52 protein-coding genes, 2 pseudogenes and 1 riboswitch (2 of these 55 only partly in view) are annotated in these 57,671 nt (G+C 71.3%); of the genes and pseudogenes, 42 read left to right on the forward strand and 12 right to left on the reverse strand.

The genetic code is table 11. The features are described 5' to 3' along the window. From AW270_RS28135 to AW270_RS28225, 19 genes and pseudogenes are all read left to right on the forward strand, one after another. Positions 1-958, forward strand: the 3' portion of a protein-coding gene (locus AW270_RS28135) for a dihydroorotase (RefSeq protein ID WP_061299108.1). 332 nt of this gene lie to the left of the window's left edge; the window shows 958 of its 1,290 coding nt (coding positions 333-1,290); its start codon lies off the left edge, out of view; the stop codon is at positions 956-958. Continuing rightward, positions 955-2,058, forward strand: a complete 1,104-nt coding sequence (carA, locus tag AW270_RS28140; RefSeq protein WP_061299109.1) for a glutamine-hydrolyzing carbamoyl-phosphate synthase small subunit — start codon at positions 955-957, stop codon at positions 2,056-2,058. Before AW270_RS28135 ends, carA begins: the two co-directional genes overlap by 4 nt. Then, positions 2,051-5,329, forward strand: a complete 3,279-nt coding sequence (gene carB / locus AW270_RS28145) for a carbamoyl-phosphate synthase large subunit (protein WP_061299110.1) — start codon at positions 2,051-2,053, stop codon at positions 5,327-5,329. Before carA ends, carB begins: the two co-directional genes overlap by 8 nt. Positions 5,330-5,385: 56 nt before the next feature. After that, entirely contained in the window at positions 5,386-6,204 is an 819-nt protein-coding gene (locus AW270_RS28150) for a dihydroorotate dehydrogenase electron transfer subunit (protein WP_061299177.1), read from the forward strand. After that, on the forward strand, positions 6,194-7,153 hold the full coding sequence (locus AW270_RS28155) for a dihydroorotate dehydrogenase (protein WP_245674893.1): 960 nt from the start codon (positions 6,194-6,196) through the stop codon (positions 7,151-7,153). Before AW270_RS28150 ends, AW270_RS28155 begins: the two co-directional genes overlap by 11 nt. Beyond that, positions 7,150-7,854, forward strand: a complete 705-nt coding sequence (gene pyrF, locus AW270_RS28160) for an orotidine-5'-phosphate decarboxylase (protein ID WP_061299112.1) — start codon at positions 7,150-7,152, stop codon at positions 7,852-7,854. The genes AW270_RS28155 and pyrF overlap by 4 nt, the downstream gene beginning before the upstream one ends. A 161-nt stretch (positions 7,855-8,015) precedes the next feature. Next, on the forward strand, positions 8,016-8,339 hold the full coding sequence (gene mihF / locus AW270_RS28165) for an integration host factor, actinobacterial type (RefSeq protein WP_030450375.1): 324 nt from the start codon (positions 8,016-8,018) through the stop codon (positions 8,337-8,339). 144 nt (positions 8,340-8,483) lie between these two features. Then, positions 8,484-9,047 carry a guanylate kinase gene (gmk, locus tag AW270_RS28170; RefSeq protein WP_061299113.1) on the forward strand — a complete coding sequence of 188 codons (564 nt, stop codon included), beginning with the start codon at positions 8,484-8,486 and terminating at the stop codon, positions 9,045-9,047. A gap of 12 nt (positions 9,048-9,059) precedes the next feature. After that, positions 9,060-9,329, forward strand: a complete 270-nt coding sequence (rpoZ, locus tag AW270_RS28175; protein ID WP_061299114.1) for a DNA-directed RNA polymerase subunit omega — start codon at positions 9,060-9,062, stop codon at positions 9,327-9,329. Between the two features lie 1,546 nt (positions 9,330-10,875). Beyond that, entirely contained in the window at positions 10,876-12,063 is a 1,188-nt protein-coding gene (coaBC, locus tag AW270_RS28180) for a bifunctional phosphopantothenoylcysteine decarboxylase/phosphopantothenate--cysteine ligase CoaBC (RefSeq protein WP_218009372.1), read from the forward strand. 93 nt (positions 12,064-12,156) lie between these two features. Continuing rightward, entirely contained in the window at positions 12,157-12,513 is a 357-nt protein-coding gene (locus AW270_RS28185; protein WP_061299178.1) for a hypothetical protein, read from the forward strand. A 90-nt stretch (positions 12,514-12,603) separates the two neighbouring features. Next, positions 12,604-13,791, forward strand: a complete 1,188-nt coding sequence (gene metK / locus AW270_RS28190; protein ID WP_061299116.1) for a methionine adenosyltransferase — start codon at positions 12,604-12,606, stop codon at positions 13,789-13,791. A gap of 174 nt (positions 13,792-13,965) precedes the next feature. After that, positions 13,966-14,250, forward strand: a pseudogene (locus AW270_RS39725) (primosomal protein N' family DNA-binding protein); the annotation flags it as partial. A 1,296-nt stretch (positions 14,251-15,546) separates the two neighbouring features. Then, a pseudogene (locus AW270_RS28200) lies at positions 15,547-17,070 on the forward strand (primosome assembly protein PriA); the annotation flags it as partial. 181 nt (positions 17,071-17,251) lie between these two features. Then, positions 17,252-18,934 (forward strand): hypothetical protein, encoded by a 1,683-nt coding sequence (locus AW270_RS28205; RefSeq protein ID WP_061299118.1) that lies wholly within the window; start codon positions 17,252-17,254, stop codon positions 18,932-18,934. A gap of 23 nt (positions 18,935-18,957) precedes the next feature. Beyond that, the gene (locus tag AW270_RS28210; RefSeq protein ID WP_245674894.1) at positions 18,958-20,202 is read left to right on the forward strand and encodes a hypothetical protein; all 1,245 of its coding nucleotides are present in this window, start codon (positions 18,958-18,960) and stop codon (positions 20,200-20,202) included. A 45-nt stretch (positions 20,203-20,247) separates the two neighbouring features. Beyond that, positions 20,248-20,796, forward strand: a complete 549-nt coding sequence (gene def / locus AW270_RS28215) for a peptide deformylase (RefSeq protein ID WP_061299119.1) — start codon at positions 20,248-20,250, stop codon at positions 20,794-20,796. After that, entirely contained in the window at positions 20,796-21,722 is a 927-nt protein-coding gene (fmt, locus tag AW270_RS28220; protein ID WP_061299120.1) for a methionyl-tRNA formyltransferase, read from the forward strand. Before def ends, fmt begins: the two co-directional genes overlap by 1 nt. Positions 21,723-21,770: 48 nt before the next feature. Continuing rightward, complete coding sequence (locus AW270_RS28225) at positions 21,771-23,180, forward strand: RsmB/NOP family class I SAM-dependent RNA methyltransferase (protein WP_061299121.1); 1,410 nt, start codon at positions 21,771-21,773, stop codon at positions 23,178-23,180. Here AW270_RS28225 and AW270_RS28230 read toward each other — a convergent pair. Together AW270_RS28230 and AW270_RS28235 are read right to left on the reverse strand one after the other, a co-directional pair. Next, complete coding sequence (locus tag AW270_RS28230; protein WP_061299122.1) at positions 23,161-23,949, reverse strand: ABC-2 transporter permease; 789 nt, start codon at positions 23,947-23,949, stop codon at positions 23,161-23,163. The genes AW270_RS28225 and AW270_RS28230 overlap by 20 nt on opposite strands. Next, positions 23,946-24,842, reverse strand: coding sequence for an ATP-binding cassette domain-containing protein (locus tag AW270_RS28235; RefSeq protein ID WP_061299123.1), 897 nt, complete (start codon positions 24,840-24,842; stop codon positions 23,946-23,948). Before AW270_RS28235 ends, AW270_RS28230 begins: the two co-directional genes overlap by 4 nt. 75 nt (positions 24,843-24,917) lie before the next feature. Between AW270_RS28235 and rpe the strand changes: the two genes are divergently transcribed. The 9 genes from rpe (at position 24,918) to AW270_RS28280 (ending at position 34,265) form a co-directional block, all read left to right on the forward strand. Next, positions 24,918-25,577, forward strand: coding sequence for a ribulose-phosphate 3-epimerase (gene rpe, locus AW270_RS28240; protein WP_061299124.1), 660 nt, complete (start codon positions 24,918-24,920; stop codon positions 25,575-25,577). A 9-nt stretch (positions 25,578-25,586) separates the two neighbouring features. Then, a complete protein-coding gene (locus tag AW270_RS28245; RefSeq protein WP_061299125.1) occupies positions 25,587-26,366 on the forward strand; it encodes an oxygenase MpaB family protein in 780 nt (259 codons plus the stop codon). Positions 26,367-26,443: 77 nt separating this feature from the next. Beyond that, positions 26,444-26,574, forward strand: a riboswitch (FMN riboswitch). A gap of 82 nt (positions 26,575-26,656) precedes the next feature. Then, on the forward strand, positions 26,657-27,709 hold the full coding sequence (gene ribD, locus AW270_RS28250) for a bifunctional diaminohydroxyphosphoribosylaminopyrimidine deaminase/5-amino-6-(5-phosphoribosylamino)uracil reductase RibD (protein WP_245674895.1): 1,053 nt from the start codon (positions 26,657-26,659) through the stop codon (positions 27,707-27,709). A 2-nt stretch (positions 27,710-27,711) separates the two neighbouring features. Further along, entirely contained in the window at positions 27,712-28,299 is a 588-nt protein-coding gene (locus tag AW270_RS28255) for a riboflavin synthase (protein WP_061299126.1), read from the forward strand. After that, positions 28,296-28,928: a nicotinamide mononucleotide transporter family protein gene (locus AW270_RS28260; protein ID WP_061299127.1), complete on the forward strand. Its 633-nt coding sequence runs from the start codon at positions 28,296-28,298 to the stop codon at positions 28,926-28,928. The genes AW270_RS28255 and AW270_RS28260 overlap by 4 nt, the downstream gene beginning before the upstream one ends. Beyond that, positions 28,925-30,193 carry a bifunctional 3,4-dihydroxy-2-butanone-4-phosphate synthase/GTP cyclohydrolase II gene (locus AW270_RS28265; RefSeq protein ID WP_061299128.1) on the forward strand — a complete coding sequence of 423 codons (1,269 nt, stop codon included), beginning with the start codon at positions 28,925-28,927 and terminating at the stop codon, positions 30,191-30,193. The genes AW270_RS28260 and AW270_RS28265 overlap by 4 nt, the downstream gene beginning before the upstream one ends. Before the next feature lie 9 nt (positions 30,194-30,202). Next, on the forward strand, positions 30,203-30,682 hold the full coding sequence (gene ribH / locus AW270_RS28270; protein WP_061299129.1) for a 6,7-dimethyl-8-ribityllumazine synthase: 480 nt from the start codon (positions 30,203-30,205) through the stop codon (positions 30,680-30,682). Between the two features lie 11 nt (positions 30,683-30,693). After that, complete coding sequence (locus AW270_RS28275; RefSeq protein WP_061299130.1) at positions 30,694-31,146, forward strand: PH domain-containing protein; 453 nt, start codon at positions 30,694-30,696, stop codon at positions 31,144-31,146. A 1,070-nt stretch (positions 31,147-32,216) separates the two neighbouring features. Beyond that, complete coding sequence (locus AW270_RS28280; RefSeq protein WP_157522747.1) at positions 32,217-34,265, forward strand: GTPase domain-containing protein; 2,049 nt, start codon at positions 32,217-32,219, stop codon at positions 34,263-34,265. 88 nt (positions 34,266-34,353) lie between these two features. Here AW270_RS28280 and AW270_RS28285 read toward each other — a convergent pair whose 3' ends face one another. From AW270_RS28285 to AW270_RS28305, 5 genes are all read right to left on the reverse strand, one after another. Beyond that, positions 34,354-35,460, reverse strand: a complete 1,107-nt coding sequence (locus AW270_RS28285) for an LLM class flavin-dependent oxidoreductase (RefSeq protein ID WP_061299132.1) — start codon at positions 35,458-35,460, stop codon at positions 34,354-34,356. Then, complete coding sequence (locus AW270_RS28290; RefSeq protein ID WP_061299133.1) at positions 35,457-36,431, reverse strand: ABC transporter substrate-binding protein; 975 nt, start codon at positions 36,429-36,431, stop codon at positions 35,457-35,459. Before AW270_RS28290 ends, AW270_RS28285 begins: the two co-directional genes overlap by 4 nt. After that, positions 36,428-37,123, reverse strand: a complete 696-nt coding sequence (locus tag AW270_RS28295) for an ABC transporter ATP-binding protein (protein WP_061299134.1) — start codon at positions 37,121-37,123, stop codon at positions 36,428-36,430. The genes AW270_RS28290 and AW270_RS28295 overlap by 4 nt, the downstream gene beginning before the upstream one ends. Beyond that, entirely contained in the window at positions 37,099-37,920 is an 822-nt protein-coding gene (locus AW270_RS28300; protein ID WP_061299135.1) for an ABC transporter permease, read from the reverse strand. The genes AW270_RS28295 and AW270_RS28300 overlap by 25 nt, the downstream gene beginning before the upstream one ends. A 63-nt stretch (positions 37,921-37,983) precedes the next feature. Continuing rightward, positions 37,984-38,571: an HD domain-containing protein gene (locus tag AW270_RS28305; protein ID WP_061299136.1), complete on the reverse strand. Its 588-nt coding sequence runs from the start codon at positions 38,569-38,571 to the stop codon at positions 37,984-37,986. Positions 38,572-38,635: 64 nt separating this feature from the next. Between AW270_RS28305 and AW270_RS28310 the strand changes: the two genes are divergently transcribed. The 4 genes from AW270_RS28310 to AW270_RS28325 all read left to right on the forward strand — a co-directional run bounded on the left by AW270_RS28310 (position 38,636) and on the right by AW270_RS28325 (position 42,349). Continuing rightward, positions 38,636-39,499, forward strand: a complete 864-nt coding sequence (locus AW270_RS28310) for an AAA family ATPase (protein WP_061299137.1) — start codon at positions 38,636-38,638, stop codon at positions 39,497-39,499. A gap of 135 nt (positions 39,500-39,634) precedes the next feature. Then, positions 39,635-40,702 (forward strand): vWA domain-containing protein, encoded by a 1,068-nt coding sequence (locus AW270_RS28315; protein ID WP_218009367.1) that lies wholly within the window; start codon positions 39,635-39,637, stop codon positions 40,700-40,702. Further along, positions 40,695-41,798, forward strand: coding sequence for an XdhC family protein (locus tag AW270_RS28320; protein WP_061299139.1), 1,104 nt, complete (start codon positions 40,695-40,697; stop codon positions 41,796-41,798). Before AW270_RS28315 ends, AW270_RS28320 begins: the two co-directional genes overlap by 8 nt. Further along, positions 41,798-42,349, forward strand: a complete 552-nt coding sequence (locus tag AW270_RS28325; RefSeq protein ID WP_061299181.1) for a nucleotidyltransferase family protein — start codon at positions 41,798-41,800, stop codon at positions 42,347-42,349. The genes AW270_RS28320 and AW270_RS28325 overlap by 1 nt, the downstream gene beginning before the upstream one ends. 33 nt (positions 42,350-42,382) lie before the next feature. On the opposite strand, the gene AW270_RS28330 is transcribed toward AW270_RS28325, so the two are convergent. Then, positions 42,383-43,270: an endonuclease/exonuclease/phosphatase family protein gene (locus AW270_RS28330; RefSeq protein ID WP_061299140.1), complete on the reverse strand. Its 888-nt coding sequence runs from the start codon at positions 43,268-43,270 to the stop codon at positions 42,383-42,385. Positions 43,271-43,381: 111 nt separating this feature from the next. Between AW270_RS28330 and AW270_RS28335 the strand changes: the two genes are divergently transcribed. Beyond that, a complete protein-coding gene (locus AW270_RS28335; RefSeq protein ID WP_061299141.1) occupies positions 43,382-44,416 on the forward strand; it encodes an LLM class F420-dependent oxidoreductase in 1,035 nt (344 codons plus the stop codon). Between the two features lie 196 nt (positions 44,417-44,612). After that, entirely contained in the window at positions 44,613-45,161 is a 549-nt protein-coding gene (locus AW270_RS28340) for an SMI1/KNR4 family protein (protein ID WP_157522749.1), read from the forward strand. A gap of 5 nt (positions 45,162-45,166) precedes the next feature. On the opposite strand, the gene AW270_RS28345 is transcribed toward AW270_RS28340, so the two are convergent. After that, complete coding sequence (locus AW270_RS28345; protein ID WP_061299143.1) at positions 45,167-45,715, reverse strand: TetR/AcrR family transcriptional regulator; 549 nt, start codon at positions 45,713-45,715, stop codon at positions 45,167-45,169. An 86-nt stretch (positions 45,716-45,801) separates the two neighbouring features. On the opposite strand from AW270_RS28345, the gene AW270_RS28350 reads away from it, so the two are divergent. The 8 genes from AW270_RS28350 (at position 45,802) to AW270_RS28385 (ending at position 53,747) form a co-directional block, all read left to right on the forward strand. Further along, positions 45,802-47,391, forward strand: coding sequence for an MDR family MFS transporter (locus AW270_RS28350; protein WP_061299144.1), 1,590 nt, complete (start codon positions 45,802-45,804; stop codon positions 47,389-47,391). A gap of 40 nt (positions 47,392-47,431) precedes the next feature. Beyond that, a complete protein-coding gene (locus tag AW270_RS28355) occupies positions 47,432-48,853 on the forward strand; it encodes an AAA family ATPase (RefSeq protein ID WP_061299145.1) in 1,422 nt (473 codons plus the stop codon). 37 nt (positions 48,854-48,890) lie between these two features. Further along, on the forward strand, positions 48,891-49,925 hold the full coding sequence (locus tag AW270_RS28360) for an aminopeptidase P family protein (RefSeq protein WP_061299146.1): 1,035 nt from the start codon (positions 48,891-48,893) through the stop codon (positions 49,923-49,925). A 30-nt stretch (positions 49,926-49,955) separates the two neighbouring features. Further along, complete coding sequence (gene efp, locus AW270_RS28365; RefSeq protein ID WP_061299147.1) at positions 49,956-50,516, forward strand: elongation factor P; 561 nt, start codon at positions 49,956-49,958, stop codon at positions 50,514-50,516. After that, entirely contained in the window at positions 50,516-50,926 is a 411-nt protein-coding gene (gene nusB / locus AW270_RS28370) for a transcription antitermination factor NusB (protein WP_061299148.1), read from the forward strand. Before efp ends, nusB begins: the two co-directional genes overlap by 1 nt. A 57-nt stretch (positions 50,927-50,983) precedes the next feature. Continuing rightward, positions 50,984-51,679 carry a methyltransferase domain-containing protein gene (locus tag AW270_RS28375; RefSeq protein WP_061299149.1) on the forward strand — a complete coding sequence of 232 codons (696 nt, stop codon included), beginning with the start codon at positions 50,984-50,986 and terminating at the stop codon, positions 51,677-51,679. Between the two features lie 262 nt (positions 51,680-51,941). Continuing rightward, positions 51,942-53,189, forward strand: a complete 1,248-nt coding sequence (locus AW270_RS28380) for a DNA polymerase IV (RefSeq protein WP_061299150.1) — start codon at positions 51,942-51,944, stop codon at positions 53,187-53,189. Positions 53,190-53,348: 159 nt separating this feature from the next. Continuing rightward, positions 53,349-53,747, forward strand: a complete 399-nt coding sequence (locus AW270_RS28385) for an SCO2097 family morphological protein (RefSeq protein WP_061299182.1) — start codon at positions 53,349-53,351, stop codon at positions 53,745-53,747. Between the two features lie 99 nt (positions 53,748-53,846). Here AW270_RS28385 and AW270_RS28390 read toward each other — a convergent pair whose 3' ends face one another. The 3 genes in view from AW270_RS28390 to AW270_RS28400 are tightly spaced (at most 11 nt apart) and all read right to left on the reverse strand, a layout consistent with a single transcriptional unit that may run on beyond the window. Next, positions 53,847-56,414, reverse strand: coding sequence for a transglutaminase TgpA family protein (locus tag AW270_RS28390; RefSeq protein WP_061299151.1), 2,568 nt, complete (start codon positions 56,412-56,414; stop codon positions 53,847-53,849). After that, a complete protein-coding gene (locus tag AW270_RS28395) occupies positions 56,414-57,652 on the reverse strand; it encodes a DUF58 domain-containing protein (RefSeq protein ID WP_061299152.1) in 1,239 nt (412 codons plus the stop codon). The genes AW270_RS28390 and AW270_RS28395 overlap by 1 nt, the downstream gene beginning before the upstream one ends. An 11-nt stretch (positions 57,653-57,663) precedes the next feature. Then, positions 57,664-57,671, reverse strand: partial view of an AAA family ATPase gene (locus AW270_RS28400; protein WP_061299153.1) — the end only. It continues 979 nt past the right edge of the window; only the last 8 of its 987 coding nucleotides appear in the window; the start codon falls outside the window, past its right edge; it ends in the stop codon at positions 57,664-57,666.

Consider the following 57,671-nt stretch of genomic DNA (forward strand, 5'->3'; position numbering starts at 1 on the left):
CGTCCACCCCGTCGGGGCGGTGACCAGCGGGCTGGAGGGCAAGCACCTGGCCGAGCTCGGCGCGATGGCCGACTCCCAGGCCCGCGTGCGGGTCTTCTCCGACGACGGCAAGTGCGTCAGCGACGCCGTGCTGATGCGGCGGGCGCTGGAGTACGTGAAGGCCTTCGACGGCGTCGTCGCCCAGCACGCCCAGGAGCCGCGCCTGACCGAGGGCGCGCAGCTCAACGAGGGCGAGGTCTCGGGGCGGCTCGGGCTCACCGGGTGGCCGGCGGTCGCCGAGGAGGCGATCATCGCGCGTGACTGCCTGCTCGCGGCCCACGTGGGGTCGCGCCTGCACGTCTGCCACGTGTCGACCGCGGGTTCGGTCGAGATCATCCGGTGGGCCAAGTCCAAGGGCTGGAACGTGACCGCCGAGGTCACCCCCCACCACCTGCTGCTGACCGACGGGTGCGCCGAGGCGTCGCCGGTGGGGCCGTACAACCCGATCTACAAGGTCAACCCGCCGCTGCGCACGCAGGAGGACGTGACCGCCCTGCGCGAGGCCCTCGCCGACGGCACGATCGACTGCGTCGCGACCGACCACGCGCCCCACCCGGTCGAGGACAAGGAGACCGAGTGGGCCGCGGCGGCCATGGGCATGATCGGCCTGGAGACGGCGCTCAGCGTCGTCCAGGAGGCCATGGTCGAGACCGGCCTGCTCGACTGGGCCGGCGTCGCCGACCGCATGTCCTTCCGCCCGGCGCGTATCGGCCGCCTCTCGGGGCAGGGGTTGCCGCTCGAGGTCGGCGCCCCGGCGAACATCACCCTCTACGACCCGGCGGTCCGCACGCCGGTCGACCCGACGGCGATGGTGTCCCGCAGCCGCAACACGCCCTACCAGGGCCTGACCCTGCCCGGCCGCGTCGTGGCGACCTTCCTTCGGGGTCGCCCCACCGTTCTTGATGGGAAGCTTGTATGACCGCTCTCTTGGTTCTGGAAGACGGGCGCGTCTTCGAAGGCGTGTCCTACGGCGCCGTCGGGGAGACGTTCGGGGAGATGGTCTTCAACACCGGGATGACCGGTTACCAGGAGACCCTCACCGACCCGTCCTACCACCGGCAGATCGTCGCGATGACGGCGCCGCACATCGGCAACACCGGCGTCAACGACGAGGACCCCGAGTCGGGCCGCGTCTGGGTCGCCGGTTACGTCGTCCGCGAGCCCGCCCGCGTCCACTCCAACTGGCGCGCCAACCGGTCGCTCGACGACTACCTGCGCGAGCAGGGCGTGGTCGGGATCGCCATGCGCGGCACCCGCGCCCTCACCCGCCACCTGCGCGAACGCGGCGCGATGCGGGCCGGCATCTTCTCGGGGGACGCGCTGCCCCCCGTACGGGAACTGGTGGAGAAGGTCCGCACCAGCCCCGAGATGACCGGCGCCGACCTCGCGGCCGAGGTCGCGACCACCGAGGCCTATGTGGTCCCGGCGATCGGCGAGAAACGGTTCACCGTCGCCGCCGTCGACCTCGGGATCAAGGGCATGACCCCCCACCGCATGGCCGAGCGCGGCTGTGAGGTGCACGTGCTGCCCGCCACGGCCACCGTCGAGGAGATCCTCGCGGTCGCCCCCGACGGCGTGTTCTTCTCGAACGGGCCGGGCGACCCCGCCGCCGCCGACCACGCCGTCGCGACGCTGCGCGGCGTGCTCGACGCCGGGAAGCCGTTCTTCGGCATCTGCTTCGGCAACCAGATCCTCGGCCGCGCGCTGGGGCTCGGGACCTACAAGCTCCGCTACGGCCACCGCGGCGTCAACCAGCCGGTCCAGGACCGCCGCACGGGCAAGGTCGAGATCAGCGCCCACAACCACGGCTTCGCCGTCGACGCCCCCCTCGACGGCCCCTTCGACACCCCCTACGGGCGGGCCGAAGTCAGCCACGTCAACCTGAACGACGACTGCGTCGAGGGCCTGCGGCTGCTCGACCGGCCCGTGTTCAGCGTGCAATACCACCCCGAGGCCGCCGCCGGACCCCACGACGCGGCCTACCTGTTCGACGAGTTCTGTGAGGTCATGGGTGCCTAAGCGGACGGATATCCAGTCGATCATGGTGATCGGCTCCGGGCCGATCGTGATCGGGCAGGCCTGCGAGTTCGACTACTCGGGCACCCAGGCCTGCCGCGTGCTGCGCGCCGAGGGCTTCCGGGTGATCCTGGTCAACAGCAACCCAGCCACGATCATGACCGACCCGGAGTTCGCCGACGCGACCTACGTCGAGCCGATCACTCCGGACATCATCGAGAAGATCATCGCCAAGGAGCGCCCCGACGCGCTCCTGCCGACCCTGGGCGGCCAGACCGCCCTCAACGCCGCCGTCGCCCTCCACGAGAACGGCGTGCTGGAGCGTTACGAGGTCGAGCTCATCGGCGCCGACTTCGACGCCATCCAGGCCGGTGAGAACCGCCAGATCTTCAAGCAGATCGTGGCCAAGGTCGCCGCCGAGCACGGCCTGAACGCCGAGTCGGCCCGCAGCGTCATCTGCCACACGATGGAGGAGTGCCTCGAAGGCGCCGCCTTCCTGGGCTACCCCGTCGTGGTGCGGCCGTCGTTCACCATGGGCGGGGCCGGCAGCGGGTTCGCCCACGACGAGGCGGATCTCAGAAGGATCGCCGGGGCCGGGCTCGACGCCTCGCCGACCACCGAGGTACTCCTGGAGGAGTCGATCCTCGGCTGGAAGGAGTTCGAGCTGGAGGTGATGCGCGACAAGGCCGACAACGTCGTCATCGTCTGCTCGATCGAGAACATCGACCCGATGGGCGTCCACACCGGCGACTCGGTCACCGTCGCGCCCGCGATGACGCTGACCGACCGCGAATACCAGAACATGCGCGACGTCGCCATCGCGGTCATCCGCGAGGTCGGCGTCGACACCGGCGGGTGCAACATCCAGTTCGCGGTCGACCCGAAGACGGGCCGCATGATCGTGATCGAGATGAACCCCCGGGTGTCCCGCTCCAGCGCCCTGGCCTCCAAGGCGACCGGCTTCCCGATCGCCAAGATCGCCGCGAAGCTGGCCGTCGGATACACCCTCGACGAGGTGCCCAACGACATCACCAAGGAGACCCCGGCCTCCTTCGAGCCGTCGCTCGACTACGTGGTCGTGAAGATCCCGCGCTTCGCGTTCGAGAAGTTCGCCGGGGCCGACCAGACCCTCACGACCCACATGAAGTCGGTCGGCGAGGCGATGGCCATCGGCCGCTCCTTCCCCGAGGCGCTGCAGAAGGCGCTGCGGTCGCTGGAGAAGAAGGGCTCGCAGTTCTCCTGGGCCGGAGAGGTCGCCCCCAAGGAGGCCCTGCTCCAGAAGATGCGGGTCCCGCACGACGGCCGCCTGAACACCGTCCAGCAGGCCATCCGGGCGGGTGCCACGATCGAGGAGCTCCACGACGCCACCAAGATCGACCCCTGGTTCCTCGACCAGCTCTTCCTGCTCCACGAGGTGGCCTCGGAGATCAGGGAGTTCGACGGGCCCACGCTGAAGACGGCCAAGGAGCACGGCTTCTCCGACGTCCAGATCGGCGAGATCCTCGGGCTGGAGGAGTCGCGGGTCCGGGACCTGCGCCACGCCCTCGGGCTGCGGCCGGTCTACAACACCGTCGACACCTGCGCGGCCGAGTTCGCGGCCAAGACGCCCTACCTCTACTCCACCTACGACGAGGAGACCGAGGTCCCGGCCGGCGACCGGCCCAAGGTGATCATCCTGGGCAGCGGGCCGAACCGCATCGGGCAGGGCATCGAGTTCGACTACGCGTGCGTGCACGCCTCGTTCGAGCTGGCCGCCGCCGGGTTCGAGACCGTCATGGTCAACTGCAACCCCGAGACCGTCTCGACCGACTACGACACCTCCGACCGGCTCTACTTCGAGCCGCTCACCCTGGAGGACGTGCTGGAGGTCGTGCACGCCGAGCAGGTCACCGGGCCCGTCGCGGGCGTGATCGTGCAGCTTGGCGGCCAGACGCCGCTGGGCCTCGCGCAGGCGCTCAAGGACGCCGGGGTGCCGGTCGTCGGCACCTCGCCCGAGAGCATCCACCTCGCCGAGGAGCGCGGCGCGTTCGGCCGGGTCCTGGCCGAGGCCGGGCTGCCCGCCCCCCGTCACGGCACCGCCCTGTCGGTGGACGAGGCCCGCGCCATCGCCGAGGAGATCGGCTACCCGGTGCTCGTCCGGCCCAGCTATGTCCTCGGCGGCGCCGGGATGGCCATCGTGTACGAGGACGACACGCTCACCACGTACATGAGCAAGGCCGCGACCGACCACCCGGTGCTGATCGACAAGTTCCTCGACGACGCCATCGAGATCGACGTCGACGCCCTGTACGACGGCGAGGAGCTCTACCTCGGCGGCGTCATGGAGCACATCGAGGAGGCCGGCATCCACTCCGGCGACTCGGCCTGCGCGCTGCCCCCGATCACCCTGGGCAGCCACGACATCAAGCGCATCCGCACCGCCACCGAGGCCATCGCGCGCGGCGTCGGGGTGCGCGGCCTGCTGAACGTCCAGTACGCCCTGGCGGCCAACGTCCTCTACGTCCTGGAGGCCAACCCCCGGGCCAGCCGGACGATCCCGTTCGTCTCCAAGGCCACGGCGGTGCCGCTGGCCAAGGCGGCGGCGCGGGTCATGATGGGCGCCACGATCGCCGGGCTGCGCGACGAGGGCATGCTGCCCGCCTCCGGCGACGGCGGCACCCTGCCGATGGACTCCCCGATCGCGGTCAAGGAGGCGGTCCTGCCGTTCGACCGCTTCCGGGGCGTGGACATCGTGCTCGGCCCCGAGATGCGCTCGACCGGCGAGGTCATGGGCGTCGACGAGGGGTTCGGGTCGGCCTACGCCAAGTCGCAGCAGGCGGCCTACGGCGGCCTGCCCGTCAAGGGCAGGGCGTTCGTGTCGGTCGCCAACAAGGACAAGCGGGCGATGATCTTCCCGGTCAAGGCGCTGGCCGAGCTCGGCTTCGAGATCCTGGCGACGGAGGGTACGGCCGAGGTGCTGCGCCGTAACGGCGTCCATGCCAAGATCGTGCGAAAGCAGAGCGACGGACCGGGCGCCGAAGGCGAACCGACGATCGTGCGGCGCATCCTCGACGGGGAGGTGGACCTCATCGTGAACACCCCGTTCGGCAGCCCCGGCCAGTCCGGGCCGCGGCTCGACGGCTACGAGATCCGCACCGCCGCCGTGCTGCGCGGCATCGCCTGCATCACGACGGTCCAGGGTCTGGCCGCCGCGGTGCAGGGGATCCAGCACATCGTCCGCGGCGACGTGGGCGTGCGCTCGCTGCAGGAGCACGCTCAGCGCCTGCGGGGCTGACAAGGGAGTTCGACGTGGCCGGGAGCCCGGTGCAGGTGACGGGGACGGTGCTGACCATGCGCCGGGTCGACGCCTACCACGCGATGACCGTCGTCGCGCCGGGCATCGCCGACCGCTTCCGGCCCGGCCACTTCGTCACCGTCGCCGTGGGCGGGCCGCGCACCTCCACCCTGACCCGGCGGGCCTTCGCCGTCCACGACGTGAAGCCCGACTACGGCGGCACGGTCGAGCTGGTCTTCACGGTGCGCGGCGCCGGCACCGCCTGGCTGGCCGACCGCCGCGCCCGCGACCCGCTCGACCTGATCGGGCCGCTGGGCCGGCCCTTCCCGCTCCCGCGCGACCCCGCCTCGTGCCTGCTGGTCGGCTCCGAATACGGGGCCGCCGGCCTGTTCGCCCTGGCCGACGCGCTCCAGCAGCGCAACTGCCGGGTCGACTTCGTGCTGGGCGCCGCCTCCTCCGACCGGGTCTTCGGCGCCCTGCGCGCCCGCCGGATGGCCGAGACGGCGACCCTCACGACCCGCGACGGCTCCCTGGGCGTACGGGGGTCGGTGGTCGACGTCCTGCCCGGCGTGATCGCCGACACCCACGCCGACGTCGTCTACGCCGCCGGGCCGATGGCGACGCTCGGCGGGGTCACCGCCGTGTGCGCCGACCTCGACATCCCCGTGCAGGTCAGCGTCGAGGAGCTGATGGCGTGCGGCATCGGCGTCTGCATGACCTGCACCGTTCCCGTGATCGGCGACGACGGCGTCACCCGGATGACCAGGGCCTGCGTCGACGGCCCCGTCTTCCGCGGCGAGCGGGTCCGCTTCGGCGACCTCGGCACGATCCCCTTCGACGCCCACGGCGCGCCGGGAGGCGACCGTGCCCGCTGACATGCGCACCTACCTGGCGCACGTCGAGCTGCCCAACCCCATCCTGACCGCCGCCGGCTGCGCCGGGACCGGCCGCGAGCTGGCCCCCTTCGCCGACGTGACCCGTCTGGGGGCCCTGACGACCCCCACGATCACGATGTCGCCCCGGGCGGGCCGGCCCACCCCCCGCATGGCCGAGACGCCCTCAGGGCTTCTCAACGCCGTGGGGCTCCAGGGGCCCGGCATCGAGGCGTTCCTCAGCCGCGAGCTGCCCTGGCTGGCCGAGCGGGGCGTCCGGACCGTGGTGTCGATCGGCGGCGGCAGCGTCGCCGAGTTCTCCGCGCTGGCCCGCAAGCTCACCGGGGCCCCCGGCGTGACCGCTCTCGAGGTCAACCTGTCGTGCCCCAACGTCGAGGACCGGGGCCGCGTCTTCGCCCGCGACCCCTCGGCCGCCGGTGAGGTCGTCTCGGCGGTCCGGACCGGCGCCCGCTACGACCTGCCCGTGATCGCCAAGCTGGCGCCCGACGTGGCCGACGTGGTCGCCATCGCCAAGGCCTGCGTCGACGGCGGGGCCGAGGCCCTGTCGATGATCAACAACCCGGTCGGCATGGCCATCGACGTCGACCGGATGCGCCCGGCCCTGGCCGCCGGGACCGGCGGCCTGTCCGGCCCCGCCATCAGGCCGCTGGCCGTCAAGGCCGTGTGGCAGGTGCACGCCGCCCTGCCCGGCACCCCCGTCATCGGCATGGGCGGCGTCACGAGCGGCCGCGACGCCCTTGAGCTGGTCCTGGCCGGAGCGTGCGCGGTCGCGGTGGGTACGGTCCTGTTCCACGACCCGTACGCCGGGCACCGCGTGCTGAGAGAGCTGGAGGAACTCCTCCAGGAGCGCGGCTTCGACCGGCTCGCCGACGCGGTGGGACTGGCCCACCGCCCGTCCCACCGCACCGATCGTGAGGAGAGTTCCCTGTGACGCCCGCACCCATCGCCGTCGCCCTGGACGCGCCCGACCTGGAGACCGCGGCCCGCTGGGCGAGCCTGGTGACCCCGCACGTCTCGACCGTCAAGGTCGGCCTCGAACTGTACCTGCGGTACGGACCGGACGTGATCGCCTCCGTCCGGGGAGCCAGCGGCGTGTCGGTCTTCCTCGACCTGAAGCTCCACGACATCCCGAACACCGTCGCCGGGGCCACCAAGGCCGTCGCCCGCCTGAAGCCGGCGTTCCTGACGGTGCACGCCTCCGGCGGGGCCGCGATGATCCGGGCGGCCGTCGAGGCGGCCCCTCAGACGCGCATCGCGGCCGTCACGGTGCTCACCTCGCTCTCCGAGGCCGACCTGGCCGCCATCGGGCTCCAGGGGCCGCCTCAGGACGCCGTACGCCGTCTCGCCGCCCTCGCGGTGGGGGCGGGGGCCCAGGCGCTCGTCTGCTCGCCCATGGAGGTCGCGGCCGTCCGGGCCGAGGTGGGGGAGGGCATCACGCTCATCACCCCCGGCGTCCGCCCGGCGGGGGCCGACTCGCAGGACCAGGCGCGCGTCGCGACCCCCGAGAGAGCCCTTGCCGACGGCGCGGACCTCCTCGTGATCGGACGCCCGATCACCGGCTCGGCCGACCCCGGCGCGAGCGCCGCGGCCATCGCCGCGGCCCTGAGGCGCACATCACTGTCCCGCCCCTGATGAGGCCGTTTTCGTCGACGCACAGTTAAATTCTGATTACTGGGCGTAGTTTATTTGGATTTCTTTGCTAGAAACAGGTCTTGACGTTGCCGGATGGGGCAAGGACCAGCTAATTTCCCCTCTCGTCCGAGTACATCGACAGAAATTCGAGGTGACCCGGCGTGGCTCTTCCTCCCCTGACCCCCGAGCAGCGCGCCGCAGCACTTGAGAAGGCTGCGAAGGCCCGCAAGGAGCGTGCTGAGGTCAAGAACCGCCTCAAGCATGGCGCGGTGTCTCTTGCCGAGGTGCTCAAGGATGGGCAGACCGATGACGTCATCGGCAAGATGAAGGTCTCGGCTCTGCTTGAGTCGCTCCCTGGCGTGGGCAAGGTCCGCGCCAAGCAGCTGATGGAACGTCTTGGTATCGCCGAATCCCGCCGCGTGCGCGGACTTGGCGCCAACCAGCGCGCTTCTCTGGAGCGCGAATTCGGTGGCGCGGAAAGCTGAGGCTACGCTTCGGCCATCCCCGGGGATGGCCGGGGTCCGCGTCACATCTGGGGGCATTGAGTGACCACGACGTCCTGGTCCGACGGCAATACGGCTCACGAGGCCGCGGAGACCGGAGGGGACGGGACGCGATACGGTTGCCCCATGCCTCTGACACGCCTGACGGTCCTGTCGGGGCCGTCCGGCGTCGGCAAGTCCACGGTCGTCGCCGAGCTCCGGCGGGCACACCCAGAGGTGTGGCTGTCGGTCTCGGTGACCACCAGGAAACCCCGCCCCGGCGAGATTCACGGGGTGGAATATTACTTCGCCGACGACGCCGAGTTCGATCGGCTCATCGCCGGCGGAGACCTGCTGGAGTGGGCCGAGTTCGCCGGCAACCGCTACGGCACCCCACGCGCCGCGGTCGAGGAACGCCTGTCCAAGGGCGAGCCCACCCTCCTGGAGATCGACCTCCAGGGAGCGCGCCAGGTCCGGGCCAGCATGCCCGAGGCCCTGCTCGTCTTCCTCGCCCCGCCGACCTGGGAAGAGCTCGAACGCCGCCTGCGCGGACGGGGCACCGAACCACCCGACGTGATCGCCCGCCGCCTCGAGGCCGGGCAGATCGAGATGGCGGCCGAGAAAGAGTTCGACCTCACCCTTGTCAACACGTCGGTGCAAGAGGTATGTCGGCGGCTGATAGATTTGATGGCTGACGATCCGACTAGCTAGGGGACCCGCACTGTGACCACCAGCGCCGCCTATTCCGAGGGCATCACCAACCCGTCGATCGACTCGCTCCTCGACGTCGTCGACAGCAAGTACAGCCTGGTGATCATGGGCGCCAAGCGCGCGCGTCAGATCAACGCCTACTACTCGCAGCTGGGCGAAGGCCTCCTGGAGTACGTCGGCCCCCTGGTCGAGACCCACGCCCAGGAGAAGCCGCTCTCGATCGCGCTCCGCGAGGTCTCCGAGGGCCTGCTGACCTCTGAGCCCATCGAAGGCGCTGTGTAACTGGCGCGTGCTTCGCACGCGCGGGCGCTGTGTCTGATGGCGCGTGCTCCGCACGCGCGGGCGCTGTGTCTGATGGCGCGTGCTTCGCACGCGCGGCTCGGGCGCTTTGAGCCTGTTTCTTCCCTCGTCGCTCCGGTTCGCTTCGCTCTCCTGCGCTCCTCAGTCCAGAAACAGGCGCGCCCGAGCGGGCACCTGGGGACTGGCACCTGTGACGTTTGACGTGGCGGGATTTAATCTGGCCTGACGGCGCGTGTCCGTGTTCGACGGCGCGCGCTTTCGTCTGTCTGCATCCCTTCGCGCACAAGCCCGTTTGGGTCTTATGTGAACGTGGGTATCTGCGTCCCCCACGCAAGCGTCTGTCTGGACGCCCCGCCCGCGTGTATGTCGTATACCCCGTGCACGTGGGGTTGGGCGTTTTGCGGACGCGCGTTTCTGCGTCCCCGCGCAAGCGTCTGTCTGGACGCCCCGCCTGCGTGTATGTCGGATATCCCGTGCACGTGGGGTTGGGCGTTTTGCGGACGCGCGTTTCTGCGTCCCCGCGCAAGCGTCTGTCTGGACGCCCCGCCTGCGTGTATGTCGGATATCCCGTGCACGTGTGGGGTTGAGCGTTCTGCGCACGCGCTTTCTGCGACCCCGCGTAGTTGTCTGTCTGCGCGTCCCCATCCATGTGTATGTCGGAACGTTCACGTGCCTGTGTATTGGAGCTCCTACACCCTCCAAGCCTCCATGCACGCGTGTGGCTGAGCGGTCTGCGTCCGCCGCGTAGGTGTCTGTCTGAGCGCCCCCTTACGGGTGGTCGGGACCCCCACGCGCGTCCTGTCTGAACTCCCTGCGCACTCCAAGCCCTTGCGCACGCGTGTAACCGAGCGTTCTGCGTCCCCCGCGTGTGTCTGTCTGAGCGCCCCATCCACGTGTTGCCAGGACCTCATGCAGGTGTCTGTCTGAACATCCTGCGCACTTCGAGCCCTCATGCACGTGTTTGCCTGAGTGTCTGCGCACGCGGGTATCGGCGGCTCCGCTACGCGCCTGTTTGAGGCCTGCACACACGCCTGTTTGGGGTCTCGTGCGCGTTGAGGCCACCGCGCACGCGCGTGCCGGAGCCTCCCCACGGCGGGCGCCTGACTGAGGACCTTTGGGTGTGCTCCCACAGCAGTGCCACATCCTCGATCCACTCCACCCGGTCCTCAACGCCGCCGCCGCGCTTGGCCTCCGTGGGGTCCTGTGGTCGGTGATCTCCTGGGTGGCCTCCTCTTGGTGGTGGTTGTGGTCCCTTGGGCAGGTTGCTGGCGAGCGGGTTCAGCGCCTTGGTTCATGGAGGGGCACTGTGTCCGTGTTTCTTGGTGTCCTGAGGCTTTGGTCTCAGGTGTTCGTTGCGGGGGGAAGTGGAGCGGTGGTTGGCGCCGGGTGCGGGGCGTGCTCCGGGCGGTGGGCGGGGTCGGGGTGGGCGGAGCCGTAACGGAGAAAAGAGGTTTTCGGTGGTGGGTCGGGGTGGTGGGGGCTGAGGGCTTCTGGTGGTGGTCGGTAGGGTTTCTGTGTGGCGAATCGGGTGGTGCTGGGGGTTTCCGCGGGGATCGCGGTCTATAAGGCGTGTGAGCTTCTTCGGTTGTTTACCGAATCGGGGCATTCTGTCCGTGTTGTACCTACGCGGGATGCTTTGCGGTTTGTGGGGGAGCCGACGTGGGCGGCGCTTTCGGGGAATCCCGTTTCGGCTGAGGTGTGGGATTCGGTGGAGGAAGTGCCGCATGTGCGGATCGGGCAGAGTGCCGATCTTCTGGTGGTGGCGCCCGCGACCGCCGACATTCTCGCCAAGGCCGCTCACGGGCTCGCCTCCGATCTGCTGACCAACACGCTGCTGACCGCGCGCTGTCCCGTGGTGTTCGCGCCGGCCATGCACACCGAGATGTGGGAGCACCCGGCGACCCAGGCCAACGTCGCGACCCTGCGGGCGCGGGGGGCGATCGTGATCGAGCCCGCTGTGGGGCGGCTCACCGGGGCCGACACGGGTAAGGGGCGGCTGCCGGATCCGGCGGCGATCTTCGAGGTGTGCCGGAACGTGCTCAAGGGGGTCACTCCCGATCTGGCGGGGCGGCGGGTCGTCGTGTCGGCCGGGGGGACGCGGGAGGCGATCGATCCGGTGCGGTTCATCGGGAACCGGTCGTCGGGGATGCAGGGGTACGCGCTGGCGCGGGTCGCCGCCGCCCGGGGGGCCTCGGTCACGCTGGTCGCGGCCAACGTCTCGCTGCCCGATCCTGCGGGGGTGGACGTGGTGCGGGTGGAGTCGGCGCTGCAGCTGCGGGAGGCGGTGCTCGCGTCGGCCGTGGACGCCGACGTGGTGGTGATGGCGGCGGCGGTGGCGGACTTCCGGCCGGTGGCGGCGAGTCGTTCGAAGATCAAGAAAACCGGGGACGAGCCCGAGGCGATTCATCTCACCAAGAACCCGGACATTCTGGCGGAGCTCGGAGAGCGACGCCGGGCGGGCGTCACGTCGCCCACGGTGATCGCGGGGTTCGCCGCCGAGACGGACGACGTGCTGGCCAACGGGCAGGCGAAGATGGCCCGGAAGGGTTGTGACCTGCTCGTCGTCAATCAAGTGGGAGAGAATCTCGCCTTCGGGACCCCGGACAACGCGGCCACCGTCCTGGTCGCCGGAGGGGAGCCGGTCGAGATCCCGCGCGGGCCCAAGGACGACCTCGCCGGGGTGGTCTGGGATCTGATCGCCGCCCGGCTGGTGTAACGCACCGGTTCGCGGGAGAAAGAGGGAATGGGGCCCATAAAAGGCCCGTATGGCCCTCCGGGACGGGCCCCCGGGCACATGAAGGAGATGGCCATGCCCGTGTCCGCCGCGATCCGGGAGCGGTGCCGCGCCCTGCTGCCGCCGGGCGAGGACCTCCGCTACGTCTTCCCGGCCTACGCCGAGGGGGCCGGCTATCTCGTCGTGGTGACCGACCGGTCGATCACGGTCCTGGCCACCAAGGTGTTCGGGCGGCACGAGCCCGCCTCGGTGTGGGCGCGCCATCCGCGCCGCACCCGGCTCGGTCCGGTCGACTTCTCGCCGGGGCCCGTCATCGAGCTCGGCGGCGTGTCGTTCGAGGTGGCCGACGAGTACGTCGCGGTCGTCGGGGCGGCCGACGCCGAGGCGTTCGCGCCGGGGGACCTGCCGCGCGATCCCCTCCCTGATTTGTAACGTGAGACGGTTTCGCGGGGGTGAGGGTCGTCCGGCTACACTCAGCGAAGCCATTTAGCCGTCAGCAGCCGCTGCATGAGGAGCCACGAGTTGTCCCGTCGCCTGTTCACCTCCGAGTCGGTCACCGAGGGCCACCCCGACAAGATCGCCGACCAGATCAGTGACGCGATCCTCGACGCCATGCTCAAGGACGACCCCAAGAGCCGTGTCGCCGTAGAGACGATGATCACCACCGGCCAGGTCCACGTCGCCGGTGAGGTGACGACGGAGACCTACGTCGACATTCCCGGCGTCATCCGCGAGAAGATCCTCGAGATCGGCTACGACGCCTCCCACAAGGGCTTCGACGGCGCCTCCTGCGGCGTCTCGGTCTCCATCGGCGCCCAGTCGCCCGACATCGCGCAGGGCGTCGACGACGCCTACGAGCACCGCGCCGAGGGCCTGGCCGACGACCTCGACCGTCAGGGCGCCGGCGACCAGGGCCTCATGTTCGGGTACGCCTGCCGCGAGACCCCCGAGCTGATGCCGCTGCCGATCACGCTCGCCCACCGCATGGCCCGCCGCCTGTCCGAGGTCCGCAAGAACGGCACCGTCCCCTACCTGCGCCCCGACGGCAAGACCCAGGTCACGATCGAGTACGACGGCGACAAGCCCGTCCGCCTCGACACGGTCGTCGTGTCCACGCAGCACGCTCCGGAGATCGACCTCAAGGAGATGCTGGCCCCCGACATCCGCGAGCACGTCGTCGAGCCGGTCCTGGCCGACCTCGACATCGTGGTGGAGGGCTACCGTCTCCTGGTCAACCCGACCGGTCGCTTCGAGATCGGCGGCCCCATGGGCGACGCCGGCCTGACCGGCCGCAAGATCATCGTCGACACCTACGGCGGCATGGCCCGCCACGGCGGCGGCGCCTTCTCGGGCAAGGACCCGTCGAAGGTCGACCGCTCCGCCGCCTACGCCATGCGCTGGGTCGCCAAGAACATCGTCGCCGCCGGCCTCGCCGACCGCGCCGAGGTCCAGGTCGCCTACGCCATCGGCAAGGCCCAGCCCGTCGGTGTCTTCGTCGAGACCTTCGGCACCGAGACCGTCGAGATCGCCGCGATCCAGGCCGCCGTGCTCCAGGTCTTCGACCTGCGTCCGGCCGCGATCATCCGCGACCTCGACCTGCTCCGCCCGATCTACTCCGAGACCGCCGCCTACGGCCACTTCGGCCGCGACGGCTTCTCCTGGGAGTCGACCGACCGCGCCGGGGCGCTGCGCGCTGCCGCCGGTCTGTAGTTTTCCCCAGATCCCCGGGCCATGGTCCGGGGATCTTCTTTGTGCTGGTAGGACTTGGGCCTTGTGAGCGAGGGTTCGCAGGAGGCGCTGATCGCGCTCCCGGCCGAAGCGCCCGCCCCGGGGGCCCGGGGGCGGGGCGCTCCCGTTCCCGCTGCCTGGTCGCCGGTGGCGCGGGTGGTCGTCGACAACCCTCTGCCGCACCTCGACCGCCTCTTCGACTACCTCGTGCCCGAGGGGATGTCGGACGCGGCGTTGCCGGGGGTGCGGGTGCGCGTGCGGTTCGCCGGGAAGCTGACCGACGCCTTCCTGGTGGAACGGGTCGAGGCCAGCGAGCATCAGGGGACGCTGCTCTTTCTCGACCGGGTGATCTCGCCGGAACGGGTGCTGACACGGGAGATCGCCGATTTGGCGCGGGCCGTGGCCGATCGGTATGCGGGGACACTGTCCGACGTGCTGCGCCTGGCGATCCCGCCGCGACACGCCCGGGCGGAGTCCTCGGGGCGGGGGCGGGCGGAAGACGTCTCCCCGCAGGGTGTGACGCTGGCGGACGCTTCCCTGCACGTGGCCGCCGCGGGCGTGATGCCGGCGGACGCTCTCCGGGGTGGCGCGGGGCCGGTGGACACTTCCGGTCGGGGCGTGACCTCGGCAGACGTCTCCCGGAGAGGCGTGACCTCGGCGGCCTCCGCGCGGGGCGGGGCGTCGGCGACCATGCGGATCGGTGGCGGAGCGTCGCCGGGGGCGAGCGGGCCGAATCCTGAAATGTCGGGTGGCGAAGGTGGCCTGCCGCCCATCGCGCCAGAGGCACCTGATCCCGTGGAAGTGGCTGCTTCGGGCACGCCGGGCGCGGGTCCCATGGACGGGGCTGTTTCAGCCGAGCAGGGCGTGGGTCCAGTGGGGGTGGATGCTTCGGCTGGGCCAGGCGCTGGCCCCATAGAGGCGGCTGCTTCGGTCGAGTGGGGCGCGGGTCCTGGGGGAGTGGCTGCTTCGGTTGAGCAAGGCGTCGGTGCTGCGGAGGTGGATGCTTCAGCTGGGCCGGGCTGGAGTCCTGCAGGGGTGGCTGCTTCGGGCACGCCGGGCACGGGTCCCATGGATAGGGCTGTTTCGGCTGGGCCGGGTGTGGGTCCTGTGGGGGTGGATGCTTCGGCTGGGCCGAGCGCGGGTCGCTTGGAGGTGGGTGCTTCCGCTGAGCGGGGCGCGGGTCCTGTTCGGTTGGCTGTTTCGGCGGAGCGGGGCGTCGGTGCTGCGGAGGTGGATGCTTCAGCTGGGCCGGGCTGGAGTCCTGCAGGGGTGGCTGCTTCGGGCACGCCGGGCACGGGTCCCATGGATAGGGCTGTTTCGGCTGGGCCGGGTGTGGGTCCTGTGGGGGTGGATGCTTCGGCTGGGCCGAGCGCGGGTCGCTTGGAGGTGGGTGCTTCCGCTGAGCGGGGCGCGGGTCCTGTTCGGTTGGCTGTTTCGGCGGAGCGGGGCGTCGGTGCTGCGGAGGTGGATGCTTCAGTTGGGCCGGGCCCTGGTCCCATGGATGGGGCTGTTTCAGCCGGGCAGGGCGTGGGTCCCATGGAGGTGGATGCTTCCGCTGAGCGGGGCGGGGGTCCCGTTCGGGTGGCTGTTTCGGCGGAGCGGGGCGTCGGTGCTGCGGAGGTCGCTTCGGCTGGGCGCGGCGCTGGGCCTGTGGGGACGGCTGCTTCAGGGGGGCCCGGCACGGATCCCGGGATATCGGGATCTGTGAGTGAGTGGCAGCCGGTCGTCAGTGATTACTGGGGTGCCTATCCCGCTGGGGTTCCGTTTCTCGCGGCGCTTCGTGAGGGGCGGGCGGTGCGGGCGGTCTGGACCGCCCTGCCCGGTGGCCCGCCCAGTTGGCCGCGGGCCGTCGCCGACGCCGTCGGGCAGGTCGTGGCCGCCGGGAAAGGGGCTGTGGTCGTCGTTCCCGACGGGAAGGACGTCGCGCTGGTGGGGGCCGCCCTCGCCGACGTGCCCCACGTCGCCATCACCGCCGATCTCGGGCCCGCCGAGCGCTACCGACGGTGGCTCAGGGTGCTGCGGGGCGAGGTGCGGGTCGCGGTGGGGAACCGGGCCGTGGCCTTCGCGCCCGTGCGCGATCTCGGGCTCGCGGTGCTCTGGGACGACGGGGACGATCTGCACTCCGAGCGGCTGGCGCCCTATCCGCACGCCCGGGAGGTCCTCGCGACCCGGGTCCATGCGGCGGGCGCCGCGCTGCTGATCGGGGGCTACGCGCGTACCGCCGAGGGGACCCGGCTGATCGCCACCGGATGGGCGAAACCGCTGATCGCCACCCGCGACGACGTCAGGCGCCGGGCGCCCAGGGTCAGGGCGGCCGGTGACGACGCCGAGCTCCACCGGGATGCGGCGGCGAGGGCCGCCCGGCTGCCCAGTGTCGCGTGGCGGGCGCTCAAGGCCGGGCTGGAGAGCGGGCCGGTGCTCGTCCAGGTTCCGAGGCGCGGGTATCTCCCCGCGTTGAACTGCTCGAACTGCCGGACCCGGGCGCAGTGCCCGGCCTGTTCCGGGCCGCTCGCGCTGACCAACGGGCACGCGGCGCCCTACTGCCGCTGGTGCGGCCGGATCGCCGGAGACTGGCGCTGCCCCAACTGCGGGTCTCCCCGGCTGCGAGCGGCCGTCGTGGGGGCGCGCCGGACCGCTGAGGAGCTGGGGCGCGCGTTCCCGTCCGCCCGGATCGCCACCTCGGGGCGTGACGGGGTGCTCGCCTCGGTGCCCGAGACGCCGGCGCTGGTGGTGGCCACTCCCGGGGCCGAACCCGTGGCCGAGGGCGGTTACGCCGCCGCCGCGCTGCTCGACGGGTGGGCGATGCTCAGCAGGCCCGATCTGCGGGCCGCCGAGGAGGCGCTGCGCAGGTGGCTGAACGCCGCGGCGCTGGTGCGGCCCGGCGGGGAGGTGGTCGTGCTCGCCGACGCGCAGGCGCCGGTCACCCAGGCGCTGGTCCGGTGGGATCCCGTCACGCACGCCGAGCGTGAGCTCCGCGACCGGGCCGAGCTCGGCTTCCCGCCCGTCACCCAGGTCGGCACGCTCACCGGGACTCCCTCGGCGATTCGCGAGGTGCTGGGGCTGGTGACCCTGCCCGAGGGCGTCGAGGTGCTGGGGCCGGTGCCGGTCGGGCGTACGGGAGAGGAGAGGGCCGTGCTCAGGGCGCCCAGGTCCAAGGGGCCCGAGCTGGCCAGGGTGCTGAAGGGCGCCGCCGGGGTCAGGTCGGCGCGCAAGGCCGCCGAGGTCGTGAAGATCGACATCGACCCGCTCGACCTGCTGTGAAGCCAGCCAGGCCCCGGTCCGGGTGAGTGAGGATCTTCACGGTCCCCTGAAAAGCGATGCCGGGGTACGAGGGCACACCAGGGGAAAGCGTGAGGGGCGAAGTCCCTGGCAGAGGGGGAATCGGGGGGTTGGCCAACCGACTAAATTCGCGATGCGGTCAGTAACCCGTTAGCGTCTCCCTGTGTCGATCGAATGGGTGAACCGGGCCATCGTCGGCCTGCGTGTGTGGGGGCACGAGAACGGGGTCACGCCCGACGCCGACGAGATCAGGCTGCTGTGCGACTACGCCAGCGACTATCTGGAGGTCGCCGCGCCGGGGGACTTCCGTCCGGCCACCTTCGAGGAACTGCTGCTGGAGATCTACCCACGCAAGGTGATCACCCCGCCCGACAGCGCGCCGGGGACCGTCGCGGCCGCGCGCACGCTCGTCGACTTCCTCCTCGCCACCGGCGAGGTCGACGCCACGTCCGCCGCCGAGATGCGGGCCGCGCTCGACCGGGTGGGGCCGCTGATGCCGGCGGCGCTGGCCGACTCGTCGAAGTTCGGCATGGCCAAGAGCATTTTCAGTGTCATAGGGGCCGACACGTTCGAGCTCATCGAGCCGGGTGTCGACGACGCCGCGCCCCGGCTGGGGCAGGGGCGCAGCCTCACCCTCGACGAGGACTGCGACTGCCCCGGGTGCGCGCCGCTGCCGCCCGTGCGGCTGGCCGCGCCGGCCGACGTGGCCAAGCTGGTCCGTGAGGTGCCGCTGCTGCGCGACGCCCACACCGTCGTCGCCTGGATGGTGGAGAGCGGGGCCACCGCCACCACCCGCAAGGCTCTGCGGGTCAAGGACGCGAAGGAGCTCGCCAAGGGCGTGAGCCGTCCGTCGGTCGCCTGGGGGCTCGCCCTCGCGCTCGGGCTGGCCGAGCTCGACGGGGTCCGGGTCAGCGCCGAGGCGGGGTTCAAGGCGCTGGAGGACCGAGCCGACGAAGACGTGCTCGACCTGTGGGTGGGGCTCGTGGAGTTCCTCGGCGAGGACCGCGGCGAGGTCACCGGGTCGGCGGTGGTCGACAAGGAGGTCTACGCCATCCACGACCTGCTCTACCGGCTCCAGGTCCCCGTCCCGGTCGAGGCGGTCGGCGACTACCTCAGCGAGGTGGCCGACGACGGGCCGGTCGGCGACCTGACCGAGGCCCTCGAAGGGCTCGCCGCCGCCGGGACCGTGGCCGTCACGGAAGAGGGCCTGGTGCTGACCCCTCACGGCATGTGGGGGATCAGGGAGATGTACGCCGAGCTCGGTCTCGACGCCCCCATCGCGCCCGACCTGGCCGAGGGCGACGCGAGCGGGCTGATCGCGGGGCTGCTGTCCGACGGCTTCACGCCCGAGGCGGCCGAGCCCGACATCGCCGGCTGGCTGGGGGCGCGCTCGCCCGCCGAGGCGGCCGAGGAGCTGCTGGCGGCCGTCGTCGGCGCCCCGGCCGAGGTGCGCGGGGTGGCCGTCACCATCGTCGACCGGCTGGGGTTCGAGGCCGAGCCCGCCGTCCGGCGGTACCTGTCCGACCAGGAGCTGCGGCCCCATGTCATCCACTGGCTGTCGGCCCGCCGCCTGGGGGCGCCGCCGCTGACCGAGGAGGAGATGCTCTGGGTCAGCGTCGACATGCTCGCCCTCGCGATCCCGGCCGCCGAGGCCGATCCCGAGTCGTTCGCCGAGAACATGGCGGCCTCCGGTCCGTCGCCCGAGGTGATCGAGGACATGTGGAAAGTGGAGCATCCCGACGTGGTGCAGGTGCTTGAATTGCTCGGGCACACCCTGCCCGACCGCAACGCCGCCAAGGCCGCCAGGAAGGCCGCCTTCAAGGCTCGTTCGCGGGGCATCAGATAACTCCTGTGGAGTAAGTTGCAGGAATGCCAGGTTCAGCGATCCTCGACAGCGACGTGCTCACCTTCCCGCCGGTCGAGTTGGCCCTCGACGACGAGCTCGCCGCTCAGGTCCGGTCGGTCCCCCTGGTCCACGACGCTGCCAGGCTCGCCGCCTGGACCGGCACCCGCCCCGTCGGCGACGACCACAACCTGCTCCCCGCTGACGCCGCCGCCGCGGTCGCCGAGCTGGGCCTCAAGGCCGAGCGGCTGCGGCTGCTCTGGATCGTCGCGGTCAACGGGCGCCTGATCGAGATCACCGCCGAGGGCGCCCGGCCGGGGCCCGGGTTCCGCGACACGATGGAGTTCTGGGACGGCGTCGTGATGGACGTCCTCGACCGGACCGACGAGCACAGGACCGACGAACAGGGCCTGACCGGCTCGGCCGTCGTCGACGAACACCTGACCGAGATCCTGGCGACGATGTACTCGGTGCGTGAGGGCATGTCGGTGCCGCTGCTCACGACCGGGATCCTGCAGGCCCACGAGGTCGGCTGCGAGGCCGGGCTCCACGAGCTGCGGCGGCTGCGCCTGGTGCTGCCCGCCGAGCTGCTCGCCGCCATGGAGCTGCTGGCCTACTGCGGGCTGATCGAGCCGGCCGGGTCCGACTCGGTGCGGCTCACTGCGATCGGGGTCTGGGCGGTCCGTCGCGACCTGCTGCGCGAGGGCCACGACGCGCCCTCGCTGAGCGAGGTCGAGGGCCTGGCGATGCTGACCGCCGGTGAGCTGATCGACGCGCTGATCGCCGGGAAGGCGTCGGCGAGCGCGGCCAGCCTGTGGCTGGAGCGGCGCGCCCCCGAGGAGGCGGCCCGCGACCTCATCAAGATCGCCGCGACCGGCAACGCCGCCCAGCGCGGCACCGCCGGGACCATCCTGGAGGAGCTCGGCCCCGAGGCCTCGCCCGCCGTGCGGGAGGCGCTCGACGAGCCGCTCATGTGGCGCTACGCCGCCGCGTGGCTGGGCGTCCGCGACTTCGACGCCCCGGCCCTCGGCGAGACCGACGGCGCCTGGGTGGCCGTCGACACCCTGGCCGCCCTGCTCTACCTGGGCGCGCCCGCCAAGGGCGCCGACCTCGACGTGCTCGGCGACGACCTGCTCAGCCTGGTGCCCGCCATGGGCGGCGCCGACCATCCCGACGCCCTGGCCGTGCTCGAACTCCTCGGCCGGCACCACCCCGACGTGGTCGTCGCCAAGGCGGCCCGCAAGACCGCCATGAAGACCCGGTCGCGCTGAGAGCGCCCGTAAACTGGGGTGATCCCTAGTCCAAGGAGCCTCCTGGTGGCAGTTCAGTCGATCCGCCTGTTCGGCGACCCCGTGTTGCGCACTCCGGCGGAGCCGGTCAAGACCTTCGACAAGGAACTGCGCAAGCTCGTCAAGGACCTGACCGACACGATGATGGACGCCCCGGGCGCCGGCCTCGCCGCCCCGCAGATCGGCGTCGGGCTCCGGGTCTTCACCTACAACATCGACGACGTCGTCGGCCACCTGGTGAACCCGGTCCTCGACCTCGGTGTGGAGTGCGACGAGGAGGGCGAGGAGGGCTGCCTGTCCTTCCCCGGCCTGGCGTTCCCGACGCCGCGCTCGATCCGCGCGGTCGCCAAGGGCTTCAACATGCACGGCGACCCCGTCACGATCGAGGGCACCGACCTGATGGCCCGCTGCCTCCAGCACGAGACCGACCACCTCGACGGCATCCTGTTCATCGACCGGATGGACGCCGCGCAGCGCAAGCTCGCCATGAAGGCGGTCCGCGAGGCCGAGTGGAGCGGGCTGTCGGCCCCCGTCGTCCGGTTCTCGCCCCACGCCACCGGCGGGAGGGCCATCTAGTGCGTCTCGTCTTCGCGGGCACCCCCGAGACCGCGCTCCCGTCGCTGAGGGCCCTGCTGGCCTCCGGCCACGAGGTCGTCGCCGTGGTGACCCGGCCCGACGCCCAGTCGGGGCGTGGCCGCAGGCTCCAGCCCAGCCCGGTCGCCGAGCTCGCCGCCGAGGCGGGCGTCGAGGTGCTGAAGCCCGCGAAGGCCGGCGACCCGGCGTTCCTCGACCGGCTGCGGGAGATCGCGCCCGACTGCTGCCCGGTGGTCGCCTACGGCGCGCTGCTGCCGCAGGCGGCGCTCGACATCCCCGTCCACGGCTGGGTGAACCTCCACTTCTCGCTGCTGCCGGCCTGGCGCGGCGCGGCCCCGGTGCAACACGCCGTGCTGCACGGCGACGAGATCACCGGCGCGGCCACCTTCCGGATCGTCAAGGAGCTCGACGCCGGGCCCGTCTTCGGCGTGGTCACCGAGGAGATCCGGCCCAGTGACACCAGCGGCGAGCTCCTCGCCCGGCTGGCCGAGTCGGGCGCGGGGCTGCTGGCCGCCACGATCGACGGCATCGCCGACGGTTCCCTCGAAGCTCGTCCTCAGCCCGCCGAGGGCGTCAGCCTCGCGCCGAAGATCGCGGTCGACGACGCCCGGGTCGACTGGACCGCCCCCGCCCTGCGCGTCGACCGCCTCATCCGGGCCTGTACGCCCAATCCCGGCGCCTGGACCGAGTTCCGCGGCCACCGGCTCAAGCTCGGCAGAGTCACCGAGGACCGCGACGCCGAGAAGCTGGCGCCGGGCGAGATCCGCGTCCAGAAGAATCGGGTATGGGCGGGCACGGCCAGCCACCCCGTCCTTCTCGGCGAGGTGAAAGCCGAAGGGAAGAAGCCGATGACGGCGGGCGATTGGGCCCGCGGTGCCCGGATCGGGGAAGGCGACCACCTCGGCTGAGCTACGCTGAATGATCGCTCGCCACCACCAACCAAAGGCAACCGCCAGATGACGAACCGGGGCAACAACCCCACGGGCCGCCCCCGCTCCACCGGTCGGCGCGGTGGCCCCCCGAGGCCCCCCAAGCCCGTCCGCGACGAGGCCAGGAACGCGGCCTACGACCTGATGAGGGCCGTCGACGAGCGCGACGCCTACGCCAACCTGCTGCTGCCGCAGATGTTGCGGCAGCGTGACATCACCGGCCGCGACGCCGCCCTCGCGACCGAGCTGGCCTACGGCACCCTGCGCGGTCTCGGCACCTACGACGAGGTGATCGCCGCCTGCAGCGACCGCCCGCCGGAGGAGATCGACCCGCCGCTCCTCGACGCCATGCGCCTGGGCGTCCACCAGCTCCTGCGCACTCGCATCCCGGCCCACGCCGCCGTCAGCGCCACGGTCGACCTGGTCCGGCTGCGCGTCGGCCAGGGTCCCTCGCGGTTCGCCAACGCGATCCTGCGCAAGGTCAGCCAGCGGTCGCTCGACGAGTGGCTGAAGGCGGTCGCGCCGCCGGTCGAAGACGACCCGATCGGCCACCTGTCCGTCACCTACAGCCACCCGAAGTGGATCGTCACCGCGCTGCGCGACGCCGTCGGCGGCTCGATCGACGAGACCGCCAAGGTCCTGGAGGCCGACAACGAGCGGCCCCGGGTGGCCCTGGTGGCCCGGCCGGGCCGGGCGACCATCGACGAGCTCGTCGACGCCGGCGCCGAGCCCGCCCCCTACTCGCCCTACGGCGCCTACCTGACCGAGGGCGACCCCGGCCAGCTCAGGGCGGTCGGCGAGCAGCGCGCGGCGGTGCAGGACGAGGCGAGCCAGCTGGTCGCCCTGGCCCTGACCCGGGTGCCGCTCGACGACCGCGACGGGACCTGGCTCGACATGTGCGCGGGCCCCGGCGGCAAGGCGGGCCTGCTCGACGCGATCGCCACGCAGACCGGCGCGCGGCTGCTGGCGGGCGACTCGCAGGAACACCGCGCCCGGCTGGTCTGGCAGGCGACCAAGGACGCCACCGTCGTGGTGGCCGACGGCACCGCCCCGCCCTGGCGGGAGGGCGTCTTCGACCGGGTCATGCTCGACGCGCCGTGCACCGGCCTGGGGGCGCTGCGGCGTCGTCCGGAGGCCCGGTGGCGGCGTGACCCGCGCGGCATCCCCGACCTGACCGCGCTGCAGCGCGCGCTGCTGCGGTCGGCGCTGCGGGCGGTCCGGCCGGGCGGCGTGGTCGCCTACGTGACCTGCTCGCCCCACATCGCCGAGACCCGGGCCGTCGTGGGCGACATGGCCGAGCTCGCCGAGACCCTCGACGCGCGCTCGTTCCTGCCCGAGATCCCGGGCCTGGGCGACGGGCCCTACGCCCAGTTCTGGCCCCACCGCCACGGCACCGACGCGATGTTCCTGGCCCTGCTCAGACGTCGCGACGCCTGAACAGCGCGAAGGCGATGACGAGCACCACGGCCGTGTAGCCCGCGAAGACGCCGAACCCCTGCCACGGAGGCAGCGTGATCGGCGTCTCGCGGGTGGTCAGGATGGCGCTCCCGGCCGCCGGCGGCAGGAACTTCTGGACGGTGCGCCCCCAGTCCTCCGGCAGGAACACCCCGAAGATCGGCGCCACGAACAGCACCCCGAGCACCGACGTGATCGCCCCGGCGGTGTGCCGCACGATCGCCCCCGCGCCCAGCGAGATCAGCGCGATCAGCGTCAGGTAGAGCCCGCCCCCGGTCACCGCCCGCAGCACCTCCGGGTCGCCGATCCCGGCCCCGAGCCGCCGCATCGAGAAGATCGCCTGCGAGGCGAAGAACGCCAGGAACGACGAGATCAGCCCCACGACCAGCGCGATCATGGCGAGCACGACGGCCTTGGCGGCCAGCAGCCGGCTCCTTCTCGGAACCGCGGACAGAGACGTCCGGATGAGCCCCGACGAGAACTCGGTCGACACCACCAGCACCCCGAGCACGCCCAGGGTGATCACCCCGAAGTTGAGCCCGGCCAGCCCGTAGGCCACCGGGTCGAAGGCCAGCCGGGCCCGGAAGCCGAGCCGGTCGTACGACAGCGTGTACGCCAGCGCCAGCAGCGACGACAGCCCCACGGTCACCACGACGGTGGAGAACATGCTCCACAGCGTCGACCGCACGGTCCAGATCTTGATCCACTCCCCGGCGACGGCTCCCGCGAAGGTGGCCCTGCGGGGGGTCATCCATCGACCCCGTGGAACTCGACGCTGTCGGCCGTCAGGCGCATGAACGCCTCCTCCAGCGACGGATGGACGGGGGTGAGCTCGTGCACCCGCAGCCCGGCCCGGAAGGCGAGGTCGCCGATGGCGGCGGGGGTGACGCCGTACACCAGGAGGGCGTCGCCGCCGGTGACGGCCTGCCAGTTCTCGGCGGCGACGGCCCGGCCGAGGGCGGGCAGGTCGGGGGAGCGGACCCGCACGTGGTCGGGCGGGATGAAGTCCTCCATCGAGGTGTCGGCCAGGATCCGGCCCCGGCCGATGACGATCAGGTGCCCGGCGGTGACCGCCATCTCCGACATCAGGTGGCTGGAGACGAAGACGGTCCGCCCCTCGGCGGCCAGCGACTGCATGAGCCGCCGGATCCACAGGATGCCCTCGGGGTCGAGCCCGTTGACCGGTTCGTCGAACATCAGGATGCCGGGGTCGCCGAGGAGGGCGGCGGCGATGCCGAGCCGCTGGCCCATGCCGAGCGAGTAGCCCCTGGCCCGCTTGGCGGCGACGTCGTGGAGGCCGACGACGTCGAGCACCTCGCCGACCCGCTTCCTCGGGATCCCGTTGGTGCGGGCCAGGAACCGCAGGTGGTTGTAGGCCGACCGGCCCCCGTGCCACGCCTTGGCCTCCAGCAGCGCGCCCACCTCGCGGAGCGGCGCGGGCAGGTCGCGGTAGGCGCGCCCGTTGACGGTGACCGACCCGGCGGTGGCCCGGTCGAGGCCCAGGATCAGCCGCATCGCGGTGGACTTGCCGGCCCCGTTCGGGCCGAGGAAGCCCGTCACCACGCCCGGCCGCACCGCGAAGTCGGCGTGGTCGAGGGCGGTCTTCCCGCCGTAGACCTTGGTCAGGCCGGCTGCGCTGATCATGGTTCGAGGCTAGTTTGCGCAGATCATCCGCAGGTTCACGAGGGGACAAAACCTTGCCGCGTAGACTGCGGCGTCATGGCCGTACAGATCTCGCCCAGCATTTTGTCCGCCGATTTCGCGCGCCTGGCCGACGAGGCCGCCAGGGTCGCCGGGGCCGCCGACTGGTTGCACGTCGACGTGATGGACAACCACTTCGTGCCCAATCTGACCCTCGGCCTGCCCGTGGTGGAGTCGCTGCTGAAGGCGGTCTCGACCCCCGTCGACTGCCACCTCATGATCGAAGACCCCGACCGCTGGGCGATCGGCTACGCCGAGGCGGGCGCCAAGAGCGTGACCATCCACGCCGAGGCGGCCAAGGCCCCGGTGCGCACCCTGCGGGGCATCCGGCAGGCGGGCGCCCGCGCGGGCTTCGCGCTCAACCCGGCGACCGCCGTCGACTCCTACGAGGACCTGCTGCCCGAGATCGACATGCTGCTGCTGATGACCGTGGAGCCCGGGTTCGGCGGCCAGAGGTTCATCGACGGCGTGCTGCCCAAGATCCGCCGCGCCCGCCAGCTGATCTCCAAGCACGGCATGGAGATCTGGATCCAGGTCGACGGCGGGGTGGCCGACGACACCATCGAGCGCTGCGCCGAGGCCGGGGCCGACGTGTTCGTGGCCGGGAACGCCGTCTACGGCCGCGACGACCCCGCCGCCGCGGTCCAGGCGCTGCGGGCGCTGGCCGAGGGGGCGTAGCGTGAAGCCATGGACCAGAGCGGGCTGTTCGGACCCGGTTCGGTCACCTGGCGGGTGATGGCGGAGCCGGTCCTCTTCGTGGGCGGCTTCCGGGCCCTGCTGATGCAGGGCCTCCACCCCCGGGCGATGCGCGGGGTGATCCAGAACTCGGCCCTGTTCGACCCGTCGGAGGCCTGGGCGCGGTTCCTGCGCACGACCGAGTTCGTCCGGGTGCGCACCTACGGCACCGGCCCCGAGGTCGAGAAGGCGGCGAGCCGGGTCCGCAAGATCCACGCCACCCTCACCGCCTACGACCCCGACGTCGGCGACCGCTACCACCTCGACGAGCCCGACGCCCTGCGCTGGGTCCACGTCGGTGAGGTCGACTCCTACCTGTCCACCGCGCGGCGCTCCGGCGTCCCGTTCACCGACGAGGAGGCCGATCAGTTCGTGTACGAATGGCGCCGCGCCGCCGAGGTCGTCGGCCTGTCACCCGACGACGTGCCCCACACGGTCGGCGAGATGAACGACTACATCCAGGGCGAACGGCCGAAGCTGAAGTTCGTCCCCGAGGCGCCCCACCCGCTGCTCATGTCGCTGAACCCGCCCCTGCCGGCCCGGCTCACCCTGATCAAGCCGATCTTCCCGTGGATCACCAGCGTGGCCTTCGCCAGCCTGCCCCGCTGGGCCCGCCGCCTCTACGGCCTGCCCGCCACCCCGCTCGGCGACGTGTGGGCGACCATGACGCTGCGCACCGTCCGGACCGGCCTCAACGCCGTCCCGAGGGCGCTGCGACCGGCGCCACATTGACGCCGCCCGGAATGCTCGTGGCAGACTGGGAATAACTTGCGTAGGCAACAGCCTTACGCTGATCGAAGAAACAAGCATTGCGTGCTCCGGGGTCGGTGAAAGTCCGAACCGGCGGTGACAGTCCGCGACCCGGCCGAATCCATCGGCCGGTTGACCTGGTGGAATTCCAGGACCGACGGTGAAAGTCCGGATGGGAGGCAGCACGCGACGGGCGAGACCCCTCTTCGGGGTGCGTCCGTTCTGGGCGCTTCCATGCCCATGCCCCGGAGCCCTGATCTGAAGGGACCGGGGTGGACGACCACTTCATGCGGCGGGCGATCGACATCGCCGCGCGCGGGCTGGGCACGACGAGTCCGAATCCCGTGGTCGGCTGCGTGATCGTGAAGAACGGCTCGGTCGTCGGCGAGGGCTTCCACGCCGTGGCCGGCGGGCCGCACGCCGAGGTCTGGGCGCTGCGGGAGGCCGGCGAGCAGGCCGAGGGCGCGACCGCCTACGTCACGCTCGAACCCTGCGACCACCACGGCCGCACCGGGCCCTGCTCCGAAGCCCTCCTCAAGGCCGGGATCGGGCGCGTCGTCGTCGCGGTGCCCGACCCCAACCCTCTCGCGGCCGGGGGCCTGACCAGGCTGCGCGACCACGGGGTGACCGTCGAGACCGGGGTCCTGCGGGCGGAGGCCGAGCGGGGGAACGCCCACTGGCTGACGTACACGCGTAAGAAGCGGCCGTTCGTCACGTGGAAGTTCGCCGCGACCCTCGACGGCCGCTCGGCCGCTCTGGACGGCACCAGCCGGTGGATCACCTCGCCGGAGGCCCGCGCCGACGTCCACCGGCTGCGCGGGCAGCACGACGCGATCATGGTCGGCATGGGGACCGTCCTGCTCGACGATCCCCACCTCACGGTCAGGCCAGGTCCGGCGAAGCCGTTGCGGGTGGTCGTCGACACCGAGGGCACCACGCCGCCCCACGCGAAGGTGCTCGACGACGCCGCGCCGACGCTGCTCGCCGTCGGGGTCGACGTCCCCTACGAGAATTCCGTACGCATCCCGCGCGGCCCCCGCGGCCTCGACCTGGCCGCGCTGCTGGCCGAGCTCCACTCCCGCCGGATCGTCAGCGTCTTCCTCGAAGGCGGCCCGGTGCTCGCCGGGTCGTTCCTGCGCGCCGGCCTGGTCGACCGGGTCGTCGCCTACCTCGCCCCCGCCTTCCTCGGCTCCGGGAAGTCGGCCCTGGCTGAGGCGGGCGTGGACACCGTCGGCGACATCCACCGGTGGGAGTTCGAGGACGTCGTCCCCATTGGACCGGACCTGCGGATCACCGCGCGGCCGGCACCCCCGAAGGAGAACTGATCATGTTCACCGGAATCGTCGAGGAACTCGGCGAGGTCGTCACCGTCGACCCTCTCCCACAGGCCGCCCGCCTGGCCTTCCGGGGCGCCGTCGTGACCCAGGACGCCAGGCACGGCGACTCGATCGCCGTGAACGGCGTCTGCCTGACCGTCGTCGAGGTCGACGGCGACGTCTTCACCGTCGACGTCATGAAGGAGACCCTCGACCGCAGCAGCCTCGGCGCCCTCGCCGCGGGCTCGCCGGTGAACCTGGAGCGCGCGGTCCGCGCCGACCAGCGGCTCGGGGGCCACATCGTGCAGGGCCACGTCGACGGCACCGGCGTCATCCTGCGCCGGGAGCCCGACGAGCACTGGGAGGTCGTGGCCGTCTCCCTGCCGCCGGACCTGGCCCGCTACGTGGTGCACAAGGGCTCGATCACCGTCGACGGCGTCTCGCTGACCGTCGCGTCGGTGACCGACGACGAGTTCACCGTCAGCCTGATCCCCACCACGCTCGCCCTGACCACTCTCGGCCGGAAGGTCGCCGGTGACCCGGTGAACCTGGAGGCCGACGTCATCGCGAAGTACGTCGAGAAGCTGGTGGCCCGGTGAACGCCGGCTTCGAGGTCCTCGGGACGACCGTCCTGTGGACCGACCTCATCGGCAACATCCTCGCCCTGGCCACCGTCCTGTTCGCCATCCGCCGCTCGCTGTGGACGTGGCCGGTCCAGCTCACCGCGTCGGTGCTGCTGCTGGCCGCCTCGATCAACGCGGGGCTGACCGGCAACGCGCTGAAGCAGGTCCTGTTCGGCGTGCTGGCCGTCTACGGGTGGGTGCGCTGGAAGGGCCAGGGCGACGAGCTCGCCGTGCGGCCCGCCACCCCGTACGAGCGGCTGGTGCTCGTCGGCACGGTCGTCGTCGGCACCGCGCTCGTCGGGTGGTTCTTCTTCGTCACCGGGCTGTCGTGGGGCGCGCACGCCCCGCTGCCCGAGGGGTACTTCCTGGTGGCGGCCGACGCCTACATCTTCGTCGGCAGCGCGGTCGCGACCTGGGCCCAGGGCAGGGCGCTGACCGACTTCTGGCTCGTCTGGATCGCCGTCGACCTCGTCGGGGTGCCGCTGGCGTTCCGCTCGGGGCTCGTCGTCTCCGGGGCGGTGTACGCCGTGTTCTTCGTCCTGGTCCTCACCGGATTCGTCAACTGGCGCAAGCAGTGGCAGCAGAAAGAGGCCGTAGCGGTATGAGTGACATCAGGCTCGACCCCATCGAACGGGCGGTCGCCGACATCCGCGACGGCAAGCCGGTCGTCGTCGTCGACAACGAGAACCGCGAGAACGAGGGCGACCTCATCTTCGCGGCCTCCAAGGCCACGGCCGCGACGCTGGCCTTCACGATCCGGCACACCTCCGGCGTCATCTGCGTCGGCATGCGCGGCGAGGACCTCGACCGGCTGGGGCTGCCGCTGATGGTCCAGGACAACCGGGAGCGCATGCGGACGGCGTACACGATCAGCGTCGACGCCCGCGACGGCGTCACCACCGGCATCAGCGCCGCCGACCGGGCGCGCACGATCCGGACCCTGGCCGACTCGGCCACCGAGCCGTTCGAGCTGGTCAGGCCCGGTCACATCTTCCCGCTGCGGGCCCGCGACGGCGGCGTCCTGGTCCGTCCGGGCCACACCGAGGCGGCCGTCGACCTGGCCCGGCTGGCCGGGCTCACCCCGGCGGGCGCGCTGGCCGAGGTCGTCAACGACGACGGCACCATGGCCCGCCTGCCGGAGCTGCGCGTCTTCGCCGACGAGCACGACCTCGCGCTCGTCTCCATCGAGCAGCTCATCGAGTTCCGCCGCCGCACCGAGCGCGTGGTGACGCGGGTCGCGGAGACCTCCATCCCCAACCGCTACGGCATGTGGCGGGCCGTGGGCTACGCCAGCTCCCTCGACGGCGGCGAACACGTCGCCCTGGTCTACGGCGACCTCGACGACGGGGAGAACGTGCTGGTCCGGGCCCACTCCGAGTGCATGACCGGCGACGTGCTCGGCTCGCTGCGCTGCGACTGCGGCGTGCAGCTCGACCACGCCATGGCCACCATCGCCGCCGAGGGCCGCGGCGTCGTGGTCTACCTGCGCGGCCACGAGGGCCGCGGCATCGGCCTGCTGGCGAAGCTGCGCGCCTACGCCCTCCAAGACGACGGCCACGACACCGTCGACGCCAACCTCGAACTCGGCCTGCCGGTCGACGCCCGCGAGTTCTCCAACGCCGGCCAGATGCTCGGCGACCTCGGGGTCAAATCGGTGCGCCTGCTGACCAACAACCCGGCGAAAATGCGGGGGATGGACGGGTACGGCATCAAGGTGCTCGGCCGGGAACCGATGCCGGTCGCCGTCAACCCGTACAACGAGAAGTACCTGTACGCCAAACGTGACCGCCTTGGTCACGAGATCCCTGAGCGAGACGCGGACGGCCGAAGGCCGGCCGTGGCTCGCGTCGAGAATCTGCCCGAAAGTTAAGGAGAAGAGATGAGTGGCGGCGGACGACCGGAGATCTGGCCGGCCGAGGCGGAGGGCCTGACGGTGGGCATCGTCGCGGCCCGGTGGCACGAGAAGATCACCGACCAGCTCGTCGAGCGGGCGGTCGCGGCGGCCAAGGAGTCCGGCGCGACCCCGACCGTGGTCCGGGTCGCCGGGTCGCTGGAGATCCCCGTGGTGGCCCAGGCCCTCGCGCGGACCCACGACGCCGTGGTGGCGCTGGGCGTGGTCATCCGCGGCAAGACGGCCCACTTCGAGTACGTCTGCGAGTCGGTGACCAGCGGACTCACCCGCGTCTCCCTCGACGAGTCGACCCCGGTGGGCAACGGCGTGCTGACGTGTGACAGCGTCCACCAGGCCGTCGAGCGGTCGGGCCTGCCCGGCTCGAAGGAGGACAAGGGCTACGAGGCGACCGTGGCCGCCCTGGAGACGGCGGTCCTGTTGCGCGGGCTCACCTCCGGAGCGCGCTAACGTTCGGTCTCATGTTCCCGAGTGTCCCCGCACCGCCCCTGCCGGTCACCTGGCGTCCGAAGAGGGCCCGCGTCCTGGCCTACACGCTCGCGGCGATCATGGTGGGCGGCGCGCTGATCCTGGCGCTCGTCCTGCCGGCGACGTTCCACCTCCCCGACCGGATCGGCGTGTTCGTCTTCGGCTGCGGCGTGGCCTTCATCCTCCACCTGCTGGGCCGCCTCCGGGTGGTGGCCGACGACGACGGCGTGACCGTGGTGAACGCGGTGCGGGTGCACCGGTACGAATGGGCCGAGATCCTCGGCGTCTCCCTCCCGGACGCCGAGCCCTGGCCCCGTCTCGACCTCGCCGACGGCAACGTGGTCGGGGCGATGGGCATCCAGGGCTCTGAGAAGGCCCGCGCGGCGCGCGCGGTTGCCGAACTCAACGCCCTGATCAAGATCAAGAGCGAGGCCCCGGACCACTGAGATCCGAAAGCGAACCGCGGCGAAGGGCCTCGGGGGAGTGGCCGGGATCCACGACTCGCCCCCACTGAACGTGTCGCCGTCGTGGAGGACCGTCCCGGACCATGAACCCGTGCCCGGCGACCAGACAGAGGCGCTGTCCCGCCTCCGCGGTTGTCGGGCAGGTCTGGCTGCCGACCCGTATCAGCCTGCGTCGATCGGCGCAGATCGGCGAAGTCCGAGCCGCGCACAGGGACGGTGCGGGTCTGACACGAGGGACGCCGGAGGGGCTACCCCCAAGACGAGGGGCGCCGGATGGGCCGCGCCCGGAGATGAGTGGACGCTGATGGGCCGCGCCCGGAGATGAGTGGACGCTGATGGGCCGCGCCCGGAGATGAGTGGACGCTGATGGGCCGCGCCCGAAGACGAGGGGCGCGTCGCCTGCCGACTCCCCAAAGCGGCGGGTCCAGAAGCTGGCCCGGTCGGCGAACTGCGTTACCAATGGCGCTCCAGCACGCCGTAGATCATGCATCCACGGCTGCTCTCGCACGTGCGGGGGATCGATCTGGAGCGTGGGCTGTAGATCCCCGGTAATCGGCAGGCGAAGTCGCCTGACTGAGGCCCTCGAACCGCCGCCGACGTATTTCTTCTGACCCTTCCCGTGAGGAGGCGCAGGCCGGACATATTGTCGATTCCGTAGTCATATGCAGCGATTAGTGGGTAATTGCCGCAGCTGTCATGCGCGTGCGGGTGTGATGTCCGGCGATGCCGAGGCGTTTGGCAACTCCGCCCGGCCAAATCAGAATGAGATTCGAGAAGATTTCCCGGAGTCGGACTTCTTCTGCTGCGGCGATGCTGAGGGTGACTGCCGCGTGAGCCTGCCCTGGAGGCTGGATCGCGCCTCCACCGACCGGAAGTGGAGTCGGGAGAAATCCGCCGTGGCGCGGCGACCCATGGCTCTATTTCCGGACGGCATCATCAACCGCCGACTGCCGTGCCCTATAAATACTTCGATGCCATCGAGTCCGATTCAATCCAAACTCGGTGTCGGGGATTGTTAGATCGCCGAGACTTCCCACGGCCATCCTTGTCCCATGTCGAATTCCCAAGAACTACGAGACGAGCTTGCGCGAGTATTGATCAGCGCTGAGCGCTGGCTGGACAGCCTGAGAACCGCCGAGGGGATTCCCGGCGGCACCGATGATCTCGACGCTGATGTCAGGACTGTCCACGGACTGCGCACCCGTGCTCTCTCGTCGCTCTTGAACGTCGGGCTGCTGGGCCGTTTCTCCTCCGGTAAGAGCTTCCTCATCAGCGGGCTGCAAAAGGGCCTGGAGTACGTGCTGGCCCCCGACGGGAGCGGCGGTCATGCCGACAAGTACGTCGGTATCCTTCCGTCCGCGCCGACGACGACGACCGCCTGCCCTTCCACTGTCGTCCCGGTCGACGACGACCCGTCGGTCGACGCCTCGGGGAAAGGCCTGTTACGTGTCAGGTTCAGCGGCGATCCGACATGGCACGACATCGGCACCGACCTTCCTCCGGCGGTCGTCGCCTCGTACGGCGCGGTGGACGGCGACCTGGCCAATCGGCACCGGGAGCACTGGGATCGGGTGGTTCTCGAAATCCAGCTGCTGATATCCAACGCGCCGCTCCCGGCCAAGCTCTACGACCTGCCCGGAGCCGAGACCCGTGAGGCCGGTCACGAGCGGATCATGAGGCAGGCGTGGGCGGAGGCGGACTGCTTCCTCTATGTCAGTCAGGCCACGGCGGTGTTGTCGGTCCATGAGCTCAACCTCATCCGCGACCTCTACAACCACCACCTGCAGTCGGGAAAGCGGGTGATCTGGGTCCTCACCGGCATCGATCGAGCCCTTCAGCTGGGCAACGACAACCGGCCGGCGTGGCGGGCGACACTCGACCAGAACAACGCCTACCTGCGCGAGCACTTCGGCTCCCCGACCGGAGGGCCGAGCACCTTCATCGGAGAGGGCTTCGTGCCGGTGTCCCCCGCGTTCGAGGCGCAGGGCGTCTTCGAGGAGACCGACGGAAGCACCAGAAGGGGACTCGCGCTCCAGGAGAACAGCAGGATGGGCGCTCTCCGGGACCTGCTCAACGCCATGATCGAGGAGGGGGCAGGGCAGCGGCATCTGGCTCAGATCGCCGACGAGACCAGGGCGATCATCCGCAGGCGGCTCGGGTCGATCGCGGATGTCCTCGCCACCCATCGGGTCCCTGTCGACGACCTCATGGCGCAACGCGCCGACCTGCTGAAGAGGCTCGACCTCACGGTCGCCTCCGCGCAGAACGCGGCCGACCAGCTCACCGCCGACCTCGACAGGCGGGTGCGCGAGGTGGAACGGCTCTTCAAGCAACTCCCGAGGGTGCTGCACCAGCAGATAGACGAGCTGGTCGAGTCGGGCAATCTCACCGCGGAGCACATCAACCAGATCGACCGGCGCTACCTCGACGTCCTCAACGAGTGGATGAGGGCCCCCGGCGGGCCCGCCACGAGGTGGGAGCAGGAGATCAGCGGTCTCATCGACAGCGCCCGCGCCATCCTGAGTCTCGAGTTGAGGGAAAGTGGAGCAGGCTCCCTCCTGGTGCAGCCCGAACCACTGGAACTGGACCAGGGGACCGTGCCCCGAGACGGGCGCCGCACCGACACATACACGCTCCTCCAGACCGTGGCCGGGGCCACGAGCGCACTGACGGTGCTGGGTGGAGCCGCGACATGGGTTATGACCGGGCTCTCCCTGGTCAGCGTCGCTCTCCCGGTCGGCGTCGTCGTCACCGCCGCCACCGGAACCGCCCTCGCCGCCAAGGCGCTGAGGGATCGCAAGTCCACGATCGAGCGGGCCAGAAGCGAGCGGATCGCGCAGCTCGACGAGCAGGCCGAGCAGGAACGCGCCCGCGTCGTCGCCATCCTCCAGGAGCAGGGACTGCTGATCCTCGACGCGGTCGACATGCACATCGGCCAGTACCGCGCGCGGCTACAGGCGACACTCCAGGAGATCGGCACGCGCATCGAGGCGCCTGACATGGTGGCGAGCGCCCGTCTGGTCGACCGGCTCGAGCCCTTCGAGATGGAGGCCAACAGCCTGATCGCCGAGCTGCTGAAACACGCACCTCGCGGTTCCTGAACCGGACCGACGTGCACCCGTCACCGACCGCCGGGTGCGGCCACCGCGTGATCACAGCGGTGGCCGACGAGTCCCGGCAGGAGGACCGTTAGGCCGCCTTCTGGATGAGCCCTCTGCGCCGCAGCTCCGGCAGCACGCCCTCGCCGAACCAGTAGGCCTCCTCCAGGTGCGGGTAGCCCGACAGGATGAACTCGGAGACGCCGTGGGCGGCGTACTCCTCCAGCAGGTCGGCCACCTCCGCGTGGCTGCCCACCAGCGCCGTTCCAGCGCCGCCGCGCACCAGGCCCACCCCCGCCCACAGGCCCGGGTGGATCTCCAGGTCGCGGGCCTTGCCGCTCTTGAAGCCCTCGTGCAGGGCGAGCATCCGCTTCTGGCCGACCGACTCGCTCGTCGACAGCAGCTTGCGGGCCTTGGCGATGTCGCCGTCGGGGATGCGGGCCAGCAGGCGACCGGCCTCCGCCCACGCCTCGGCGCTGGTGTCTCTGGTGATGACGTGCAGGCGGACGCCGTAGCGCAGCGTGCGTCCTTCGGCGGCGGCGAGTTCGCGGATCCAGCGGAGCTTCTCGCCGACCTGCGCGGGCGGTTCGCCCCACGTCAGGTAGACGTCGGCGTGCCTGGCCGCCACCGGGCCGGCCGCGCCCGAGGAGCCGCCGAAGTAGATCTCGGGGATCGGGTCGGGGGTGGCGGCCACGCGGGCGTCGGTCAGGTCGTAGTAGTTCCCGGCGAAGTCGAAGCCGCCCGCCCACGCGCCGCGCACGGCGGTCAGGAACTCGCCGGTGCGGGCGTACCGCTCGTCCTTGCCCAGGTGGTCGCCGAAGCGGGCCTGCTCGGCGGCCTCGCCGCCGGTCACCACGTTGAGCAGCAGCCGCCCGCCGGAGATGCGCTGGTAGGTCGCGGCCATCTGGGCGGCCAGGGTGGGCGACAGCAGGCCGGGGCGGAACGCCACCAGGAACTTCAGCTTCCTGGTCACCTGGGTGAGCGCGGCCGTCACGAGCCAGGCGTCCTCGCACCAGGTGCCGGTCGGGGTCAGCACCGCCTCGAAGCCGACCTGTTCGGCGGCCCGCGCGATCTGGCCCAGGTAGTCGATCGACGGGGGACGGTATTCGGAGTCGCCGTAGGTGCGGCCCAGGCCGTGGCCGCCGGCCACGATCGAGCGGCCGTCGCCGGTCGTCGGCAGGAACCAGTGGAACCTCACTGGGCCGCCCCCACCACGTCGTTGAACCGCTGGTCGACGAAGTCGGCGAACTTCAGGCCGCCGGGGATGAGGCCTTCGGCGGTGAACGCGTCGGCCATCTCCTGCTCCGAGGCGATCACCGCGTCGTCGATGACGATCGGCGTCATCACCGCGTTGTCGACGGCCGCGTCGGCGACCTCCGGGGGCAGGCCGGTCTCGGCGGCCCACACCTTGGCCCATTCGGGCTTGTGGCTCAGGGCCCACTGGCGGGCCTTGGCGATGCGGGTCAGGAAGTCGCGGACGGCGTCGGTCTTGGTCTCGATGGCCTCGGGGGCGGCGACCTGGAAGTTCAGGCCGTTGGCGTAGCCGGTGCCGTCGACCAGGACCTTCGCCTTGTACTGGAGGAGCGCCTGCGAGGTGAACGGCTCCCAGATCGTCCAGGCGTCGACGGTGCCGCCGGAGAAGGCGGCCAGCGCGTCGGCCGGCTGGAGGTACTGCGGCTGGATGTCGGAGAACTTCAGGCCCTCCTTCTTCAGCACCGACAGCAGGTGGTAGTGGGAGGAACTGCCCTTGGCCACCGCGATCTTCTTGCCCTTGAGGTCGGCCGGGCTGCTCAGCGTCGAGTTCTCCGGCACGATCACCGCCGCGCCCGTCACGTTCTGCTTGAACGCCGCGACGATCTTGATCTTCGAGTTGGCCGCCGCCGCGAAGATCGGGGGAGTGTTGCCCACCCCGCCGATGTCGACCGCCCCGGCGTTGACCGCCTCCAGCAGCGGCGGCCCCGAGGTGAACTGCGCGAAAGTGATCTTGTATGGGGTCCCGTCAAGCAGCCCGGCCGCCTTCAGCAGCGCCTGGGAACCGGCCTTCTGGTCACCCACGCGCAGCTCGACCTGCCCCGGCGCGGCCGCGGGCGCCGCCGCGTCGTCGCCCGTCCCGCAGCCGGCCAGCGTGGCCACGAGGACGGCGACGGCGGCGAGGACTCTTCTTCTCATGATCTTCCTTCTGGTGAGACGCCGAGTGCGGCGAGCAGGGTGGTGCGCAGCGCGACCAGGTCCGGGTCCTCGCGGTGGCGGGGGCGGTCGGTCGTGATGGGGATGTCGTGGGCGATGCGGCCCTCGTCGAGGACGAGCACCCGGTCGGCCAGCAGCAGCGCCTCGTCGACGTCGTGGGTGACGAGCAGCACGGCGGGGCGGTGCCGGGCCCACAGTTCGAGGACCAGGTGGTGGATGGTGATGCGGGTGAGCGCGTCGAGCGCGGAGAACGGCTCGTCGAGCAGCAGCAGCTCGGGTTCGCGGACCAGCGCGCGGGCCAGGCTGGCCCGCTGGGCCTCGCCGCCCGACAGGGTCAGCGGCCAGGCGCCTGCGCGCTCGGTCAGCCCGACCTCGGCCAGCGCCTCCTTCGCCTTCGACACCGGGGCGTCGAGGCCGAGGGTGATGTTGGCCAGCAGCCGCTTCCACGGCACCAGCCGGGGTTCCTGGAAGGCCACCGCAACCGAGTCGGTGACCTCGATCGTGCCGGTGACCTCGTCGTCGAGCCCGGCCAGCGCCCGGAGCAGGGTGGACTTGCCGGAGCCGCTGCGGCCCAGCAGGGCGGTGAACTCGCCGTCGCGCAGTTCCAGGTCGATCGAGTCGAGCACGACCCGGTCGCCGAACGCGCGCGCTACGCCAGAAAGCCGCGTCGCCATGCCAGCGCCCTCCGTTCGAGAAGCCGTACCAGGGAGTCGGTGGCCAGGCCCAGGGCGCTGTAGACGAGCAGCCCGACCACGATCACGTCGGTGCGCAGGAACTCGCGGGCGTCGTTGATCATGTAGCCGAGGCCGGTGGTCGCGTTGACCTGCTCGGCCACGATCAGCGCCAGCCAGGCCACGCCGAGGGCCTGCCGCAGCCCGACGAGCGTCTGGGGGAGCGCGCCCGGCAGCACGATGTGCCGGATGAGCCGGCCGCGCGACAGCCGCAGCGTCTTGGCGACCTCGGCGAGCTTGCCGTCGACGCCGCGGATGCCGGAGAAGGTGTTGAGGTAGAGGGGGAAGGACACCGCGAGGGCGACCAGCAGGATCTTCGGTTCCTCGCCGATGCCGAACCAGAGGATGAACAGCGGGATCAGCCCGAAGAACGGCAGCGCGCGCAGCATCTGCATGATCGGGTCGACCGCGTTCTCACCGGCCCGGCTCAGCCCCGCGACCACGGCCAGCAGGACGCCGATCGTCCCGCCGACCGCGAACCCGATGAGGACCCGCTGGAGCGAGACCCCGACGGCGGTCGGCAGCGTGCCCGCTTGGGTCAGGTCGACGGCGGTGGCGGCGATGGTGGCGGGGGCGGCCAGCAGACGTTCGGGGAGCAGCCCCGTCGCGCTGGCGAGCTGCCAGACCACGAGCAGGGCGAGCGGGCTCAGCCAGCGATGCCACGCGGTGACGCGGCGCCTGGGCGCTTTCGGCGTGGCGCGCGCCTTCTCTACCGGGCGCGCCAGCTCGACGACGGACATACGGGAACCTCGCAGAGAGCGGTGAGTGGACCGCCCTCAGAGTTACCCATATTTCCTACCAAGTCAATCGGTAATACCGCGAATCTCCCGGGCGAGGTTCTGCCGGGCCTGACGTTCCCACAGGTCCCGGGCGGTTTCGGTGCCGTAGAGAGGGCCGTCGAGAAGCCTGCGGAGCACGGCGGCCCGGCCCACCCGGAAGAGGGGGTCGGGGACGTGCCGGTACTCCTGCCGGATCGCGGCGGCGTAGGCGTCGTAGGTGTCCGGGTCCTGGCCGAGCACGGCCAGGTCGGCGTCGCACAGCACCGCCGCGTCGAGATCGTCCTCCTCGTACGCGTGCGTCGCCGTCACCCGGACCAGCCGCGCGACCTCCAGGGCGACGGGCAGGTCCAGGGCGATCAGGCGTGACTGCGCGAGCTGGGCGCTGCGGTCCTCGTCGACGCCCGGCCGGCCGTCGTAGACGGCGTCGTGGAACCAGGCGGCCAGCCGGACCGCGCGCGGATCCCGCGCGTGGACCTGGATCACGTCGATCGCGGCCAGGACCGCGTTCAGGTGGGTGGTGGTGTGGTAGCGGCGGTGGGGCTCCGCCCATCGTGCGGACAGCTCCGCGAGCAGGGCGCGCCCCGCCGCCGAGTCGGGGAAATCCTGCGTCACCCGGGCGAACCTACCAAGCCGGACGGGCGGAGATCTTCGGCACGCTCCGAAGTAGCCTGGACAGGTGGAAATCGACTCCCCGGAGACCCTGCGCGGCCTCCTCGAACAGCGCGACTACCTCGCCGGCACCGGCTTGGCGACCGCCGCCTTCCTGGCCCTGCGCATGGGCCGGCCGCTGTTCCTCGAAGGGGAGGCCGGGGTCGGCAAGACCGAACTCGCCAAGACCCTCGCGGGCGTCGTCGGCGCGCCGCTGATCCGGCTGCAGTGCTACGAGGGGCTCGACGCCGCCCAGGCCCTGTACGACTGGGACTTCGCCCGCCAGCTGCTGCACCTGAAAGCCGCCGAGGCCGCCGGGATCACCGACGTGAAAGCCCTCGAAGGCGAGATCTACGACCGCCGTTTCCTCATCGCCCGGCCGCTGTTGCAGGCCCTCGAATCGCAGCCCGCCGTCCTTCTCGTGGACGAGATCGACCGCGCCGACGACGAATTCGAGGCCTTTCTCCTGGAGGTCCTCTCTGACTTCACCATTTCCATTCCCGAACTCGGCACCATTCGGGCCGCCTCCCCGCCTTTGGTGATCCTGACCTCGAACCGCACCCGCGAGGTCCACGACGCCCTCAAGAGGCGCTGTCTCTACCATTGGCTGGACCATCCGGGATTCGACCGCGAAGTGGCCATTCTCCTGCGCAGGCTCCCTCTGTGCACGTCGCTTCTGGCCGAGCAGGTGGCCCGCGCGGCGGCCCGGCTCCGCGCCGCCGACCTGCTCAAACCGCCCGGCATCGCGGAGACGCTCGACTGGGCCGAGGCGCTGCTGACGCTCGGGGCCGACCGGCTGGACCCCGAACTCGCGGCGGTCACCCTGGGGGCCGCGCTGAAATACCGGGAAGACCAGCAGACGGCCATGCAGAACGGCCTTCTCGATGCGTGAAAGCGTTTCTCGTCGCGGGGCGAACCGGGAGCGGCCAGCCGGTCGCCGCGCTGATCGGCGACGGTGGGCGGGGTCGGCCAGGCGGAGCCGTAACGGAATGAGAAGACCATGAACGGCGGAGAAATTCTGCCGGTGATGGTGGGATTCGCGCGCACGCTCCGGGCCGCCGGAGTGGCGGCCGACCATGAGCGGACCCGCGGATTCCTCACCGCGCTGGAAAATCTCGACGCGGGAAACCGGAAAGACGTCTATTGGGCCGGCCGGCTGACCCTGTGCGCGCGGCCCGACGACATCCCCCGCTACGACCGCTGTTTCGCCGCCTATTTCGACGGCCGCCCCTTGCCCGCGTCATCGGCCCCCACGGTCACGGTCACCCGCTACACCGCCTCACCCGACGGCGCGGAGCGGAGCGCGGGGGAGCCGGCCACCGCCGCCACCGCCAGCACCCTGGAGATCCTCCGGGGCCGCGACGTCGCCTCGCTCACGCCGCAGGAGCGCGCCGAGATCAACCGGCTGCTCGCCCTGATGCGCACCGGCCGGCAGCAGCGCGCCTCCCGCCGCCTGGTCCCGTCGAAGCAGGGGCGTCTGGACCCCCACCGCATCGTCCGCGAGGCCATGAAGAGAGGCGGCGAGCCCGCCCGGCTGCGGTTCCGGGACCGCCGGAGGAAGCCGCGGCGGGTCGTGCTCCTCGTCGACGTCAGCGGGTCGATGGCGGCCTACGCCGACACCCTGCTCAGGCTCGCGCACGCCGTCGTCCGGTCGGCCCCCCGCGCCACCGAGGTCTTCTCGGCCGGGACCCGGCTCACCCGGCTCACCGCCGAACTCCGCCTCCGCGACGCCGCCGTCGCCATGGACCAGGTCTCCCGCGCCATCCCCGACTGGAGCGGCGGCACCCGGCTGGGGGAGGAGCTGCGGGCTTTTCTCCGGTTTCCCGACGCGCGGGGCGCGATCGTGGTGATCGCGTCCGATGGATGGGAACGTGGTGATCCGTCCCTGCTCGGCGCCCAGATGGGGCGGCTGAGCAGGATGGCCCACCGGGTCATCTGGGTTAACCCCCATAAGGGAGACCCGGCCTATCGGCCCCTCACCGGGGGGATGCGGGCGGCCCTGCCGTACATCGACGACTTGGTGGCCGGGCACAGCCTGGCCGCCTACGAGGAGCTGGCCGGGCTCCTCGCGGGAAGGAGAGCCGGTCATGCGTGACATCCTTTCGCAGGTCAACCGCTGGTGGGCGGCCGACCAGGGCACGTTCGGCCTGGCCACGGTCGTCGGCACGTTCCGCAGCGCGCCACGCCAGCCCGGCGCCGCGATGGCCGTGCTCGGCGAAGAGGCGGTCGGCAGCGTGTCGGGCGGCTGCGTCGAGGGCTCGGTCTACGAGCTCGCCCAGGAGGTCGTCGCCTCCGGCACCCCCGTCCTCCAGCGCTACGGGGTGAGCGACGACGACGCCTTCGCCGTCGGCCTGACCTGCGGGGGCATCATCGACGTCTTCGTCGAGCCGGTCTCCAGGGACGACTACCCCGAGCTGGGGGAGATCGCGGCGTCCATCGAGAAGCGCGTCCCGGTGGCGGTGGCGACCATACTGTCCGGCCCCGGGCGGGCGGGCGCCCGCCGCGTCGTCTGGACCGACCACGTCTCGGGCACCCTGGGCTCCGCGCGGCTGGACGCGGCCGTCGACGACGACGCCAGGGGCATGCTCGCCCAGGGGGCGACCGGCGTCCGGCGCTACGGCCGCCACGGGGAGCGCCGCCTCGACGACCTGCAGGTGTTCGTCCAGTCGTTCGCGCCGCCGCCCAGGATGCTGGTGTTCGGGGCGATCGACTTCGCGGCGGCGGTGGCCCGGGTGGGCAAGTTCCTCGGCTACCACGTCGTGGTCTGCGACGCCCGGCCGGTGTTCGCGACCGTCAAACGCTTCCCCGACGCCGACGAGGTCGTGGTGAAGTGGCCGCACGACTACCTGTCCCACGCCTCGGTCGACGAGCGCACCGTGATCTGCGTGCTGACCCACGACCCGAAGTTCGACGTGCCGCTGCTGGAGGTGGCGCTGCGCACCCCCGCCGCCTACGTGGGCGCGATGGGCTCGCGCCGCACCCACGACGACCGGATCGCCCGCCTGCGCGAGATCGGCCTGACCGACGTCGAGCTGTCCCGGCTGCGCTCGCCGATCGGGCTGGACCTGGGGGCGCGCACCCCCGAGGAGACCGCCGTCTCGATCGCGGCCGAGCTGATCCAGCTCCGGTGGGGCGGCTCGGGCCGTCCGCTGACCACAACCGACGGCCGCATCCACGGCGAGCTCGCGTGATCACCGGCCTGCTGCTGGCCGCCGGGGCTGGCCGCCGCTTCGGCCGACCGAAGGCGCTGGTCGAGTTCGAGGGCGAGCGCCTCGTCGACCGGGGCGTCCGCCTGCTGGAGCAGGGCGGATGCCATCCGGTGGTCGTCGTGCTGGGCGCCGCGCCCACTCCCGTACGGGGTGCGGTGACCGTCCTCAACCCCGAGTGGGAGACCGGGATGGGCTCGTCGCTGCGCGTCGGCCTGGAGGCGGTCCCGCCCGAGTCGCTCGCCGTCGTGATCGCCCTGGTCGACCAGCCCTTCATCCGGCCGGGCGCGGTCGAACGCCTCATCGCCGCCTTCCAGGCGGGGGCCGAACTGGCGGTGGCGACCTACTCCGGAGAGCAGCGCAACCCGGTGCTGATCGGGCGCGGCCACATCGAAGACGTGGCCGCCTCGCTGGGAGGGGACGTGGGGGCGCGCCCCTATCTGCGGAAAAACGCTGATCTGGTCACCGAGGTGCCCTGCGACGACGCGGGCGACCCGGCCGACATCGACGAGCCGGGAGATCTGGCGGCCGGCTGAGTCGGGAGATGCTGCCGGTGACCTCCCGGGTGGTCAGAACCTGAGGTCGGCGATGGCCGCGCGGTGGTCGCTGCCGGTGGCCTCGCGGACCTCCGCGAGGGTGGCGTCCATGCCGCGGTAGAGGATGTGGTCGGGCCGGGTGATCGGGAAGCCCGAGGGCCAGGTGAAGCCGAAGCCCGCGCCCGCCTCCTCCTGGGCGTCGCGCAGCGGCGGCACCAGGTTGCCGCGGTTGCGGTCGGTCGTGGCGGTGTTCAGGTCGCCGAGCAGGACGAGCCGGCGGCTCTTGTCCTTGGCGATGACCTCCCCGGCCTCCTTCAGGGTCTTGTCCCGGAACGAGGTCTCGCCGGGGCGGGCGGAGGCGAGGTGCATGACGTACACGGTCACGTCGCCCTTCCCGGTCCGGACGACGGCGCGCAGCGCCCGGGCCCAGCCCAGCCCGACGTCGATCCGTTTGGCGTCGTCGAGGCGGTATTTGCTCCACAGCCCGACCGTCCCGACCTGGAACCGGTGGGGGTAGATGGTGCTCAGCTCCTTGGCGGCCGGACCGCCCGGGGTGAGCTCCTGCACGGCGACCACGTCACGGCCCGCGGCCGCGGCCTGCACCGCCTCGCCGGACATCTCGTTGGACACGCCGACGTTGAGCGTCGCCACGGTGAAGTCGCTGGGCCCGCCGGGCGGCCGGCGCAGCACGCTCGGCCCGAACATCACGGCCCACACCAGCGCCGGGGCCAGCGCCGCCACGACCGCGCCCCGCGACCGGGCCACCGCCGCCAGCGCGACCATCGGGACGATCGCCACCCCGAGCCAGGGCAGCCCGCTCTCCAGCACCGGCGTCACCCCGCCGAGCGCGGGCAGCAGGCGGTGCCCGGCCAGTATCGCCGCGAGCGCCACCGCGAGCACAGCCACCACACGAGCCAGCAAGATCCCTCCCCTGCCGGGAAAGTGTAAGGGCACCCATATACGGAGGGCGTGAGCCGACATGTACCCTCGGAGTCCCGTACTACCGGAACAACATTCGGTCCAGGAGGATCTATGCGGATCGGGATGGCCCTGAGCTATTCGGGCGGTTTCAAGGAGACCGTCGCCGAACTGGCCGACTACGAGAAGGCCGGCCTCGACATCGTGTTCGTCGCCGAGGCCTACAGCTTCGACGCGGTCAGCCAAATGGGGTACATCGCCGCCAGGACCGAGCGTCTGGAGATCGCCTCCGGCATCCTGCCGGTCTACTCGCGCACCCCCGCGCTGCTGGCCATGACGGCCGCCGGCCTCGACTACGTCTCCGACGGCCGCTTCACCCTGGGCCTCGGCGCGTCGGGCCCGCAGGTGATCGAGGGCTTCCACGGCGTGCCCTACACGGCCCCCCTGGGCCGCACCCGCGAGGTGATCGAGATCGCCCGCAAGGTCTGGAAGCGCGAACGCCTCGAATACCAGGGCAAGCACTACACGATGCCCCTCCAGGGCGGCACCGGCCGCGGCAAGCCGCTGAAGCTGATCAACGCCCCGGTCCGCGAGCGCATCCCGATCGTGGTGGCCGCCATCGGCCCCAAGAACGTGGAACTGGCCGCGGAAATGGCCGAGGGCTGGCTGCCCATTTTCTACATGCCGGAGAAGGCCGCCGACGTGTGGGGTTCGTCCCTGGCGGCAGGCGAGGCCAAGCGCGCCGAGGAACTGGGGTCCCTCGACGTCATCGCCACCGCCACCCTGGCGATCGGCGACGACGTGAGCGGCCTGCTGGAGTTCGGCCGCCCGATGGCGGCGCTCTACATCGGCGGCATGGGCGCCAAGGGCAAGAACTTCTACAACGACCTCGCCGTCCGCTACGGCTACGAGAAGGAGGCGGCCGGCATCCAGGACCTCTACCTGGCCGGCAAGAAGGAGGAGGCCGCCGCCCTGGTGCCCTACGACCTCCTGGAGAAGATGTCCCTGATCGGCAGCGAGGGCTTCGTCCGCGACCGCCTGGCCGCGATGAGGGAGAGCGGCGTCACCACCATCAACGTGACCCCGATCGGCGCGACCCACGAGGAAAGAGTCCGCCTGATCGAGAAGGTGAAGGAACTCGCCGGCTGAGGACCTGCCTGGGCTTGTCCGGAGAGCCGCGAGAGGCGCTTGCGGGCAGCCGGCTCAGGACCTGCTCGCGTGCCCTTGATCGAGAAGGTCAGGGATCTGACCGGCTCCTAGTCGGAAGGTCCAAGGCGTCTGCCGATCGGGGCGGCCCCGGACCGGTGGCCGAAAACGTCGGCGCCGCCGTCTAGTGTCGCCGACCATGGCTTCCCTGTACGCGTGGTCCACCATCTTCCCGCCGGAGGAAGAGCCGCTGACCGAGCGTTATCCCGACTATCCGTTCACACCGGAGTCGGGCCTTCACGCCGCCGCCGACGAGCCGGCGATTCGGCTGCTCGAAGAGCGGCTGGGCATGGCGTTACCGCCGAGCTATCGCGACTTCCTGCGGTACGCCGACGGGATGGGCGACCCGGACGTGGAGGACGAGATCATGTTCCGGGCGTCCCGAGTCGGCTGGCTCAGAGATCTGGAGCCCGACTGGATCACCCACTTCGGGCCCCGGAGCGGCGACCCGGTCCCGAGCGTGGCCGACGCCGACTACTTCGTCTACGGGCCCGGCCAGAGATCCCATGCCCTGCGGGGAGAGTATCTGCCCAGCACGCTCCTCGTCGGCCACCGAGACGACGGGGTGTACCTCCTCAACCCCGAGGTGGTCACCCCCGACGGTGAGTGGGAGGCCTGGTATCTGGCTCCGTGGCTGCCGGGTGCCGTCCTGGGCAGGTCGTTCTGGGACCTGATGAACGAAATATGAGCGGCTCAGGGCCTGAGGCAGATGGCGAACATCTCGCGCAGGCGTTCCTCGACCTCTTCCACGGCGACCTCTTCGATCACGCCCGGACCGAAGAGGCGGCGTACGGAGCCCGTTCCCAGGATCATCGTGGCGGCCAGTAAGGCGCGCTGCTCCGGGCGCGGGCCCTCCAGCTGGGCCGCGATGCGTTTGACCACGGTCGCCTCCACGTGGGCGTGGAGGATGGCGCGGATCTCCGGGCTGGTGCCCGCGCGGTCGACCATGCGGGTGACGGGCTCGGTCACGCCGCTCTGGAGGCGGACCGCCAGCCGGTGGGCCAGGCGCGAGGCCAGGCCCGCCGGGTCTCCGGCGATCACCGCCTCGATCGTCGAGCCGGTCGCCAGGGCCTCGGCGAAGAGAGCCGCTTTCGTACCGAAATAGCGGTTGACCAGGGCCACGTTGGCTCCGGCCTCGGACGCGATCATGCGCATGGTCACCTGGTCGTAGCCGTGTTCGGCGAACAGGTCGCGCGCGGCCTCCAGGATCCTGCGGCTGGTCGCCTCCCGGTCTCTCGTCACGGAGGGAATATTAGCTGCGTTTGACAAGTAAACAAGCGTCTACTAACTCTGTTGTGGAGCTTTCTTTACACGGGGGGACGCCGGCTTTGACTCTCTTGGACGCACCACAACGGACCTACACCCATCGCCAGGTCCTGGAGATTCTCTCGGGACTCCTCCTCGCGCTGATGACCTCGATGCTCTCCACGTCGGTCGTCGGCACCGCCCTTCCCACGATCGTGGGCGACCTCGGCGGCCAGGAGCAGCTCTCGTGGGTGGCCAGCGCGACCCTCCTGACCATGACCGTCTCCACCCCGCTCTGGGGCAAGCTGTCGGACATCTTCGGCCGCAAGCGCCTGTTCCAGATCGCCCTCGGCCTGTTCGTGGCCGCCTCGGTGGTGGCGGGCCTGTCGCAGAACATCGGCATGCTCATCGCGGCCCGCGCGGTCCAGGGGCTCGGCACGGGCGGTCTGTCCGCCCTCACCCAGGTGATCCTGGGCGACATCGTGCCGCCCCGGGAGCGGGGGCGTTACTCCGGCTACGTCGGCGCGGTCTTCGGCATCTCGACCGTGGCCGGGCCGCTGCTGGGCGGGTTCATCGTCGACACCGACTGGCTCGGCTGGCGCTGGTGCTTCTACGTCTGCGTGCCGCTCGCGGTCGTGGCGTTCGCGGTGGTCCAGCGGGTGCTCAGGTTCGACCACGAGAGCCGGGACGCCCGCATCGACTGGTGGGGGGCCACCACGCTGACCGGCGGCGCGACCGCCCTCATGCTGCTGCTCTCGTTCGGCGGCCACGAGTTCGAGTGGAACTCCGCGTGGACCTACGCCCTGGGCGCGCTCACCGTCGTGCTGGTCGCAGGCGCCGTGGTGGCCGAGCGGGCGGCGTCGTCGCCGATCCTGCCGCCCCGGCTGTTCCGCAACCGCACGTTCGTGCTGACGAGCATCGCCTCCCTCCTCGTCGGCGTCGCCCTGTTCGGCGCGATGATCTACCTGCCGCAGTTCCTCCAGATCGTCAAGGGCATGTCGCCCACCGAGTCGGGGCTGATGACCCTCCCGATGGTGGTCGGGCTTTTCCTCAGCTCGATCGTCTCCGGCAGGATCGCGTCGTCGACCGGGCGGTGGAAGGCGTTCCCGGCGGTGGGCCTGGTGCTGGTCGCGATCGGGCTGTTCCTGCTGTCGCGGCTCCACGTCGACTCCAGCGCGCTGGAGATCGGCGTCTACATCACGATCATGGGCGCGGGCCTGGGCATGACCATGCAGATGCTGGTCCTGGCCGCCCAGAACGCCTCCAGCCGCCAGGACATGGCCGTCAGCACCTCCGGCGTCACCTTCTTCCGCAGCCTCGGCGGCGCGGTCGGCGTGGCGGCCTTCGGGGCGATCCTCACCAACCGGGTCAAGGACGAACTGGCCCTCCGTCTCGGCAGCGCCGGCGGCGCGCCCGCGCTGGGCACGCCGGAGGCCATCCACGGGCTGCCGCCGCAGGTGGTGAAGGCGGTGCTGGAGTCGTACACGGAGGCGATGCAGACCGTCTTCCTGGTCGGGGTCCCGGCCGCGGTGCTCGGCGTGGTCGCGGTCCTGTTCCTCAAGGAGGTGCCGCTGCGCGGGCGCGGCGGCCCAGAGACCACCCCGGACACCGCCCCGGGGCCCGAGGCGGGCCGGCACAGCAGGCACGGCCGGCACGAGCGCAGCCGCGTCTAAAGCCGTTGCGCCGCCCGGCACCCCCCGGAACCATGGCCGGGTGACGTCAATCGACTCGCACGACGCCCGCGCGCTGGCCGAGAGCCTCCGCCGGGTCTACGACGCGGTCGCGGAACGGGTGACCGAGGAGAACGCCACCTCGCCGCTCGCCGCCATGGTCACCGGCCACCTGGGCCGGCCCGTCGGCGAGGTCGTCGTGGTCGAGGAGAAGTTCCGTCTCTTCGAGCACGCCGCCCTCCAGCTCGCCGCCGACGCCTACCTGCGCGCCCACAGCCCCGGCGCCGAGTGGTTCGGCGTCGTCGGCGCCGACCGGCGCTGGGAGAGCCTGATCAACATGGTCACCCACGCCATGAAGTCGGGCGGGGTCCTGCTGGGCCGCCCCGACTACGCGGTCGCCTCCGTCGGCCCCGACGACACCACCGACGTGATCCAGCTCGGCATGGTGTGCACCCGCGCCCCCGACGGCTCTCCGGTGGTCATGGCGGTCAGCAACCGCGAGGACTACACCAAGTACGCCCTGCTGACCGTGCTCGCCACCGAGCGCGCGGCGGCGGCGGCCGTCCGCGAGGAGATCGGCCGTCTGAAGGACGAGCTCGACCCGCTGCGCGGCCAGGTGGTCAGCTTCGGCTTCAGCGAGCACCGCGAGAACGAGCTGCTCACCTTCATCCCCCGGGCCGGCCTCACCCCCGAGGAGGTGGTGCTGCCCGAGGGCCGCCTGGAGGCCGTGGAGGAGCACGTCGTCGGCATCGGCCGGCAGGCCGACCGGCTGCGCGAGGCGGGCCAGCACCTGCGCCGGGGCCTGCTGCTCTACGGCCCGCCCGGCACCGGCAAGACCCACACCGTGCGCTACCTGATCGGCCGCCGCCCCGAGAGCACCGCCATCCTGATGACCGCCGAGGGCATGACGAAGATCGACTTCGCGGTGGCCCTGGCCCGGCGGCTCCAGCCGTCGATCGTGGTCATCGAGGACGTCGACCTCATCGCCGAGGACCGCTCCCAGTACGAGACCAGCCCCCTGCTGTTCGCCCTCCTCGACGCGATGGACGGCGTCGCCGGCGACGCCGACGTGACCTTCCTCCTCACCACCAACCGCGTCGCCGCCCTGGAGGCGGCCCTGCTCCAGCGCCCCGGCCGGATCGACCTGGCTGTGGAGGTCCCGCTCCCGGACGCCGCCGCCCGCGACCGCCTGGTCCGCCTCTACGCCCGCAACCGGCCGATCAAGGCCGACGTGGCGGCGGTCGTCGCGGCGACGGAGGGCGTCACCGCCTCCTACATCAAGGAACTGCTCAGGCGGGTCGTCCTGACGGCTCTCCAGACCGGCGAGCACGCCCTCACCGACGACCACTTCACCACGGTGCTGACCCGGATGACCGGGGACGGCGAGTCGCTCACCCGGGCCCTCCTCGGCGGCGCCCCCGCGCAGCCACGCGTCAAGGCCCGCCTCGAACCCCCCGCCTGCTGACCACCCTCCCGATTCCGGAATGTCCTAGATTCCAACCATGAGTTTCGCGGAACGCCGTGCCCGTCTGGCCGCTCTCCTCGCCGAGCGCGGCCAGGCCGGCCTCCTGGTCACCCGGCCCGTCAACGTGCGCTACCTGACCGGCCTGGCCAGCTCCAACGCCGCCGTGCTGGTGCGGGCCGACGCGACCGCCGTCCTCGCCACCGACTCCCGCTACATCGAGACGGCCCGGTCGTGCGAGGGCGTCCACCTGAAGGAGACCCGCGACGTCGCGGGCGACCTCCTCGAACCCGGCGCGGCCGTCGAGGCCCACCACCTGACCGTCGCCGAATACCACCGCCTCGGCGGCGCCGCGCCGCTGACCGAGGGCCTGGTCGAGGACCTGCGCCGCGTCAAGGACGACACCGAACTCGCCGCCCTGGCCCGCGCCTGCGCCCTCACCGACGAGGCGTTCTCGCTGGTCATCGGGCAGATCGCGGAGGGCATGACGGAACGCGAGATCGCCCGCGGGCTCGACTTCCGGATGATGGAGCTCGGCGCCGACCGTCCCGCTTTCGACACGATCGTCGCGAGCGGACCCAACGGCGCCGTCCCGCACCATTCGCCCGGGGATCGCCCAGTGCGCAAGGGCGACCTGATCACCATGGACTTCGGCGCCCTGTACGCCGGCTACCACGCCGACATGACCAGGACCGTGGCCCTGGGCGAGCCGTCGGACTGGCAGCGCGAGATCTACACCCTCGTCCACGACGCCCAGGCCGCCGGACGCGCCGCCGTCCGGCCGGGCGCCACCGCCGGGGAGATCGACTCGGCCGCCCGCGGGATGATCGCCGCAGCCGGGTACGGCGACCGCTTCGGGCACGGTCTGGGGCACGGCGTCGGTCTGGAGATCCACGAGGAGCCGTTCCTCGGCCCCGGCAGGACCGGTAGACTAGAGGATCGAGTTCCGATCACCGTCGAACCCGGGGTCTACCTGCCGGGGTTGGGCGGCGTGCGCATCGAGGACACGCTCGTGACGCGTGACCCATTGCCGGAACCACTCACACTCACCACCAGGGAGCTGCTCGTCCTGTGAGCGGCCCGCACGCAGGAGAAGAGATCTCACGTGGCGACCACGAACGACCTGAAGAACGGACTCGTGCTCAAACTCGACGGCGGCGACCTCTGGTCCGTCGTTGAGTTCCAGCACGTCAAGCCCGGCAAGGGCGGCGCGTTCGTCCGAACGAAGCTGAAGAACGTGAAGTCCGGCAAGGTCGTCGACAAGACCTTCAACGCCGGCGTGAAGGTCGACGTCGCGACCGTCGACCGCCGCGAGATGCAGTTCTCCTACATGGACGGCGACGACTTCGTCTTCATGGACACCGAGACCTACGACATGATCAACGTCTCCCGGGTGGCCGTCGGCGACGCCGCCGACTACCTGCTGGAGAACATGCTCGCCAAGCTCGCCATCAACGAGGGCAACGTCCTCTACGTCGAGCTCCCCGCCGCCGTCGACCTGATCATCGCCGAGACCGAGCCCGGCCTCCAGGGCGACCGCTCGACCGGCGGCACCAAGCCCGCCAAGCTCGAGACCGGCGCCGAGATCAAGGTGCCGCTGTTCATCACCACCGGCGAGAAGGTCAAGGTCGACACCCGGACCGGCGACTACCTCGGTCGCGCTTGATGTCTGCCCGGGGGAAGGCGCGCAGGCGCGCGCTCGACATCCTCTTCGAGGCCGAGGCACGTGACGAAGACCCGCTGGGCGTTCTCGCCGAGCGGGTCGAGCGGGCCGAGCCGCCGGTCAACGAATACACGGTCTCCCTGGTCGAGGGCGTCGCCGGCCGGCTGGGCCGGATCGACGACCTCATCTCGACCTACTCGGAGGGGTGGACGATGGAGCGCATGCCCGCCGTCGACCGCAACATCCTCCGCGTGGGCACCTACGAGATGCTCTGGTCCGACGAGGTGCCCGAGGGCGTCGTGATCAGCGAGTGGGTGGCGCTGGCCGGCGAGCTGTCGACCGACGAGTCGCCCCAGTTCGTCAACGGGCTGCTGGCCCGTTTCAAGCAGCTCAAGCCGTCCCTGACGCTCTGAGCTCCGGCGGCGGCGTAGGCTTGCGTGCCTACGTCGTCGTCTTTTCGGAGGATCACGGTGCGTGACGCCACGCGGCAGGCCCTCGTCTGGGAGTCCCTTCAGGCGGCCATCGCCGGCAGGTCCGCGCTCGACATCCTCGACGCGGGCGGGGGCACCGGCGGTTTCGCGGTGCCGCTGGCCCGCCTGGGTCACTCGGTGACCGTGGTCGACCCCTCGCCCGACTCCCTGGCCGCGCTGGTCCGCCGCGCCGCCGAGGCGGGCGTCACCGTCACCGGCCTCCAGGGCGACGCCAGTGATCTGGCCGACCTCCTCCCGGCCGCCAGCGCCGACCTGGTCCTGTGCCACAGCGTGCTCGAATACGTCGACGACCCGGCCGCCGCGCTCGCCTCGGTCCACACGGTCGTCCGTCCCGGGGGAGTGGTCAGCGTCCTGGCCGCCAACCCGGTCGCCACCGCCATCCACCGCGCCCTCGCGGGCAACTTCGCCGAGGCCGCCGACGTCCTGCGCACCGGCACCTGGGGCGACAAGGACCCCACCCCCCGCCGCTTCACCGGCGACACCCTCGTGGCCCTGCTGAGCAAGTCCGGCTTCACCGTGGGCGAGGTCCAGGGCGTCCGCGTCTTCACCGACCTGGTCCCCAGCCGCTTCGCCGAAGACGACCCCGACGGCCTGATCGAGCTGGAACGGGCGGCCGCCGCCCACCCCGTCCTGAGGGACATCGCGACCAGGATCCACCTCCTCGCCCATCGATAACGGTTTCAGAAACTCACAAGCCCTTTCTTCCGTCACTGCTCCGGTCTGCGAGACATCACCCCGCCCCACGAGTCCAACCAGGTCTGCTCGTGCCTTTCTAACCAGGTCTGCTCGTGCCTTGCCCGAGCGCGCCGGTGTCTGGACTGAGGAGCGCAGGAGAGCGAAGCGAACGGAGCGACGAGGGAAGACGCCGGCTGAAAGCGCTCGGGCCCGCGCGTGCGGAGCACGCGCAATCAAACACCCGTTCGGTTAGACTCGCGCCATGTCGAGGAAACAGGTGTTGTCGCAGGTCACCACCCCGACCACCCCGACCGAGACGGCCGACGACACCGGCTGCCCGATCCTTCATGTTGACATGGACGCGTTCTTCGCCGCGGTCGAGCTGATCGACCGCCCGGAGCTCAAGGGGACCCCCGTGATCGTCGGCGCGGCCGGGGCGCGCGGGGTGGTGCTGAGCGCCACCTATGAGGCGCGGAGGTTCGGGGTCCACTCGGCGATGCCGATGACCCGGGCGATGCGCCTGTGCCCGCAGGCCACGGTCATCCCGCCCTCCCACGGCAAATACGGCGCGATCTCCAAGGGCGTCTTCGAGATCTTCCACTCCGTCACCCCGCTGGTGGAGCCGCTCTCGGTCGACGAGGCCTTCCTCGACGTCGGCGGCGCCCGCCGCAGGCTGGGGTCCCCGGTCCAGGTGGCGGCGGCGATCAGGGCCCAGGTGGAGGAGCGTTTCGGGGTGACCTGCTCGGTGGGCGTGGCCCCGTCCAAGTTCGTCGCCAAGCTGGCCTCCCGCCAGTGCAAGCCGAACGGCCTCCTGGTCGTTCCCGCAGACGGGGTCGTCGACTTCCTCCACCCGCTCCCCGTGGCCGCCCTGTGGGGCGTGGGCGAACGCACTGAGCAGGCGCTCACGCGGCTGGGCATCAAAACGGTGGGAGACCTTGCCCGGGTGCCCGTTGCCACGCTCCAGCGCGAGTTCGGGGCCGCCGGGAGCCATCTGGCGGCGCTGGCGTGGGGGCGCGACGAGCGCCGGGTGACCGCCCACGTCCCCGACAAGAGCATCGGCAACGAGGAGACCTTCGCCCACGACGTCGACGACCCGGAAACGATCATGCGGGAGCTGCTCCGGCTGTCCGAGCGGGTCGCCGCCCGGCTCCGCGCCGCCGGTTACGTCGGCCGGACCGTCAGCGTGAAGCTCCGCCGGTCCGATTTCACGACGATCACGCGGTCGCGTACCCTCCGAGAGGCCACAGATGTGGCGAAAGAGATACATACCACCGCTTGCGACCTCTACAGGGCCGCAGGTCTCGATAGAGTGCGGCTGCGACTCGTAGGCGTCCGGATGGAGAACCTCCGCCCGGCCGGCACGGCTACCAGGCAAATCGGCCTGGGAGACCGCGAGGTCGGCTGGCGGGAGGCGGAACAGGCGATGGACAAGGCGATCCGGAGATTCGGCCCGGATGCGGTCCGCCCCGCCTCGCTCGTCCGAAAACGGTTTGGTCCAATGGATCTATGACGTCGCATCCGCATTGGACCGCGCTTGTGGACGTTCTGACCGTTTTCTTTCGCGCACGTCTACAGACTCGTATTCTGGGGATAACCGACCGCAGGGTTCGGACATCCCGTGTCGTCCGTTGCCGTCTTCCCCGTCTTGGGGCCGTCCTTGGGAGGCGCCGTGCCGCTATCTGAGCACGAGCAGCGCTTGCTCGAACAGATCGAGCAGGCCCTCTATGCCGAGGACCCGAAGTGGGCCAATACCGTCCGGATCAGTGACCCACGCAGCCATTACAAGCGCCGCCTGGTGAAGGCCTCCATCGGCTTCGCACTCGGCGTCGTCCTGCTGATGGTCGGCGTCGTGTCCACAGTCATCTGGCTCGGGGTCGCCGGCTTTGTGGTCATGCTCGCCACCTGTCTGTGGGGTCTGTCCAGCTGGAAACGCATGAACGGTTTCCACGGCGACAGCCGCTCCAAGTCGTCCACGCAGCAGCAGGGGCCGGCCGGCCGTCGTGGCCGCCGTCCCGGCTTCATGGAACGCATGGAGGAGCGCTGGCGCCGTCGTAACGACGAGCGCTAGCCGCCACCAGTAACCGCCACCCAGTCATCGCCACAGTAATCGTGGGAACACGGCGGGCCCGGGGCTGACACACCCCGAGCCCGCTCGTTTGTTTCCTCGTTACCGCCGCGACCCCACCTGGGATTCCAGCACGTCGTCCGGGGTCGCGGTCTCGCGTTCCTTCCGCGACGGCCGCAACCGGATGCCCTCCAGGCGGTCGAACCCGTCCAGGATCCGCTCCCCGAGGCCGCGCACCCGCAGCAGCGCCGACATGGGCGCCAGCACCGCCGCGATCCGCCGCCCCCGTGACACCGACGCCGCCAGCCCCCGCCTGACCGCCTTCAGGTCGTCGACCAGAGGCGTGATCTCGCCGGGGGTCCGGGCGTAGCGCAGCTTCTCCTCGCTGGTGGCGATCTTGGTCAGTGCCTTGGCCGCCTCGGTGTCGAGCGGGTAGGCCGCCGTCAGCCGCCGGCCGAGCGCCCGGGGCGTCTCGCTGCCCGCCTTGGGCATGCCCAGGTCGATCAGCGTGTCGCAGAGCTCGGCCCACGCCGCCTCCACAGCCGGGGCCGCGAAGGCGTTCTCCTGCGGCGGGGGCGCGACCGGCTCCTCGGGAGCGGCCCAGACGGAAACGGGCCTCTTGGCGACGGGTTCGCCGCCGATCACCTCGCCGCCGCCCCAGCCGTCGTCCTCGTCGTCCTTCCCCGGCCGCACTACGGGCACTTCCTCGTCCGGCACGGCCGCCGCCCGGTTGAGCACCCGCCGCCGCCACAGCCACAGCACCGCCCGCATGAGCGCGGGGATCAGCGACAGCAGCAGCGCGACGGCCACCCCGATGCCGATCTTCACCCAGAGCGGCGTCTCCTCGGCCGCCGGCAGACCGGTCGGCCCGAGCTCGCGCTCGGCGTTGTCGATGCCCCGGGCCGGGCTGTTGGCGCCCGGCGAGGCCGCCGGGTCACTCGACGGCCTGGCCGACGCCCCGGGGGAGGGGGTCGCCGAGTCGGACTGCGGCAGCGTGTACGACGGCACCCGTGCCGTCGCCTGCCCGAGCCCGCCCGACGGGGTCGGCTCGAAGGTCAGCCATCCGGCGCCCTCGAAGTAGAGCTCCGGCCAGGCGTGCGCGTCGTGGGTCCGGACGATCCACCGGCCCTCCGACTTGGTCCCGCCGGTGTAGCCGATCGACACCCGCGACGGGATGCCCAGGATGCGCGCCATGACGGCGAAGGCGCTGGCGAACTGCTCGCAGTAACCCGCCTTGCCGACCAGCAGGAAGTCGGTCAGCGCGTTCAGCCCCGACCCCCTCGTCTGCAGGTCGTAGGTGAAGCCGCCGGTCCTGGTGAAGAACTCCTGCAGCATCACCGCCCTCTGGTAGTCGGAGGTGGCGCCCTGGGTGACCTGGGCGGCCAGGTCGACCACCGCGGGGTCGATGTCGGCGGGCAGCGTCAGGAACCGGCCCTGCACGTCGATCGGCGCCTGCGGCGCGCTCTCCAGCATCTCCGGCTCGGGCCGCACGTCCTTGCCGATGACCTGATACTCCAGCCCGGCCGCGTCGTCCTCGGTGGAGAACACCATGAGCGTGTTGCGGTCGGCCCGCCAGTCGCCGTCGGCGATGACCTGCGTGGCCGGGTAGGGCAGCGGCAGGAACCGCAGCTCCTCGATGTCCTCGCTGACCGTGATGGTCTGGTCGGTGGCCACGCCCGGGGTCGTCACCGACAGGCCCGGCGGGGGCGGCATGACGCTCTCGCTCACCCGGTCCTCGGGCCGCCCGCGCAGCGAGCTCGACTTGAACTGCTGCCCGTCGAACTCGTCGAGCGAGTAGATGCGCAGGTAGCGCGGCACGTCGTCCTTGGACGTGTACGTCAGCACCGGCGCGTTCACCGGATGCGACAGCTGCCCGCTGAGCTTGGCGATGGCGTCGGGGATGCCGACGTTGCGGCCGCCCGGCCCCAGGCCGTTGCCCACCCCGAACCCGAACGGCGGGTTGGGCGTCAGCGTGGGGATCAGCGCCGGGAGGCCGATGGCCAGCGCCACGGCGGTGACCCCAATGCGCTTGCCCGACAGCACGAGCTTGCCCGCGTCGGGCGTGGTGGTGGTCGTGCGCGAACGGCGTACCAGCACGGCACGCCCCCAGTGGGAGACCCGTTCGCGCCCGTCGGAGACCAGCAGGCCGACGAAACCGAGCGCGCCGATGACGAACGCGGGCCAGGCGATCGGCTCGTTCAAAACGGCGGCCGGGACGGTGAACAGCCCGAGCAGCGGCAGGCCCGCCAGGGCCGCCCGGCGCACCCGCACCGCGAACGCGTCGACCAGCATCGCGATGAACGCGACGCCGCCGGCGGTCAGCAGGCTGATGCCGGTGGTCGACGGGACCGGCGCGGCGAACTTCTGGATCTCGTCCCAGCCGCCCGCCATCAGCTCGGCGATCCGCGCGGTGGAGTCGAAGTTGGGGATGAACCCCCACCAGGCCTCGTCGTGGGCGAAGGCGACCGTCATGAACACGATCGCGGCCAGCGCCATCGCGATCGGCGCGGCGAACGCCGGCTGCGCGAACCGCGACACCAGCACCGCCGCCGCGGTCGTGCAGAGCAGCACGCCCAGCGTCGCCCAGAACCACGAGCCCTCGGAGAACAGCGGATAGAGAGTGAGCGCGACGGCACCGGTGGCGGCCCCCGACGCGATGGGCAGTCGCATCACGCGGCACTCCTCTTGTACGCGGCGTCCGGCCACACCGTCGCCAGCGAGGTCCCGGCGGGCAGCCGCAGCACCCGCCAGCCGCCCGCGGCCAGCACGGCCTGCGCCTGTTCGTGTTCGGGGGAGACCACGTCGGCGCTCCCGCCCTCCCAGGTCGCGACGTCGAGCAGCACCGCGACGCCGGTCATGTGGCCGTGCCGCAGCCGCGCCAGCGCCTGCGCGTCGTCGAGGTCGAGCGCCCCGACCACCGCCACGATCAGTCCTTCGCCGCCGCCCTGCCGCAGCCCGGCGATGCCGTTGGACAGCGACCGCGACTGGCTGTTGCGCACCACCGCGAGCGTGTCGAGCAGGGAGGCCTGCACGCCGCCCTCCATGAGCGGCTGCGCCCCCTGGTCGGTGACCAGCCGCAGCCCGAGGCCCTCGTGCGCGAGGTGCACGCCGATGGAGGCCGCCGCCGAGACCGCGACCTCGAACGACGAGCGCGGCCCCTCGCCCCGGTGGGCGGGCCGCCGCGTGTCGAGCAGGAGCGCGCCGCGGCTCTGCCACTGCTGCTCCTCGCGCCGCACCATCAGCTCGCCGTAGCGGGCGGTGGAACGCCAGTGGACGCGGCGCAAATCGTCGCCCTGCCGGTAGTCGCGCGGCGCGACGTCGTCGTCGCCCGCGGCGGCCACCGATCGTGTACGGCTGTCGCCCCCGCCCGCGAACTCTCCGGACAGGCGCACGTACGGCAGCGGGACGACCTGCGGAATCACCACGAGGGAGTCGGTCGCGGTGAACGTGCGGGCCAGTTCGACCAGCCCGAACGGGTCGGTGATGCGCACCGACAGAGGGCCGATGGAGTAACGCCCGCGCAGGTCCGACCGCACCTTGTAGTCGATCTCGCGGATCCCCTTGGCCTCCACCCGGTCGAGCACGAACCGGGGGCGGGTGCCGAGGGCGTACTGCAGCGTGTCCTCGACGAGGAGCAGGCCGGTGGGCAGCCGGGTCACGTTCTCCAGCCGCAGCGTGACCGTGCTGTCGTTGCCGGCCTCGACCCGGGAGGGGTCGAGACGGCGCGCGCAGCTCAGCCGGTAACGGGTCCGCGCCACGACCATGACGGCCAGCAGCGGCAGCGCGACGATCAGGATCGCCACGCGGACGAGGTCGTGCTCCCCGAGCAGGAAGGCGCACACCAGGGCGGCGATCCCGGACGCGAGGAACGACCTGCCCCGGGCGGTGAGCGCCCTGAGTCCGGTCATAAAGAGGAGTCCTACTTCG

It is taken from the genome of Herbidospora cretacea (genome assembly GCF_001570605.1).
Classification (GTDB): Bacteria; Actinomycetota; Actinomycetes; order Streptosporangiales; family Streptosporangiaceae; genus Herbidospora; species Herbidospora cretacea.

Excerpts from the sequence above, each read along its gene's own strand:
- carA (WP_061299109.1), top strand. The coding sequence starts at position 955 with ATGACCGCTCTCTTGGTTCTGGAAGACGGGCGCGTCTTCGAAGGCGTG.
- AW270_RS28150 (WP_061299177.1), top strand. The coding sequence starts at position 5,386 with ATGCGCCGGGTCGACGCCTACCACGCGATGACCGTCGTCGCGCCGGGC.
- gmk (WP_061299113.1), top strand. The coding sequence starts at position 8,484 with ATGCCTCTGACACGCCTGACGGTCCTGTCGGGGCCGTCCGGCGTCGGC.
- AW270_RS28185 (WP_061299178.1), top strand. The coding sequence starts at position 12,157 with ATGCCCGTGTCCGCCGCGATCCGGGAGCGGTGCCGCGCCCTGCTGCCG.
- AW270_RS28210 (WP_245674894.1), top strand. The coding sequence starts at position 18,958 with ATGCCAGGTTCAGCGATCCTCGACAGCGACGTGCTCACCTTCCCGCCG.
- AW270_RS28225 (WP_061299121.1), top strand. The coding sequence starts at position 21,771 with ATGACGAACCGGGGCAACAACCCCACGGGCCGCCCCCGCTCCACCGGT.
- AW270_RS28230 (WP_061299122.1), bottom strand. The coding sequence starts at position 23,949 with ATGACCCCCCGCAGGGCCACCTTCGCGGGAGCCGTCGCCGGGGAGTGG.
- AW270_RS28235 (WP_061299123.1), bottom strand. The coding sequence starts at position 24,842 with ATGATCAGCGCAGCCGGCCTGACCAAGGTCTACGGCGGGAAGACCGCC.
- rpe (WP_061299124.1), top strand. The coding sequence starts at position 24,918 with ATGGCCGTACAGATCTCGCCCAGCATTTTGTCCGCCGATTTCGCGCGC.
- AW270_RS28245 (WP_061299125.1), top strand. The coding sequence starts at position 25,587 with ATGGACCAGAGCGGGCTGTTCGGACCCGGTTCGGTCACCTGGCGGGTG.
- AW270_RS28255 (WP_061299126.1), top strand. The coding sequence starts at position 27,712 with ATGTTCACCGGAATCGTCGAGGAACTCGGCGAGGTCGTCACCGTCGAC.
- AW270_RS28265 (WP_061299128.1), top strand. The coding sequence starts at position 28,925 with ATGAGTGACATCAGGCTCGACCCCATCGAACGGGCGGTCGCCGACATC.
- ribH (WP_061299129.1), top strand. The coding sequence starts at position 30,203 with ATGAGTGGCGGCGGACGACCGGAGATCTGGCCGGCCGAGGCGGAGGGC.
- AW270_RS28275 (WP_061299130.1), top strand. The coding sequence starts at position 30,694 with ATGTTCCCGAGTGTCCCCGCACCGCCCCTGCCGGTCACCTGGCGTCCG.
- AW270_RS28280 (WP_157522747.1), top strand. The coding sequence starts at position 32,217 with ATGTCGAATTCCCAAGAACTACGAGACGAGCTTGCGCGAGTATTGATC.
- AW270_RS28290 (WP_061299133.1), bottom strand. The coding sequence starts at position 36,431 with ATGAGAAGAAGAGTCCTCGCCGCCGTCGCCGTCCTCGTGGCCACGCTG.
- AW270_RS28295 (WP_061299134.1), bottom strand. The coding sequence starts at position 37,123 with ATGGCGACGCGGCTTTCTGGCGTAGCGCGCGCGTTCGGCGACCGGGTC.
- AW270_RS28300 (WP_061299135.1), bottom strand. The coding sequence starts at position 37,920 with ATGTCCGTCGTCGAGCTGGCGCGCCCGGTAGAGAAGGCGCGCGCCACG.
- AW270_RS28315 (WP_218009367.1), top strand. The coding sequence starts at position 39,635 with ATGGTGGGATTCGCGCGCACGCTCCGGGCCGCCGGAGTGGCGGCCGAC.
- AW270_RS28320 (WP_061299139.1), top strand. The coding sequence starts at position 40,695 with ATGCGTGACATCCTTTCGCAGGTCAACCGCTGGTGGGCGGCCGACCAG.
- AW270_RS28335 (WP_061299141.1), top strand. The coding sequence starts at position 43,382 with ATGCGGATCGGGATGGCCCTGAGCTATTCGGGCGGTTTCAAGGAGACC.
- AW270_RS28340 (WP_157522749.1), top strand. The coding sequence starts at position 44,613 with ATGGCTTCCCTGTACGCGTGGTCCACCATCTTCCCGCCGGAGGAAGAG.
- AW270_RS28360 (WP_061299146.1), top strand. The coding sequence starts at position 48,891 with ATGAGTTTCGCGGAACGCCGTGCCCGTCTGGCCGCTCTCCTCGCCGAG.
- nusB (WP_061299148.1), top strand. The coding sequence starts at position 50,516 with ATGTCTGCCCGGGGGAAGGCGCGCAGGCGCGCGCTCGACATCCTCTTC.
- AW270_RS28380 (WP_061299150.1), top strand. The coding sequence starts at position 51,942 with ATGTCGAGGAAACAGGTGTTGTCGCAGGTCACCACCCCGACCACCCCG.
- AW270_RS28390 (WP_061299151.1), bottom strand. The coding sequence starts at position 56,414 with ATGCGACTGCCCATCGCGTCGGGGGCCGCCACCGGTGCCGTCGCGCTC.
- AW270_RS28395 (WP_061299152.1), bottom strand. The coding sequence starts at position 57,652 with ATGACCGGACTCAGGGCGCTCACCGCCCGGGGCAGGTCGTTCCTCGCG.